The following is a 57427-nucleotide window of genomic DNA, read 5'->3' as shown; positions in this document are numbered from 1 at the left end:
GCGGTTCGTCGACGCAGAACATGACCTGAAGGCCATCCAGTGAATCCATCCGGCCACGCTACGCGAACGCGTGTGCGCCCGTGGGTGTGCGGGCACGCCGAAGGGGCGGTCCACCCCCCTCGGGTGGACCGCCCCTGTCCGGGTGGCGTCAGACCTTCAGCCGGCCTGCACTCAGACCTTCAGCGGCCGGATCGCCGTGGGCGCGTGGCCCGGTTCCGTCGCGATCTCCTCGAACTCCTTGACCGCGCTGATGTCGGCGGTGGGGCTCATCGAGATGTTCGTGATGCGCTCCAGGATCGCCTCGACGACGACCGGCACCCGGTGCTCCGCCGCGAGCTTCTTGGCCTGCTCGAAGGCGGGCAGGAGCTCGTCGGGCTCGGTGACGCGGATCGCCTTGCAGCCGAGGCCCTCGGCGACCTTGACGTGGTCGACGCCATAGACACCGAGTTCCGGGGAGTTCTGGTTCTCAAACTCCAGATTGACCTGGAAGTTGATGTCCAGGCCGATCTGCGCCTGACGGATCAGGCCGAGGTAGGCGTTGTTCACCAGGACGTGGACGTACGGGATGCGGTGCTGCGCGCCGACCGCCAGCTCCTCGATCATGAACTGGAAGTCGTAGTCGCCGGAGAGGGCGACGACCGGGGTCTCCGGGTCGGCCTTCGAGGCGCCGAGCGCGGCCGGGATGGTCCAGCCGAGCGGGCCCGCCTGGCCGCAGTTGATCCAGTGCCGCGGCTTGTAGACGTGCAGCATCTGGGCGCCCGCGATCTGCGACAGGCCGATGGTGGTGACGTACCGCGTCTCGGGCCCGAAGGCCTTGTTCATCTCCTCGTAGACGCGCTGCGGCTTCATCGGGACGTTGTCGAAGTGCGTGCGGCGCAGCAGCGTCTCCTTGCGCTTGAGGTGGGAGGCGACCCACTCCGAGCGGTCGGGCAGCTCGCCGGCGGCCTTGAGCTCCTTCGCGACCTCGACGAACAGCTCCAGGGCGACCTTGGCGTCCGACGCGATGCCGTAGTCCGGCGCGAAGATCTTGCCGATCTGCGTCGGCTCGATGTCGACGTGCACGAACTTGCGGCCCTGGGTGTAGACGTCCAGCTTGTAGCCCGTGTGGCGGTTGGCCCAGCGGTTGCCGATGCCGAGGACGAAGTCCGACTCCAGGAACGTCGCGTTGCCGTAGCGGTGGCCGGTCTGCTGGCCGACCATGCCCGCGTTCAGGTCGTGGTCGTCGGGGATGGTGCCCCAGCCCATCAGGGTCGGCACGACCGGGGTGTTGGTGAGCTCGGCGAACTCGACCAGGAGGTCACTCGCGTCGGCGTTGATGATGCCGCCGCCCGCGACGATCAGCGGGCGCTCCGACTCGACCAGGAAGCGGATCGCCTTCTCGATCTGGGCGCGGGTCGCGGCCGGCTTGTAGACCGGCAGCGGCTCGTACGTCTCCGGGTCGAACTCGATCTCGGTCTGCTGGACGTCGATGGGCAGGTCGATGAGGACCGGGCCCGGGCGGCCCGAGCGCATCAGGTGGAAGGCCTGCTGGAAGACGCCGGGGACCTGCGCGGCCTCCAGGACCGTCACGGCCATCTTCGTGACCGGCTTGGCGATCGTGGCGATGTCGACAGCCTGGAAGTCCTCCTTGTGCAGGAGGTGCGTCGGGGCCTGGCCGGTGATGCAGAGGATCGGGATGGAGTCACCGATCGCCGAGTACAGGCCGGTGATCATGTCCGTGCCTGCCGGACCCGACGTACCGATGCAGACGCCGATGTTGCCCGGGTTGGCCCGGGTGTAGCCCTCGGCCATGTGCGAGGCGCCCTCGACGTGGCGGGCGAGGGTGTGGTCGATGCCACCGCCCTCCTTGAGCGCCTTGTAGAAGGGGTTGATCGCGGCGCCCGGCACACCGAACGCGTTGACGACGCCTTCGCGCTTGAGGATCTCAACTGCCGCGCGGACAGCGGTCATACGAGCCATGGGGTTCTCCTGCTTCGACAGCTTCGACAGCTCTTCGGCTGCCGGATTCGGCTGGCGGATCCGGCTCCCGTCGCGCCCCGCGGTGAGCTTCTGTTTCCGCATTATGGAAAGATTGTTCTGCTATATGGAAGCAATGTAAGCGGGCGGGCCGGAGACCGTCAAGAGACATCCGCGGAACGTCTCCTCAACTGGCGGCCGCCGGGCATTCCTTGGGTGGAGGATGGGGAGGAGGTCATGGCATGTGCGGCAGGCAGGCGGTGGTGACGATGACGGACGGCGACGTGCCGGTACGGTGCCCGGACTGCCGACGCGAGCATCTGTACGCGCCCCCGTCCTACCCCTGCGCGTGCGGCGCCCCGGTATCCCCGCCCTTGGCACGCGGCACGACCGCCGCCCCCGTGACCGACCGGGCCTGGGCGGACGAGTGGGTCACGGTGCGGTGCGGGTCCTGCGGGGAGGACACCCAGTGGCCCCAGCCGGAGCTGGGGTGCGACTGCGGGGCGGTGCTGCGGGTTCCGGTGGTTGGCGGGGCGGGGGCGGAGCCACGTGAAGGGGTTGCCGGGGATGCGGGGGAGGCCGGGAAGGCCTCATGCGGGTCAGAGACGCGTGAGGTGCCGCGGGGGCGGCGGGCCTTCCGGCCGGTGACCATACGGGACCCGCGGGACGCCGTGACCGTGGTCGCCCTGTACCTGCGGTGGCTCGGCTATCCGCAGACGCGCAGCGCCGCGCGGCGCCCGCCCTCCGGGGCCCGGATCTCCGCGCGCGGCATGCTGGCGCAGGTCGAACCCGCGCTGCGACCCATCACCCTGCGCGACGTCGAGTGTCTGTGGCTGACCGCCATGACCGAGGCCGGTGACACCCCCGAGACCCTCGACACCCCTGTCGCCTGCGCGTTCTTCTCCCTCTCCGGGTATACGGCCGGTGCCAGGGCCGGCGCCGACGCCCTCGGCGTACCGCTGTTCACCATGGACCTCACCGGCACGCCGCAGCCGGTGAACAGCGCGGCGGACGAGCTGGTCGCTACAAGAGCGTGACGGCGTCCCGGTCCGCGCCCGCACGGCCCGCCCCGCGCAGGTACGCCAGGTGGCCGGCGAGCGCCAGGGCCGCGAGGAGCGCCACGAGCCCGCACACTCCCGACCAGCCGAAGGCGCCGTAGGCCTGCACCGCGAGCCAGGAGCCGACGCTGCCGCCCAGGTACGCGCACGTCATGTACGCCGTGTTGAGGCGGGCGCGCGCTTCGTCGCTCAGCCCGAAGATCCGCACCTGGTTGGCGACCGTGCCCGCCTGCATCGCCACGTCGAGCAGCAGCGACCCCACCGCGAGGGCGGCGAGCCCCGGCGCACCGCCGAGGCCACCGGCGAAGAGGACGCCCGACGCCACCAGGACGGCGACGATGCAGACGAGGTTGACCGCGTCGGACCCCCGGCGGTCCACCTGCCGCCCCGCCACCGGCGAGCAGATCATCGTCGCCGCGTTGACCAGGGCGAGCACGCCGACCGCCGACGCGCCGAGCCCGTACTCGGGGCCGGTCAGGAGCAGCGCGACGCCGGTCCACAGGGCCGAGAAGCCGCCGAAGATCATCGCCTGGTAGAAGCCGGAGCACCGCAGGTCCGGCTCGGTGCGCAGGAGACGGAACGTCTCGGCGAGCAGAGCCGGGTAACGCTGCCGGGACGGCGCGGTCGACCTCGGCAGGGCGCGGGCCAGCACGCACGCGATGAGCAGCGCGACGGCGGATGTCATCAGATACGGGGCGCGCCACCCCAGCCACTCCCCCACCGTGCCGCCGAAGACGCGGGACAGCAGCATGCCGCCGATCGACCCGCTCAGGAGTGTGCCCGCGACCGCGCCACGGCGTTCCGCGGGGACCAGGCCGGCCGCCGTCGGCGCGATGACCTGGGCGACGACGGTGGTGACGCCCACGAGGACGCTCGCGCCGACGAGCGGCGAGATCCCCGGCGCGGCGCCCGCGCCGAGCAGGCCGAGCCCGGTGAGCGCGAGGAGCGTGACGATGAGCGTCCGGTACGGGACGCGGTCGCCGAGCGGCACGAGGAGGAAGATGCCGCCCGCGTAACCGAACTGGGTGGCGGTCACGACGAGCGCCGCCGTGTCGGCCGACACGTTGAGTCCGTCGGCGACCAACGGACTGACGGCCTGCGGGAAGTAGACGTTCCCGACGGCGACACCGCAGGTGACGGCGAGCAGCAGCACCATGCCACGGCTCAGCCCGGCCGGCTCCGGCGCACCGGCCGACCCGGGTGCGGCGGATTCCCGCGCCTCCCCGTTCCCGGCTCTTTCGGGGCCACCGGCCTTGGACAGGCGCACACTCACCTCACGGAATCGACGCACGATACACGGGCCGGGACCGGCACACGGACCGGACCAACACACGGGCCGGGACCGGCACACGGACCGGCTTACGATCGCCGGTCCGGCCCCACCGGCACAAGGGGTTTTGGCCAGGGCATACTCGCCGCATGCGCATGCACATGCACATCCGCCCCGTCACCGCCGCCGAGCTGCCCGCCCTCCAGGACATCGAGCGCGCCGCCGGCGAGCCCTTCCGTACGCTCGGCATGGCCGCGATCGCAGACGACGAGCCGCCCACCACCGAGGAGTTGGACCGGTTCCGCCGGGCGGGCCTCGCCTGGGCCGCCGTCGACGAGGGCGACGCCCCGGTCGCGTATCTGATCGCCGAACCGCTCGCCGACGCCGACGCGCTCCACATCGAGCAGGTATCCGTGCACCCGCGCGCCGCCCGCCGCGGCGTCGGCCGCGCCCTCGTCGAGCACGCCGCGGAGCGGGCCCGCGCGGAGGGTGCGGCCGCGCTGACCCTGACCACGTTCGCCGACGTCCCGTGGAACGCCCCGTACTACGCCCGCATCGGCTTCCGGCCGCTCGCGGAGAGCGACCTCACCCCGGGCCTGCGGAAGATCCGCGCGCACGAGGCGGAGCTCGGCCTCGACCGCTGGCCCCGCCTCTGCATGCGCCGTCACCTCACCGCGGACGTCACCGCCCGAACCGCTCCCTGAGCTCGATCTTGCGCACCTTTCCGGAGACCGTCATGGGGAAGGAGTCCAGGACGCGAAGGGCCGCCGGGATCTTGTAGTGGGCCAACTGGCCGCGGCAGTACGCCTGGAGCTCCTCCAGGGTCAGGACGTCCTCGGGGTCCCGCAGGATCACGCAAGCCAGTGGTGTCTCCCCGTACCGCTCGTCCGGCACGCCCACCACCTGCACGTCGGCGATCTTCGGGTGGCGGTACAGGAACTCCTCGATCTCGCGGGGGTAGATGTTCTCGCCACCCCTGATGATCATGTCCTTGATGCGGCCGACGATCTGGACGTAGCCGTCCTCGCGCATCACCGCGAGGTCACCTGTGTGCATCCAGCGCCCGGCGTCGATGACCTCGGCGGTCCGCTCGGGCTCGTCCCAGTAGCCGAGCATGACGCTGTAGCCGCGGGTGCGGAGCTCGCCGGAGGTGCCGCGCGGCACGGTCGCGCCGGTCGCCGGGTCGACGACCTTCACCTCGACGTGCGGCAGCACCCGGCCGACCGTGCCGGTGCGGCGCTCCAGGTCGTCGTCGCGGCGGGTCTGCGTGGAGACGGGCGACGTCTCCGTCATGCCGTAGCAGATGGAGACCTCCGCCATGTGCATCTCGGCGACGACCCGCTTCATCACCTCGACCGGGCAGGGCGAGCCCGCCATGATGCCCGTGCGCAGCGAACCGAGGTCGTACGTCGCGAAGTCGGGGAGGTTCAGCTCCGCGATGAACATCGTCGGCACCCCGTACAACGAGGTGCAGCGCTCGCGCTCGACGGCGCGCAGGGTGGCGGCGGGGTCGAAGGACGGCGCGGGGATGACGATGCACGCGCCGTGCGAGGTCGCGCCGAGGTTGCCCATCACCATGCCGAAGCAGTGGTAGAAGGGGACGGGGAGGCAGACGCGGTCCTGTTCGGTGTAGCCGACCGTACGGCCCACCCAGTAGCCGTTGTTGAGGATGTTGTGGTGGGAGAGCGTGGCCCCCTTGGGGAAGCCGGTGGTGCCCGAGGTGTACTGGATGTTCACGGGGTCGTCACAGCTCAACTCCGCCTCGCGCGCCGCGAGTTCAGCCGCACCCACGGAGGCCGCGCGGTCCAGGAGCGCGTCCCACGAACCGTCCCCGATGTAGTGGACGGCGCGGAGCCCGGGGCAGCGGGGCCGCACCTCGTCGACGAGCGCGCGGTAGTCGCTGCTCTTGTGGGCCTGCGAGGCGACGAGGACGGAGACGCCCGCCTGCTTGAGGACGAACTCCAACTCGTGCGCACGATATGCCGGGTTGATGTTCACCATGATGGCGCCGATGCGGGCGGTTGCATACTGCACGAGCACCCACTCGGCGCAGTTCACCGCCCAGATCCCGACGCGGTCCCCCTTGGCGACGCCCGCCCCGAGGAATCCGCGCGCCAGCTCCGCGACGGCGGCGCCGAACTCCGCGTACGTCCACCGCCTGTCCGCGGCGACGTCCACGAGCGCGTCCCGCTCCGGCCAGGCCGCGACGGCCCGGTCGAGGTTCCGCCCGATGGTGTCACCGAGCAGCGGCGTGCCGCTCGTGCCGTGCGCGTAGGACAGCGCGGGGGACGGCGTGGCGGACGGCTCGCTGAAGGGTGCACTCACCGGAAGTCCTCCTCGCGGTACTCCGCGTCCGAGCCTGCGGCGGTCGCCTCGCGCAGCTCGATGCGGCGGATCTTGCCGGACACCGTCTTGGGCAGCGCGCCGAACTCGATGCGGCGCAGCCGCTTGTAGGGCGCGAGCACCGCGCGGGAGTGCTCGAAGAGCAACTTCGCGGTGTCGGGGCCCGGCTCGAAGCCCTCGGCGAGTACGACGTACGCCTTGGGGACGGCGAGCCGCACCGGGTCGGGCGCCGGTACGACGGCCGCCTCGGCCACCGCCTCGTGCTCCAGGAGCGCGCTCTCCAGCTCGAACGGCGAGATCTTGTAGCCGGAGGCCTTGAAGACGTCGTCGGCCCGGCCGACATAGGTGATGTAGCCGTCGGCGTCGCGGGAGCCGATGTCGCCGGTGCGGTAGTAGCCGCCCGCCATGGCCTCCGCCGTGCGCTCGGGGTCGCCGTGGTAGCCGGCCATCAGGCCGACGGGGTCCGCCCCGAGGTCGAGGGCGATCTCCCCCTCCGCCGCGCCCGGCGCACCCGTCACCGGGTCGAGGAGCTCGACGGCGAAGCCGGGCGTGGGGCGGCCCATGGAGCCGGGCTTCAGCTCCTGGCCGGGCGGGTTGGCGACCTGGACGGCGGTCTCGGTCTGCCCGAAACCGTCGCGGATGGTGACGCCCCAGTCGCGCCGCACCCGCTCGATGACCTCGGGGTTGAGCGGCTCCCCGGCCGCGACGACCTCGCGCGGCGGGGTGCGCAGCTGGGTCAGATCGGCCTGGATGAGCATGCGCCACACGGTGGGCGGCGCGCAGAACGACGTCACGCCGGCCCGGTCCATCTCCGCCATGAGCCGCCCCGCGTCGAAGCGGGCGTAATTGTGGATGAAGACCGTCGCCTCGGCGTTCCAGGGGGCGAAGAGGTTCGACCAGGCGTGCTTGGCCCAGCCGGGCGAGGAGATGTTCAGATGCACGTCGCCGGGCTTGAGCCCGATCCAGTACATCGTCGCCAAGTGGCCGACGGGGTACGACACATGGGTGTGCTCGACGAGCTTCGGGCGGGCGGTGGTGCCCGAGGTGAAGTAGAGCATCAGCGGATCGTCGGCGAGGGTGATGCCTTCGGGCTCGAACGCCTCCGGGGCGCCGTCCGATCCGGCGTACGGCGACCAGCCGGGGCGCTCGCCGCCCACGACGATCCGGGTGTAGTCACCGGGCACGTCGTCGAACTTCGCGGTGTCCTCGGCGCGGACGACGACGTGCCGGGCGCGGCCCCGGTCGATGCGGTCCCGCAGGTCGACGGGGCCGAGCAGCGGCGTCGCCGGGATGACGACGGCGCGCAGCTTCATCGCGGCGAGGGCGATCTCCCACAGCTCGGCCTGGTTGCCGAGCATCACGACGATGCGGTCACCGGCCCGGACGCCCCGCGCGCGCAGCCAGTTGGCGACGCGGTTCGAGCGGGCGGACAGCTGCGCGAAGGAGAACCGGGCCTCAGCACCGTCCTCCTCCACAATGTGCAGGGCGGTCCTGTCATTGCCCTCGGCGATGACGTCGAACCAGTCCAGCGCCCAGTTGAACCGCTCGGGCCGCGGCCACGCGAAGCCCTCGTACGCGGTGGCGTAGTCCTCTCGATGCCGCAGGAGGAAGTCCCGTGCGGTACGGAACTGCTCCGTGGCACTCGTCCCGTCAGTAGTCATATGCACCCCATGCAGCTCTGATCGCGCCGTCCTCATTGCCGGACGCTACGCGACATCGTGTAATTCGGGATGCGGGTTGCACTACCCCCGGACGGGGGTGTCGCGGGACGAGAGGGCGGATGCGTGTCGGTCGACGGCGGCGAGACGGCGGAGATGCGGACCGCCCTGCTGCGGCTGCGCCGCGGCACGGGTCTTCCGGTGGCCTTCGGCGGCCTCCTCGACGGACCGGGACAGGTCCGGATCGGCGAACTGAGCGGCACGGGGACGCACGCCCTGCGCGGTCTCGCCATCTCGTCCGGGAACGGCCTCGGCGGCAAGGCCGTCGCGCTCTCGCGGCCGTGCGCGGTCACCGACTACCACGTGTCGCGGCACATCAGCCACGAGTACGACGCCGCGGTGGCTGCGGAGGGCCTGCGCTCGGTGCTCGCGGTCCCCGTGGTGGTACGCCGCCGGGTACGGGGCGTGCTGTACGGCGCGCTCCGCGCGGCCCAGCCGCTCGGCGACCGCGCGCTGTCGGCGGCGGTGGCCGCGGCCCGCGACGTGGAGCAGGCCCTTCTCGTACGCGACGAAGTGCGGTCGCTGCTCGGGGTGGCCGGGGGGTTGGGGGTGGGGTGGGGGCGGCTCGGGGGTGCGGGGCGGGCGGGGCGGCCGGGGGCATCCGGCGCGACGGCGGGTACGGGGCGGCCGGGGGTGCCCGGCGCCACGGCGGGGTCGGGGGCGCCTGGCGCGGTGGCGGACCCGAGGACGCCCGGTGCGACGGCGGACCCGAGGGCGCACGGCGCGGTGGTGGACCCCGGGGCGTCCGGCGCGGTGGTGGACCCCGGGGCGTGGGAGCGGGTGCGTGAGGCGCACGCGGCGCTGCGGGCCCTCGCCCCGCGCGTCGTGGACGCGGCACTCCGGTCCGAACTGCTCGCGGTCTGCGGCCGGTTGGAGTCGGCGGTGACGGTCCCGGACCGCACCGGAACCCGCCCCGTCGCCCTCGCCCCCCGCGAGGTCGACGTCCTGTCCTGCGTGGCGGCAGGCCTGACGAACGCGGCCGCCGCCGAGCGGCTCGGACTCCGCCCGGAGACGGTGAAGGGCTATCTGCGCTCCGCGATGCGGAAGCTGAGCGCGCACACGCGCCTGGAGGCGGTGGTGGCGGCGCGGCGGGCGGGGTTGCTGCCGTAGACCCTGCCCGGTCGGCACCGAGCGTGGCTTCCCCGCCCGGTCAGGCTCCGACGACGTCCCCGAAGCGGATGTCGTACGACGAGGACGTCTCCGCGATCCGCGTCAGCATGCGCTCCGCCTCCCGCACCAACTCCTCGCGTTGAGCACGGCCGGGCCGCCTGAACGGTTCGATGGTGAGCACGGCGCTCCCACCCCCGGCCCCCCTGCTCCCGCCGCCCTCCTCCAACCGCCACACCCCACCCAGGAACCCGTCGAGAAGAAAGACGCAGTAGGCGTAATTTCCCTTCCACGTACGGCCCTTGTACTCGGCGGGGACGACGCGGGACCGGTCGGCGTGCGAGAGGAGGAGGTTGTCGTACTCGGGCAGGAAGCGGGCCGGGGCGGGGGTGTCGGCGTCGGGACGGGGCGCGTCGGGCAGGTCGAACAGCTCGACGCCGTTCTCGTCGCGGAAGGTACGCAGCCGGGGCCTCAGCCGCTCGAAGACCTCCCGGAGCCGGGTGAGCCTGGCCCACGTCTGCATGTCCTGGACAGAGGCGGGACCGAAGGCGGCGAGATACCGCAGGACGGCGGCGTCGAGCGAGGCGACACCACCCTCGCCGACCCCCGCGCGTCCACCCTCGCCGGCCCCCGCGCGTCCGCCCTCGCCGGAACCGGCACCGTCGAGCCACGAACTCAGCGTGGTGAGCGCGACCTGCCCGCTGCGCCGCCACAGCCCGCGCGGGGTGACCTGGACGAGCGGCAACGTACAGCGGGCGGCGACGGCGAGGGACTGCGGATCGGCGTCGGGCCACCGCACGAGCAGCAGCTCACGGAGCTGCTTCATCGTGCGGGGCGCCACCTCGACGGCCTCGCGGGCCAGCTCGGCGAGCTCGGCCAGGTCGACGCCGGCCAGCCCCGCACGGAAGCCCGACAGCTCACGTTCGCGCGCGTCCTGCACGAGCGGGCGCAGGGTGCGGGCGTCGTCGGCGGTGTGCAGGTGGATGGTGGAGCGGAGGGTGACGATGCGGACGAGCTCGCGCGCTTCGAGGAGCGCGGAGAGCTCGGCGGGATCGAAGGTTTCGAGGCGCGCGGCGAGAGCGTAGTAGGGCGGTTTGACGTTCTGCGCCTGGAGTCCGACGAGGTGGGCCACGGCGTCCTTGACGGACAGGTCACCCGCCCGACGCAGCAGGAGCTGCCGCTCAAGAGTGGCCCGATTGAGATCACGCGCCCCCAGGACGGGTACGGAACCTGCGGGGACCGTTTTCGTCGTCTTCATGGCGGCACGCTAACGCGCACCGAGGACAGATACGGTCCGCATCCGTACGAGACTCCGCGGCCCCCCGAACATCGGAAGCCCCGGCCCGCCGCACCCACCCGCACCTTTTGGCCCGCATATCCTGCTCCGTGACCATATAGGCGAGCGATCGACGAAGGAGGCGGCCAGCATGGCGGAGCGCCGAGCCCGTCCCACACCGACCGCGAACACCAAGAAGCACACATGGCGGCGTGCGACGCGACCACCGGCGGCCCCGCCTCCCCAGAGCACGCCACCGCACCCGGACCCCGCGGAGTCCACCCCCGGCCGCCCAGCCGCGGACAGCGTCGTCGAGGCGGCGCTGTACCGCGACGGCGTCCGCGTGGCGACGCCCGGCTCCCTCGCGGACACCTTCCGCGAGCTGCGCAACGCACCGGACGGCATGGCATGGATCGGGCTGGCACGCCCCACCGAAGCCGAACTCCTCTCCCTGGCGGCCGAGTTCGACCTCCACGAGCTGGCCCTGGAAGACGCGATGGAGGCCCACCAGCGCCCGAAGCTGGAACGCTACGGAGAGACACTCTTCGTCGTCCTGCGCGCGGCCCGCTACCTCGACGCGCCCGAGGAGGTCGAGTTCGGCGAACTCCACGTCTTCGTGGGCCCGGACTTCGTCATCACGGTCCGCCACGGCGCGGCCCCCGACCTCACGGCGGTCCGCCGCCGCATGGAGGACTCCCCCGACCTCCTCCGGCTCGGCCCCGAGGCGGTCCTGTACGCGATCCTCGACGCGGTGGTCGACGGCTACGCCCCGGTCGTCTCCGGCGTCCAGAACGACATCGACGAGATCGAGACGGAGGTCTTCCGCGGCGACCCGGAGGTCTCCCGCCGCATCTACGAACTCGCCCGCGAAATGGTCGAGTTCCAACGCGCCACCCGCCCCCTGGTCAGCATGCTGCACGCCCTGATGGCGGGCTTCGCGAAGTACGGCACGGACGAGGAACTCCAGCGCTACCTGCGCGACGTCGCCGACCACGTCACCCACACCAGCGAACGAGTCGACGGCTTCCGCCAGGCCCTGGCCGACATCCTCACGGTCAACGCCACCCTGGTCACGCAAGAACAGAACGCGGAGATGCGAGCCCTCGCCGAAGCAGGCTTCGAACAGAACGAAGAGATCAAGAAGATCTCATCGTGGGCGGCGATCCTCTTCGCCCCCACCCTCGTCGGCACGATCTACGGCATGAACTTCGACACGATGCCCGAGCTGAAGTGGGCGTTCGGCTACCCCTTCGCCGTCGCCCTGATGGGGGTCGTCTGCGTCACTTTGTACCTTGTGTTCAAGCGTCGCGATTGGCTCTGAGCAACCACCTGAGCCGCCGTGCACCCGGCTCCAGGGCCGTCCCTTCCTCCACCCCGTAGCCGCCGGCCTTCAGCGTCGGCTGCGCAAGAGGGATCCGACCGACTCCTCGCTCACGATGGCCGGGAACCGGCGACCGGCACGGCTGCATCGTCGAGCTATCAGGTGAAACACCCCCCCCCACCGACCGACGTCAGTAGTACCCCTGCGTCCCGTCGAGCAGCTCCCTCACGATGTCCGCATGTCCCGCGTGCCGTCCGGTCTCCTCGACGAGATGGATGAGCATCCAGCGGAGGTTGGCGCTGCCGGAGCGGTAGTCGGGGTGGCGGCCCACGTCGTCCAGGGAGGCCGCGGCCACGATCTCGTTGCTTCGGGCGCACTGGGTCTCGTACTCCGCGAGCAGCTGCTTCAACGGGATACCGTCCGTACGCCAGTCCGCGTCCTCGTCCGTCTCGTCGAAGGACGGGTTCTGTGTCTTGTCGCCGCCCAGGAACAGCACCTCCAGCCAGGTGTGCTCGACCCACCGCATGTGGCTGATGAGGCCGGCCATCGTCATCGCCGGTGAGGTCGGGATGACGGAGCGGTGCGCGTCGGCCTCGCTCAGGCCGTCGCACTTCCATCGCAGGATCTGCCGTTGCAGATCCAGCCAGCCGATGAGCGCGGTGCGTTCGTCGGCCTGCAAGGGGGGACGTTCAAGTGGAGGTGTCATGCCTGCGGACCTTAGGCGCTCGGTCTCCGGCTGTCGCCTGACTTTCGGCCGACCAAGATCCGCCGGACAGGCCCGGCCCCCGAGCCCCCGGGCCAATCCGCGGTGCTCCCGGCCACGAATCAGCAGGGTCGGACGGCTCGGGCTCGTGGGGTGGAGGGGCGGCGCGTGGAAGAAGTCGTGCACATAGGGGGGCGGGCGGTGCCGGGGGCCGACCTGCAAGAGTTGCTCGGCCGGGTCGCCCGGGGTGAGCAGGAGGCGTTCGCCGGCGTCTACGACCTCGTGGCCGGGCCCGTGCTCGGCGTGGTGCGCGGCGTGCTGCGCGATCACGCCCAGTCCGAGGAGGTCGCTCAGGACGTCCTCGTGGAGGTCTGGCGCACCGCGCCCCGCTACCGACCCGACCGGGGCACGGCGATGAGCTGGATCCTCACTCTCGCGCACCGGCGCGCGGTGGACCGCGTGCGTTCCGTCGTGGCCCGCGCCGCGCGGGAGCAGAAGGCCGCCCTGCTGGCGCGGGCCCCGGAGTTCGACGAGGTCAGCGAGCAGGTCGAGAGCCGCCTTGAACGCGAGCAGGTACGCCGGTGCCTGCGCGCGCTGACCGAGTTGCAGCGGCAGTCCGTCACCCTGGCGTACTACCGCGGTCTGACCTACCGGCAGGTCGCCGAGCTCCTCGCCGTCCCCCTCGGCACCGTCAAGACCCGGCTGCGGGACGGCCTCATCCGGCTTCGGGACTGCCTGGGGGTGCACGCATGAGCATCGCCGACGATCCGCACACGCTGACCGGCGCCTATGCCGCGCACGCGCTCGACGACGACGAACGCGCCGCGGTCGAGGAACACTTGGACCACTGCGGCGCCTGCGCCCAGGAGGTGCGCGAGCTGACCGAGACCGCGTCCCGCCTCGGCCTCGCGGTGGCCACCGCGCCCCGCGAGGGCATGCGGGACGACGTCCTGCGCCGTATCGCCACGGTCCGTCAGGACGTGCCGCGCGCCGAGCCGGATGCCGCCCCGGGGCGTGCGGCACACCGGGCCCGGCGGGTCTCCCGGTGGGCGCTCGCCGCGTGCGTGGCCGCGGTCGCGGTCTTCGGCGGCACCGCCCTCTGGCAGCATCAGCAGGTCCGGGACGCCCGCGAGGAAGCCAGGCAGACCCGGGAGCAGGTGCGGCAGCAGTCGCAAGAGCTCGCGGCGGTCCTGGCCGCCCCCGACGTGAAGTCCCGCACCGGCCGGCTCACCGGCGGCGCCAGCGGCACCGTCGCGGTGTCGGACAGCCGCAACCGGGCCGTGTTCATCGCCGCCGGGCTGCCCGAGCCCCCGTCGGGGAAGGTCTACCAGCTGTGGTTCGACGACGGCGGGGCGATGCGCCCGGCCGGGCTCATGGGCGTCGGCCGGGGCACCGAGGCGATGCTGATGGACGGCCCGGTCGACCGGGCCACCGGCATGGGCATCACCCTGGAGCCGGCCGGCGGGTCGGCCCGCCCGACCACCACGCCGGTGACCCTCATGGACTTCCCCTCCTGACCGGGCCCGGAGCGGGCCGCAGTCGCGGATACGGGTCGAGCGTGAGCAGCAGGCCCGCGGCGGCGTGCTCCTCCGTGGTCGGCAGCGATGTCAGGTGGCTGGTCCCGTGGCCGCCCAGGCCGGGCCGTGACGGGGCGGCGTCGCCGTCGGCATGGCGGAGCTTGTGCAGGAACGCCTCGACCGGGTCGCGCCGGGCGTCGTGGAGGTCTTCCGCGCCGGTGACGATGTTCAGGAACGACTCGTGCAGGCGCAGCCCGCTCTGGTCGCGGCGGCTGAGGGTCTGGGCCCGCCGGAAGTAGGCGTCGCGGCCGTCGTGGATGCGGTAGAAGGCGCTGACGAGGACGAGGAGCCGTTCGTAGGCGTTGCGGTAGGCGGTCTCGTAGTAGCGAAGGGCCTGCGTCTCCTCGGTCTCCGCGCGCAGCACGCTGCCGATGGCCGCGGCGGCGAGGAGGCCGCTGTACATCGCCAGGTGCACGCCCGTGGACAGCAGCGGGTCCAGGAAACAGGCGGCGTCGCCGGCGAGGAACCAGCCCGGGCCGCAGAACGCGTCACTGACGTAGGAGTAGTCGCTCTCGACCTTGAGCTGCGACACCTGGCGCGCGTCGGAGAGCATCTCCGCGAGCAGGGGGCACCGGGTGAGGGCCTGGTGGTACACGGCGTCGAGCGAGCCGCCGTGCTCGCGCCTGGCGTCGTTGAACGACTGTTTGTCGGTGACCAGGCCGACGCTGAGGGTGCCGTCGTGGAGCGGGATCGCCCAGAACCAGCCGTGCTCGGGGAGCGAGAAGACGCCGATGGCCCCGCTGGGCGCCTGCCCGATGGGTCGCGCTCCGCGCCAGTACGCCCACGTCGCCACGTTGCGGAACGCCTCGTGGAAGCGTCGCGTGCGCAGCTGCCTGGCCGCCACGAGACCGGTGCGCCCGGAGGCGTCGACGAGGAAGCCGAAGCCGGTCCTGCCGCTGCCTCCGCCGCGCGTCGACCAGTGGACCTCTCCGGCCCGGCCGGCTGCTCCGCCCTCGAAGGCGACCCGGCTCACCGGGGTCTCCTCCCGTATCTCCGCCCCGTGCCGCCTCGCGTGCTCCAGCAGGAGCTGGTCGAATTCCGAACGGATGACCTGGAAGCTGTACGTGGCCGGTCTGCCGGGCTCGTCGAAGCCCAACGGCCACTCCTGGCCGCCCCAGCCGTAGAAGGCTCCCGTCTTCCGGACGAACCCGTGGTTCTCGACCACGTCCCGCGCGCCCAGCACGTCGAGTACGGGCAGCAGGGAAGGCAGCAGCGACTCCCCTATGTGGTAGCGGGGGAAGCGCGTCCGCTCCAGCAGCTGTACGTCGACGCCCTGTTGGGCGAGCAGTGCCGCCGCCGTGGAACCGGCAGGCCCACCACCGACCACCACGACCTGCCGTTCCTGGCTCATCGGACCCCCACTCGACCCCGCGACGTGGACCGCGCCCCAGCGCCGGACGGTAGCGGCGCGCCGCGTACGGCGACAAGTGCGCAGCAGGACAAGAGCAGAAGGACAAGAAGGGGACCAATCCGTGCGGCTCTCCGCACCGAACAACCCATGTGAGAACCGAGCCAAGAGCACCGCGAGGCCCCGTGGACCGGTGGCGGACGGCGGCAGGTGCCCTCAGCGGGCTGCTGGCCGCCTTCGCCGCCCTCGCGTCGGCCGAGCTGGTGTCCGCCGTGGTGCGCCCGGAGGCGGGTCCCGTGGTCGCGGTCGGCGGGGCGGTGATCGACCGCACGCCCGCACCCGTCAAGGACTGGGCCGTCCAGCAGTTCGGGACGGACGACAAACTCGTCCTGCGACTGGCCATCCTGGTCGTGCTCGCCCTGTCGGCCGTGGCGCTGGGAGTGGCCGCTCTACGACGACGCCTCGTCGCGGCGGCGGGGGTGGCGCTGTTCGGTGTGGTGGGCGCGCTGGCCGCGACCGGCCGCCCCGACTCCACCGGGCCCGTCGACGCCTTGCCGTCGCTGACGGGCGCCGTCATCGCGGCCGCCTTGCTTCACGGGCTCAGCGGCCGCGCGGCCACGACTGCGTCCGCGCACGCCAACGTCCCTCGCGGGCAGGGCAGTTCCGAGGACACCTCACACACCCCGCAGGCACCGCCGCCCTCCAGGAACACCCCACACACCCCGCAGGCACCGCCGCCCTCCAGAGACGCCCCACACACCCCGCAGGCACCGCCGCCCTCCAGAGACGCCCCACACACCCCGCAGGCACCGCCGCCCTCCGAGGACGCCTCGCACGCCCCACGGGCACGGGCGTCTGCGGAGAACGCGCCCCACCCCCCGCAGGCACCGGCGTCCACCGAGGACGCCCCACACGCCGCGCGGACACCGGCGCCCCCCAAAGACGCCCCGCCGGCCGGTCCCACCCGCGAGTGGGACCGGCGTGGTTTCGTCATCGCCGCCGGCGCGGCGGCCGCCGCGTCCGCCGGGGTCTGGGGGCTCGGACGATGGATGCATGCCGCGCGCGGCGAGGACGCCATCGCCTCGCGGGGCAGCGTCGTGCTGCCCGCGCCCGGCTCGGCGGCCCCCGCCGTGCCGAAGGGCGCGCAGCTCCGGGTGGCGGGCATCAGCTCCTTCGTCACGGCCAACAAGGACTTCTACCGGGTGGACACCGCGCTCGTGGTGCCGAAGGTGAACGCGGAGACCTGGCGCCTGCGGATCCACGGCACGGGCGTCGCGCGAGGGAGGAGTCTCTCCTACGCGGATCTGCTGGGGCGTGAACTCATCGAGCGGGACATCACGTTGACGTGTGTGTCGAACGAGGTCGGCGGGCCCTATGTGGGCAACGCCCGCTGGATCGGGGTGCCGTTGGCCGAACTGCTCGACGAGTGCGGGGTCGTGGCCCCTGCCCGCGGAGGCCGCGCGGATCAGCTGGTGTCGCGGTCCGTGGACGGGATGACCCTCGGCACGCCGGTGGACGACGTGCTGGACGGCCGTGACGCGATGCTCGCGCTCGGCATGAACGGCGAACCGTTGCCGTTCGAGCACGGCTTCCCCGTCCGCATGGTGGTGCCGGGGCTGTACGGCTACGTCTCCGCCTGCAAGTGGATCGAGGACATCGAGCTGACGACGTTCGACTCCTACGACGCCTACTGGGTGAGGAGGGGCTGGGCCCGCGAGGCGCCGGTCAAGACCCAGTCCCGTATCGACACGCCCAAGCCGTTCGCCCGGCCGAAGGCGGGCACGGTGCCGGTCGCCGGGGTGGCCTGGGCACAGCACCGGGGCATCGACAAGGTCGAGGTGCGCGTCGACGACGGACCCTGGCGGCCGGCCGACCTGGCCGCCGAGGACAGCCGGGACACCTGGCGTCAGTGGTCCTTCCCCTGGCGGGCCACCCCCGGCGGCCACACCCTCACCGTGCGGGCGACCGACCGTACGGGCGAGGTCCAGACCGGCGAACGGACCCGCCCGAGCCCCGACGGGGCCGCCGGCCGCCATGCGGTGACGGTCACCGTCGCCTGACTCCCCTCCTCAGGTACTAGCCTGACTCCCCTCCTCAGGTACTTGGAAGCGCCGTCCGCAGTCGTTCGTACGTCGGGGCCAGGCGGCGCAGGCGGTCGGCCACGGTGTGGTCGTCGCCGGTGACCAGAGGGTGCTGGAGGCCGCCGATCAGCCGGGACTGCTCGGTCGCGGCCGCCGCCGCGCCGGAGAGGCCCAGCAACGCCAGGCAGTGGGCGGCGTCGGCGGCGCGGCGCGCGCCGAGGCGGACGGCGAAGTGGGCCATGAAGCCGCGCGTCTCCGCGTCGAGTCCGCCTTCCGCGCGGGCGGCCAGGGCCGCCAGCCCCGCCGCCCCGCCGAGCGTGCCCGGCGGCACGGGCAGGTCGTCGCGGCCCGTCAGCCAGCGCCGCGCATCCGGCAGGGCACGCCGCAGCGCCTCCTCCGGCGTGACCTGCCGCTCCCGGACGAAGTCCGTCCGCAGCACATAGGGGGCGTCGATGTAGGGAACCGTCTTCGCCTCCCACGCGGCCAGGAAGTCCGCCGTCGGCAGCGTCGCGTAGGGGTGGCCGTGCGGGTCGTGGAAGAGCACGGTGCCCGCGTCGGCCTCCAGCACGACGACGTAGTGGTCGGCGCCGTCGTCGCCGGTGGGTGTGCCCGGCTGGTGGAGCAGCAGCCCCATGTCGACGGGGCCGACCAGGACGGGTCCGCGGGCGGCCGCCGCGCGCAACCGCTCCCCCGCCTCCTCGGCCGTGCCCCCGGCGGTCCGCTCGCAGCCGACGCCGAGCAGGGACGCGGCCGCGTCCAGGCCCAGGTCGGGGTCCCAGCCGTAGGGGTCGAACAGCGGCAGCCTGTCCGCGATCAGCTGGAAGCCGAACGGCGAACCGGTCAGCACCTCGATGACGGCGGGCGGCGGAGCCGCCGCGCCGAGCACCATGGCCAGGGAGTGGGCGTAGCAGTACGGGCCGGAGCCCATGTAGTACGTCATGGGTGTCCTCTGTAATACGTCATGGGTGTCCTCGCGTCGTCCCGTCGGCGTCAAGGGGCGGTGGTGATCGGCTGCTGGAGCTCCGTGACCCAGGCGTCGGTGTCGTCGGGGCAGTCCAGGGAGACCTCGCGGGTGAGCCCGACGGGCGTGTAGCCGTGCGCGGCGATCCACTGGCCCAGCGCGTGCGCGGTGGACAGGACGCCGTCCATCGGACCGTGGTGGATGATCGTGGCGGCCAGCGGGACGGCGGGCACCTCGACCACCGGCACATCGCCCGCGTCCGTCCCGTCGGCGACCGGTACCGCGGCCCGCACCGTGATCCGGTCCTCGCCGGACGCCTCCTCGCCGGACGCCTCCTCGTAGCGGGCGATGCCGGGGCCCGTCGGGGTGGCTCCGGCGGCGTCGAGCCGACGGCACAGTTCGGCGAAGAGCGGGCCGACGACCGGCCCGATGTCCTGGGGCGCGTAGCTCGCCGCGGTGGCGGTCAGTTCGGCCGCGCGGACCGCGGGAAGGGAGGTGACGACGACATCGTCGGTAGGCATGGTGCCCTCGCTCTCGATCGTCCGGAGCCTCGCCTCGACCCGGGTCATCCGCGCCGCGGCCTCCGCGGCGGCGGTTTCCAGTTCGGCCCGGCGCAGCCGCAGCATGCCGCGGAGCTGCTCGGTGCTGACGTCCTCGTCGAGGATCGACCGGACCTGGTCCAGGGTGAAGCCGAGGTCCTTGAGGGCGATGACGCGGTTGAGCCTGGCGAACTGGGCGGCCCGGTAGTAGCGGTAGCCGCTGGCCGGGTCGACGTGGGCCGGGCGCAGCAGCCCGACGGCGTCGTAGTGGCGCAGCATGCGTACGGACACGCGGCCGTGTCTGGCGAAGTCTCCGATGGTGAACATCACGTCTCCCAGTGCAGGCCCTGACACGGTGGGAGAGTCAAGCACGCGACGACCCGCGCCCCGGGCACGGCGAAGGCCCGGACCGAGTGGTCCGGGCCTCCGTGTGTCCGGCGGAGCGTGTCCGGCGGAGTGTGTCCGGCGGAGTGTGTCCGGCGGAGTGTGTCCGGCGGAGTGTGTCCGGCGGAGTGTGTCCGGCGGACGGCGCGTATCAGATCTCACCGCGCCAGGCGCCCGTCTCCGCACCGTCCCGCCGCTCGATGAACTTCTTGAACCGCCCCAGGTCACCGCTGACCTGCCGCTTGACGAAGCCGAGCTTGTCGCCGACCGTCTCGGCCAGGCCCTCGGGGTCGTAGTGCATCTGGAGCATGACCTTGGTGCGCGAGTCGTCCAGGCGATGGAAGGTGACGACGCCGGCCTGCCGGGCCTGGCCGTCCACCGTGGTCCACGCCACCCGTTCGTCCGGGATCTGCTCGGTGATCTTCGCGTCGAACTCGCGCTCCACACCGTCGATCTTCGTCACCCAGTGGGTGAGCTTGTCGGTGCGCTGCTCGATCTTCTGCACACCTTCCATGAACTCGGGGAACGTCTCGAACTGGGTCCACTGGTTGTACGCCGCTCGGACCGGCACGTTGACTTCCACGGACTCTTCGACCTGCGACACGGATGTCACCTTTCTTCGACGTCGTTCCTCGTTGTTCCTCGTTCCTCGTGCACCGGCCGAGTGCCCACGTCCTGCGGGTTCACTCCCGCCCCGTGCGCGCCGGACCGCCATGGCTATAGTTCGTGAGTGTTTTCACGAATAGACCGCGGGACCGTGTTCGCCGCACTGCGCCGGCCTCGCACGGTCCTGTGGGCCGTGGCGGGAGCGGTGGCCGTCGCGTTCCTCATCGCGCTGGAGATCGCCGCCCGACGCTACGGCGGAGTACCGGGGCCGATCACCAATCAGGCGCGTGAGGTGCTGTTCCCGCCGAAGCCGGGGCCGCTGTACGGCGGTCTCGCGCTGATGATGGTGGTGCTCACCTGGCGGCAGCGGTTCATCGCGGCCGGTGCCGCGATCGGCATCGACCTCGTCTTCATACTCGTGCGCTGGGCGGTCGACGCCGAGGTGCCCGAGGACCAGTTCTTCGGCAACGGCGCGCTGTGGGCGATGCTGGGCTGTGCGGTCTTCGCGCTCACCCGCCGCACCGGGGAGGAACGCGTCCTGCTCCTGAAGGGCGTCGGCCTGGGGCTGCTCCTGGTGGCCGGCCGCAAGACCGGCGACACCTGGCTGCTCATCACGGCGAAGACCCACCCGACCGTGCTCGACCCGTACGTGGCGGCCGCCGACCACGCCCTGGGCAACCCGTCGTGGCTGGCGGGCCGCATCCTGGAGGCCTCGGGGCCGGTCGCCGACGTACTCGACCTCGTCTACGCCCAGCTCGCGGTGGCCGCGGTCGTCGCCGCCCTGTACCAGCTGCGCAACGTGGTGGCCGAGCGCCGCTTCCCGCGCCACCACCTGGTGCGCACCTTCCTGGTGATCGGCCTCCTCGGGCCGGGCATCTACATGATCTTCCCGGTAGTCGGGCCGATCTTCGCCTACGGTCCCGGCACCTCCGGCACGGGCGGCGTGGAGTGGGCGGTCGCCAATCTGTGGCCGCACACGCCGCCGACCCTCACCGTCCCGCACCCGGTGCCGTACGACGGGATCACCCCGCGCAACTGCATGCCGAGCCTGCACACGGCGTGGGCCACGGCGATCTTCATCCACTCCCGCAAGGGGCCGCGCCTGCTGCGGTACGCGGGGACCTTCTGGCTGGTCGCCACGCTCGGCGCGACGCTCGGCTTCGGCTACCACTACGGCGTCGACCTGGTGGCGGGCGTGGTGTTCGCCCTCACGGTCGAGGGGGCCCTGCGCGCGTACGACCGCGGCTGGGACCGGCCCGGGATCCGGCTGGTCGCCCACGGCACGGCGGTCTTCACCGCGCTCCTGGTGTCGTACCGGTACCTGCCGATGGAGATGGCCGAACACGCGTGGCTGGCCGGACCGCTCGTCCTGCTGTCGATGGCCTCGGTGATCCACCGCTACGTACGGACCACCCGGCGGTGGGACGCCGAGCCCGCGCAGGGGCAGCTGCCGCGGCAGGCGAAGCCGCGACAGGCGTCCGGACCGACGCCGGAGGCGACACCTGAACCGGCGCCCGACTCGGCTCCTGAATCGGCGCCCGAACCGGTGTGAGCCGGCCGCCCTGCGGCAGGTTGCTCCGCGTCAGCATCCGGCACGTGGGTACCGGGGCTCTATGAGCAACATCCTTGTGGGCACTTGTTCCTGGACCGATCCGGCGCTGGTGCGCAGCGGCTGGTACCCGCGCGGGCAGCGGGACGCGGCCGGGCGGTTGCGGTACTACGCCGAGCGGTTCCCCGTCGTCGAGGTCGACTCGACCTATTACGCGCTGCCCCGCGAGCGCAACAGCCGGCTCTGGGTGGAGCGGACACCGGACGGCTTCACGTTCGACGTGAAGGCGTTCTCGCTGCTCACCGGGCATCCGACGTCCCGGGTGACGCTGCCCGCCGACTGGCCGGCCGAACTGCCCCCGGACAACCGGAGCGAGGAGGCCCTGGCGGAGGCCTGGGCGCGGTTCAGCGCCGGGATCGAGCCGTTGCGGCAGGCCGGGCGGCTCGGCAGCGTGCTGTTCCAGTTCCCTCCCTGGCTGCGGCCCGGGGAGCGCGCCGAGGAGTTCCTCGCGGCGACGGCGCGCCGGACGCGGGGATGGCCGGTGGCGGTGGAGTTCCGGCATCCCGACTGGTGGCGCGGGGAGCACGCCGAGGCCACCCGCGCGCTCCTGGCGGAGCACGGCATGGCGGCGGTCGCCGTCGACATGAACCAGTCGCTGCCGTCCGCCCTGCCGCCGTACGCGCCGGTCACCCGGTCCCGGCTCGCCGTCGTGCGGTTCCACGGGCGCAGCGCCGCCTGGGGGCGCGGGAGCAAGGAGGACCGCTTCCGGTACGCGTACTCCGACGACGAACTCGCCGAGTGGCTGCCCCGGTTGCACGCCCTCGCCGAGCGGGCCGAAGAGGTCCACGTCCTGTTCAACAACTGCTGTGCGGATGCGGCCGTGCGGGCCGCCGAGGCGATGAAGCGCCTGCTCGGGGCCGACGCGTACGCAGCACCCGCTGTCATGCGATAAGATCAATATCGCCTCCTCGCGCCGGACTTCCGGTCGGGGGACAGGCGTTGGTCGTCCAAGGAAAGACGCCCCGCTTCCTGCGGGGAAATGCAGGTGCAAGGCCTGCCCAGCGCTCCGGTCGAGCCCCGGACTCCGCACGTGGGAGTCCGGGGTTTCTGTTTTCCGCCCCGGGGCGACGCCTCCCCGCGTCACACCGCACCGCGCCGCGTGTCCGAGCAAGCAAAGGAAGGCGGCGCCCGCGCCGCCGAGACGCGAGAAAGAGCGGCCCTCATGGACAGTTCACCGCCCGCCGGTTCCGGCTCCCCCTCCGGCCCGTCGACGGGTGCCCTGCGCCGCACCGCGCTGCGCCGCACGCCGGTGTCGATGTGGAACGACGACGTGTCGGACTGGGCGGCGGCGTTGACGTACTACGCGATACTCGCGGTGCTCCCCACGCTGCTCGTCACCGTCAGCCTCATCAGTCTCGTCAGCCCCGCCACGACCCAGGAGCTGATCGCCGAGGTCACCGACTGGGCACCCGCGGAGTCGGGCCGCTCCCTGCACTCGGCGCTCAGCGAGATGGCGGAGGCACGCTCCGCGGCGCTCACGGTGGTGGTCGCCGGAGCCGTCAGCGCGCTGTGGTCCGCCTCCAGTTACGCGGCCGTGTTCCGCCGGGCGCTGCACGCGATGCACGGCGTCGAGGACTGCCGGCCCACCCTGCGGAAGGCGCACCGGGTGCTCATGACCGCGCTGACGCTGCTCGCCCTGCTGGTCGCCAGCGCGCTGCTGCTCGTCCTCACGGGCTCGCTCGCCGAGGGCGTGGGGCGGCGCATCGGTCTCGGGGGCGCGGGGCAGACGGCGTGGGCCCTCCTGAAGTGGCCCGCGCTGGTCTGCCTGGTGCTGCTGCTCGTCCTCGTCCTCTTCCGCAACGCGCCGCCGGACGCCCGCGGCTGGCGCCACATCATGCCCGGCGGGATGCTGTCCGCCCTGCTCTGGCTGGTCTCCTCCGGCCTGTTCACGCTGTACGCGAACGTCTTCGGCACCTACGGCAAGCTGTACGGGTCCCTCGCGGGCGTCGTCGTCTTCCTCGTGTGGCTGTGGGTGTCCAACCTCGCGCTGCTCGCCGGGGCACAGTTCACGGTGGAGGTGGAACGCGCACGGTCCGCCCGGGGAGACACGTCACTCCCCTTGCGCACACCAGGCATCAGGTTGCCCGCTCCGGGTATCGGAGCCAGAACGGACCAGAGAGGCAGGCAATGATGTCCCCATCTCAGGACGTGGTCGAGCTGATCCTGAAGGACCACCGGATCGCGGGTGATCTGCTCGGCCAGCTGCGCAGCGGCACGGAGACCGACCGCGCCCACGCGCTCCACGAGTTCGCGGACCTGTACGTCGCCCATGTGCGCGCCGAGGAGTCCGAGGTCTACCCCGAACTCACCCGGTTCGAAGGCATCGACCAGGGCGCCATCGAACGCGGCGTGGCCGCGCACGAGGAGGGCGCGGAGGCGTTGCTCGATCTCTTCGAGGCGCATACGGGTGCCCCGCACGCCTGGGACGACAGACTCGACGAACTCGCCACCGCGGTCACCGAGTACACGCGGGAGACGGAGGGAACGCTGCTCGCGGACACCCGGGAGAGCGTCACGCGCGAGTGCCGCGTGCGGCTGGGCGCCGCGTTCGCCGAGGAGCGCTGCCGGCAGCTGCGGGCGCGCTGCGGAGACATCGACAACGTACGCCGCTACGTGAGCGGTTGACCACCGACCCGGCCGAAAGGAGCTCAGCATGGGCATATCCCTGGAAGAGCTGCTGGAGCAGGTGCGGGAGCGAGGCGGTTTCACCAGCCGTCAGCAGGCGGCGGGAGCCGTGGAGAACGTCCTCGCCGTCCTCGGTGCCCACCTGGTGGGGGACGACCGCACCGACCTGGCCCGGCTGCTGCCCGCCGGGTGCGGGACGCTGCTTGCCGACGCGGAGCCGGCCGGTGAGCCGCTGCCGCCCGCCGGGTTCGTCGACGCGGTGGCCACGCGGACGGGCGAGGACACGGCCGGGGCGCGCCGCGCCGTCACCGCCGTGCTCGGCATCGTCGCGGGGGCGGCGGACGACGCGCTGCTGCGCCGCGTCCTCACCCAGCTCCCGCCGGGGCACGCGGGCCTGTTCGGCCGCACCGAACCGATCTGAGAACGGACGGCACGGTCCACCCAGTCCTTCTTTGGAGGCACTGATGGCACGGAGAGAGCGTTCGAGAACAGAGGCGCGGGCCGACGACGCCGGGGACCGGCGCGCACCGCCGCTGCGGCCGCTGGCCCGCGCCGTGACCATGCTGGCGGCCTTCGCCTGCATGGTCGCGTTCGGCGTGGTGCTCGCCCGGCTCACGCTGGAGCCGTCCGCGGGGTCCGAGGCGCTGACGCACAGCAACTTCACGCCGGGTGACTCGATCGACGACTACCTCTCACAGCCCGCGTTCCGCGACACGGTCAAGCAGCTCGGCGGGAACATCCTGCTGGGGGTGCCGTTCGGGATGCTGCTGCCGGTCGTGCTCCCGCGGACGCGGGGGCTGGTGCGGGTGGGGCTCGCCACCGCGGTGACGATGGTGCTCGTCGAGCTGGCGCAGGGCGCGTTCGTGACGGGCCGCACCTTCGACATCGACGACGTCATCCTCAACACCACGGGCGCCCTGCTGGGCTATCTCGTGCTGGGCCGTCGTCTGGGACGGGCCGTGCATCCCCGGCGGCGGCACTGGTGGCACCGCTTCACCAAGCGGGACGCGGCCGACGCCTGATCCGTCGCGGCCCGCCTACTCCGCGAGACGGCCCATGCCCAGGCAGTGCAGCGTGGCCGCGGAGCGGGGGCAGGCGCCCCGCACGGCGAGGGAGCCACCCACCGCCCTGAGGGCCCTGAGCGTCCCGAAGAAGACGCCCGCGCCCTCCCGTGCGAGGTAGGTGACCTCGGACAGGTCGACGGTCAGATGGCGGCAGCCGTCCTGGACCAGGGCGCGCAGCTGCGCGGCGAGCGAGTCGGCTTCGCGTGCGGTGATCTCGCCCCGCAGGGAGACGCGGACGCGGCAGCCGGTGACGGTCACGCACGCTATGCCCGCGCGCCTCAGCTTGCGGGCCGTGCCGGGATACGGGAGCCGGAGTGTCCTGCGGGGGTTCCGCTCTGCCGCCGCGGCCGGAGCGGGGGCGGGAGCGTGTTCGTCAGCATGCACGGGAGAGACCTTCCGGCGGTACGCCGTCCATCGGCCGGAGTCGGCCGAAGAGGTGCTTCTTTCATACGTCTATACCATGCTGTGAAAGCTGCTGCCAAGGGTTCCCATGGGGCGCCCGGGCCGTTGAGCAGGCGTCGGGGGCCCTCCGTCGGCGCTCGCACCATTGGTCTACTCCAATTTGGGGAGCTGGAACGACATGCGCATGGGAGCCGAGTGGGAGAGCCACGCCCGCACCTTCATGGCGTGGCCCGCGCTGCGCTCCGTATGGGGTGAGGAGCTGCGCTCCGTACGCGGGGACGTCGCTCGTGTGGCCCGTGCCGTCGCGGAGTACGAGCACGTCGTGATGCTGGCCGGGCCCGGTCAAGAGGCGGCCGCCCGCAAGGCGTGCGGGCGCGGCGTCGAGGTCGTCCCGCTGCCCGTCGACGACCTGTGGGCCCGCGACACGGTGCCCGTGTTCGTGGAGGACGACGGCGAGGTCATCGGCGTCGACCTCAACTTCGACGGGTGGGGCGGCAAACAGGAGCACAGCCGCGACGCACGGGTGGCCCGCACCCTGCTGTCCGCGTACGGCGTTCCCCGCAGGGAGGCGCCCCTGGTCGCCGAGGGCGGGTCCCTGGAGACGGACGGCGAGGGCACGCTCCTCGTCACCGAGAGCTCGGTCGTCAACGACAACAGGAACCCCGGCAGGAGCCGGGACCGCGTCGAGGCCGAGCTGAAGGAGACCCTGGGCGTCGAGAAGGTCGTCTGGTTCGCCGGTGTGCGCGGGCAGGACATCACCGACGCGCACGTCGACAGCCTCGTACGGTTCACGGCGCCGGGCGTGGTGCTCCTGGACAGGGCGCACCCCGACACGCCCGCCGATGTCTGGTCACGCGCGGCCGACGGGGCGAAGGCCGTGCTGAGCGGGGCGACGGACGCCAGGGGCAGGCCCTTCGAGGTCGTCGACCTGCCGCAGCCCGACCTGGCGCGGATCACGGGCGAGGGCGACGACTTCGTGTCGACGTACATCAATTTCTACGTCGCCAACGGTGCCGTGTTCATGCCCCGGTTCGGGGACCGCGAGGCCGACAGCCGCGCCCGGAGCATCCTGCGGGAGCACTTCCCCGGGCGGGACGTCGTGCCGGTCCGGATCGACACCATCGCCTCCGGCGGCGGGGGCATCCACTGCGCCACGCGCGACCAGCCGGGCCGCCCCACCGGCTGACCGGGTCAGTGGCCCCCGGTGAGCTCGCCGCTGAGCTTCTCGTGGATCTCGGCGCTCGGTGTGTTCAGGCCGATGATCTCGACGGCCTTGCCGCGCTGCGCGTACTTGGTCTCGACCGCGTCGAGCGCGGCGACGGACGAGGCGTCCCAGATGTGGGCGGCCGTCAGGTCGATGACCACCTTCTCGGCCTCGGTGGTGTAGTCGAACTGCCCGACGAGGTCATTGGAGGAGGCGAAGAACAGCTCACCGGTCACCGAGTAGACCAGGGTGCGCGGGTCGGGTCCCGGGACGGCGGTGACGTTCGCGAGGTGGGCGACGCGCCGGGCGAAGATGACCGTGGCGGTGAGGGTGCCGACGACGACGCCGACGGCGAGGTTGTGCGTGGCGACCACGCAGACCACGGTGACGACCATGACGACGATCTCGCCCGTCGGCATCCGCCGGAGCGTCTTCGGGGCGATGGAGTGCCAGTCGAACGTCGCGAAGCACACCATCACCATCACGGCGACCAGCGCGGCCATCGGGATGTCGGAGACGACCGGGCCGAAGACGATGCACAGCACCATCAGGAACGAGCCCGCCAGGAACGTGGAGAGGCGGGTGCGGGCCCCGGACACCTTCACGTTGATCATCGTCTGGCCGATCATGGCGCAGCCGCCCATGCCGCCGAAGAAGCCCGTGACGATGTTGGCGATGCCCTGGCCGATGGCCTCGCGGGTCTTGGACGAGTGCGTGTCGGTGATCTCGTCGACCAGTTTGGCCGTCATCAGGGACTCCATCAGGCCGACCAGCGCCATGGCGAGCGCGTAGGGGGCGACGGTGGTCAGGGTCTCCATGGTGAAGGGCACGTCGGGCAGGCCGGGGACCGGCAGCGCGGAGGGCAGCTCGCCCTTGTCGCCGACCGTCGGCACGGCGATGCCCGCGGCGACCGTGATCGCGGTGAGGACGGCGATCGACACGAGCGGCGCCGGCACCACCCGGGTGACCTTCGGGAAGAACACCATGAGCGCGAGGCCGCCCGCGAGCAGCGGGTAGACGGCCCACGGCACGTCGTGCATCTCGGGGACCTGCGCCATGAAGACCAGGATGGCGAGGGCGTTGACGAAGCCGACCATCACGCTGCGCGGCACGAACCGCATCAGCTTCGCCACCCCGAGCGCGCCGAGGGCGATCTGGAAGACGCCCGCGAGGATGACGGCGGCGATCAGGTAGCCGAAGCCGTGCTCGCGGTTGAGCGGGGCGATCACCAGGGCGACGGCGCCGGTGGCGGCGGAGATCATCGCGCGGCGGCCGCCGACGACCGAGATCGTGACGGCCATGGTGAAGGAGGCGAAGAGGCCGATCGCCGGGTCGACCCCGGCGATGATCGAGAACGAGATCGCCTCGGGGATCAGCGCCAGGGCGACGACGAGACCGCCCAGGACCTCGGTGCGCCACACCTTCGGGTCGGACAGCCAGTCGGGCTTCAGACCGCGCAGCCGGGCGGCCGGGGAGGGTGCGGACGTGGACAAGAAGCATTACCTGTCGTGCTCGGGCGCGCCCGGCGTCGTGAGAGGGGCGAGCGGAGGGCTTCGTACGCCCACAGACATCGGTCTTCACCGGGGGCATTGAGCCGGCCCAGGGCTCACCTACTTTACCCGTACGTGACGGGCCGTCCTCAGCGGCGGCTCCGTACGAGCAGGTAGAGGAAGTACGGCGTGCCGATGACGGCCGTCATGAGTCCGGCGCCGAGCTGGGCCGGGGCGATCGCCGTGCGGCCCACCAGGTCCGCGGTGCACACGAGGACGGCCCCGAGGAGCACCGCGACCGGCACCACCCGGACGTGCCTGCGGCCGACGAGGGCGCGGGCCGCGTGCGGCGCGACGAGTCCGACGAAGCCGATCGTGCCCGCCGCGGCCACGGCGGTGGCGCTCAGCAGGACGCTGAGCAGGAGGAAGCCCAGGCGGCCGCGGCCCAGGTCCAGGCCGAGCAGCCGCGGCGTGTCCTCGTCGAGCGAGACGAGGTCGAGTTCGGTGCGGCGCGCGACCGCGACGGCGAGGCCCACGGCGAGGGCGACGGCGAGCGGCACCACGTCGGGCAGGGACCGCCCGTAGGTGGAGCCCGCGAGCCAGGTCAGCGCCTTCGTGGCGTTGAACGGGTCGGTGAGGATGATGAGGAGGCTGACGACGGCCGCCGACCCGGTGGCGACGCCGAAGCCGACGAGGACGAGCCGGTTCTGCCGGAACCCGCCCTTCGCCGCGAGGCCGAAGACGAGGACCGCGCTGACCGCGGCGCCCGCGAAGGCGCCGGCGGCGACGCTCCACGAGCCGGCCGCGGGCACCGTCGTCACCAGGAGGACCGCGCCGACGGCGGCGCCGTTGGTGACGCCCAGGATGCCGGGGTCGGCGAGGGGGTTGCGGGTCACGGCCTGGATGAGGGTGCCGGCGAGCGCGAGGGCCGATCCCGCGAGGAGGGCGGCGAGGACGCGCGGCACCCGGGTGTCGAGGACGAAGGAGACGGTCTGCCCCGCCCTGCCCTGCGCCCAGTTGACCACATCGCCGAGGAGCAGCTTGCTGTCCCCGACGAGGACGGCGGCGACGGTCAGGCCGACGAGCACGGCCACGAGGACGGCCGTCGTGGCGACGAACGCGGTACGGCTGCGGATGCGCAGCTTGTCGGGTGGCGCGGCGCCCGCCGTGTCCCGGACGCGCGCGGCCATGACGATCAGGAAGAGGGCGCCGACCAGGCTGGTGACGACGCCCGTCGGTACGGCGACCGCGAGGTCCGAGGGGACGACGGCGCGCAGCAGCACGTCGGAGCCGAGCACCAGGGCGGCCCCCACGAGGCCCGCGAGCGGCAGCCGCGCCCGTGACCGGGTGAACGCGCGGAATCTGCGGCCCAGCGGGCGGACGAGGGCGGGGGCGCACAGGCCGACGAAGCCGACGGGCCCGGCGAGGGTGACGGCGGACGTGGAGAGCAGGGCGGCGAGCACGACGGCGGTGACGCGGGTGGCGCGGACGGGCACGCCGACGCCGCGGGCGGCGTCGTCGCCGAGGGCCAGTGCGTCGACCCTGCGGGCGAGGAGTACGAGCCCGAGGAGGCCGATGACGCCGATGGGGGCCGTCTGTAGTACGCCGTCGAAGCCGTTCTGCGCGACGCTGCCCTGGTTCCACTTGTAGAGGCCCTGCGTCTCCTCCGGGAAGAGCAGGAGCAGTCCCTCGGTGACGGCGGTGAGGCCGAGGGTGAGGGCGCTGCCCGCGAGGACGAGCCGGACGGTGCCGGCGCCGAGGCCGGAGAGGCCGAGGACGACGGCCGCCGCGGCGAGGCCGCCGGCGAACGCGATGCCGGAGGAGGCGAGGAGCGGCAGCGAGATGCCGGTGGCGGCGGTGACGCCGAGGGCGAGGTAGGAGCCCGCGTTGACGGCGAGGGTGTCGGGCGAGGCGAGGACGTTGCGGCTGATGGCCTGGAGGGCGGCGCCGGCCGCGCCGAGCACGGCGCCGACGAGCAGCGCGGCGGTCATCCTCGGCAGCCGGGAGGCGATGACGACGGACGCGTCGCCCGGGTCGGCCCGGCCGGTGAGGGCCTTCCACACCTCGGACGGGCCGACGGCGGCCGTGCCCTGGGTGATGTCGACGACCGCGAGGGCGGCGACGAGGAGGAGCAGTGCGGCCGTCACCGCGGCCGCGCCCGTGCGGGACGCGGCTGTCGACGGACGGGTGGTCGGGGTGGTCGCGGTGACGGCCATGGCGTTACTTCTTCAGAGCCTTACTCTCCGGGGCCTTACTTCTTCAGGGCCTCGACGACGGAGTCGACGTACTGGTTCATCGACGCGGGACCGCCGAACATCCAGACGCCGTCGGGGAGCCGGTGGACGTTGCCCTTCTTCACGAACGGCAGGGAGGTCCACACCTCGTCCTTCTTCAGGACGCCGGAGAACGGGTTGCTGCTCTTGTCGCCGTCGTTGCCGATGTAGGCGAACTGCACGTTCTTGTCCAGCTCGGTGAGGCCCTCGACGTCGGTGGTGCCGAGGCCGTAGGCCTTGTCGCCCTTGACGGACCAGTCGTTCTTCAGGCCGAGCTTCTCGTTGACGGCGCCGATGAGCGAGCCGCTGGTGTAGGGCCGGATGGACGTCTGGTTGCCGGTGACGTAGCCGTCGGCGAAGGCGAACCTGGTGCCGGCGTGTCCGGCGGCGGCGAGCTTCTTCTTGCCCTCGGCGAGCTTGGCCCCGAACTCCTTCTTGAGCTGCGCGGACCGCTTCTCGGTGCCGGTGGCCTCGGCGAGGAGGTCGAGGTTCTCGGTCATCTGGCCGATGGGGTCCGCGGCGTCGGCGGGGCGCAGGTTGAGGACCGGGGCGATGCGCCGCATCTGCTTGACGGCGGCGGCTGGCAGGTCGGTGGTGGCGATGATGAGGTCGGGCTTGAGGGCCGCGATGCTGTCCATGCTCGGCTCGCCGCGGGTGCCGACGTCCTTGGGGTCGTTCTTCAGCGGGGCGGCGGTGTCCCAGGTCTTGTAACCCTTGACGTCGGCGACGCCGGTCGGCTCGACGCCCAGGGATATCAGGCTCTCGACGGCGTTCCACTCGGTGCCGACGACGCTCTTGGCGGGCCCGTCCAGCTTCACCTTCGTGCCGGTGCCGTCGGTGAGGGTGATGGCACCCGCGGTCTTCTTCGCGTCGTCGGCGGCGGGCTCGGTGGTGCCGCAGGAGGACAGGGCGAGGGCCGCGGCGGTGGCGGCCGCCGCGGTGAGGAGGAGGCGTCTCATGAGGTGGTGCTGAGCCTTTCGCTTCGCGAGTGGTGGCGGCCGATGGCGCGGGTGCGCAGGCGGCCGGTGAGGGGGTCGGAGTCGACTTCGATACGGATGCCGTACGTGTCGGTGAGCCGCCGCGGTGTCAGTACGTCCCCGGGGTCGCCGTCCGCGACGACGCGTCCCGCGTCGAGCAGGAGGATCCGGTCGGCGACCGCCGCGGCCTGGTCGAGGTCGTGCAGGACGGCGCCGACGGCGATGCCGTGGTCGTCCGCCAGGTCCCGCATCAGGTCGAGGAGTTCGACCTGGTAGCGCAGGTCGAGGTGGTTCGTCGGCTCGTCGAGGAGGAGCACGCCCGTCTCCTGGGCGAGGCAGCCGGCGAGCCAGACGCGCTGGAGCTGCCCGCCGGACAGGTGCTCGGCGCCGCGTTCGGCGAGCTCGGCGACGCCGGTCATGGCGAGCGCCCGGTCGACCGCGGCCCGGCCGCCCGGGTCGGCCCTGCCCCAGCGCCCGCGGTGCGGGTAGCGGCCGAATTCGACCACGTCCCGCACGGTGAGACCGCTGGGTGTGGGGCGGCCCTGGGTGAGCAGGGCGACGTGGCGGGAGAACTCGCGGGCGCTGAGGGCGAGGCCGTCGGTGTCGTCGTCGATGAGGAGGGTGGCGGTGCGGGGCCGCTGGAGCCGCGCGAGCGTGCGCAGCAGCGTCGACTTGCCGCTTCCGTTGGGTCCCACCAGGACGGTCACGTCGCCGGGCCGCAGCGTCATCGAGGCGTCGTGGACGACGTCGACGCCTTCGTACGCCACGGTGACGCCCGTGGCCGACAGTTGATGACCCTGGGGGCGCGTGGCCGTCGCGGTCTCTTCACCTTCATGCACGCGGCAGAGGTTAGCCTAACCTAACCGCTCCGCGAAACGGGCCCCCTGCTGTTGGGCACAAGAGGGTATTCGGCCAGATCTCATCCGCTACGCGAGATACGCCAGCCTGTCCCGCCGTACGGGATGGGCGAAGCCGTCGCCCGCGGCCCAGCGGCGCACCTCGGCCACGGCGAACTCCGCGAGGCGCCGCCACTCGTTGCCCTGGGAGCCCGCGAGGTGCGGGGTGAGCAGGACGTTGTCCGCGTCCCACAGCGGGTGGTCCGGGGGCAGGACTTCGGGGTCGGTGACGTCGAGCACGGCGCGGATGCGGCCCGCCGTGACGGCCTCGGTGAGCGCGTCCTGGTCGACGACGGCGCCGCGCGCGGTGTTGATGAGCACGGTGTCGGGGCGCATGGCGGCAAGCAGTCCGCGACTGACCAGGCCGCGGGTGGCGGGCAGCAGCGGCGTGTGGACGCTCACGGTGTCGCTGCGCGCGAAGAGCACGTCGAGCGGCACGGGTTCGGCGCCGAGCGCGGCGGCGTCGTCCGCCGTGACATATGGGTCGTACAGCAGCACCCGCAGGTCGTAGGGGCGGAGCAGTTCGATGACGCGGCGGCCGATGAGCGAGGCGGAGAGGATGCCCACGGTGCGGCGGTAGTTTCCGGTGTCGCGGGAGGTGTGCCGCCAGTCCACCTCCGCGCGGACGGCGCGGAAGTCGCGGGCGCTCTCCAGGACGCGCTTGCCGGTGAGCAGGATCATCGCGACGGTGTACTCGGCGACGGGCAGCGCGTTGGCCGCGGCGGCGGACGACACCTCGATGCCGCGTTCCCAGCACGCCTCGGTGACGTGGGCGCGGACGGAGCCCGCCGTGTGGACGACGGCGCGCAGGGCGGGGGCGCCCGCGAGCACGTCGGCGGTGAGCGGCGGGCAGCCCCAGCCGGTGACGAGGAGCTCGGTGCCGGCCAGTACGGCCCGCGCGCGGTCCGTGCCGAAGTCGTCGAGCACGGGCGGGGGTTCGAGGGCCACGGTCCGCGCGAGGGCGTCGAGGGCCGACGGCCCGAGGACGGCCTCGGCCGCCTTCCGTGACATGGCGAGAGCGGCCCGGGGCCGATGGGACGGTGACATCTTCCTCCTCGTCGAACGGGCGGTGCGATGTGCTGTCGTGCTCGTCCGGGGGTGCCCGACGGGCGCCACGACCTGGCCGTGAGGCGTTGACCGACCGGCAGGATAGTCCGCCCGGTGCCCGGTTCGCCGGGAGCGCGGGGCCGGGGCGGCGGGCCGTCCTCAGCCCGGCGGACGGGGCGGGCCCTCTTCGGCCGGTCTGCACCGACGGGTGGGTCCGTATGCGCCGAACGGCCGGCGGATTGTCCGGTTCCGGGCGCTCGGCGGCGGCCGGCCGGGCCGGACAATGAGAGGCGGGGGTGATGGCGGTGCCGCGGGGTGAGCGTCCGCTGGACGACGACGGTGGCCTGCTGACCGAATTCGCCGCCGATCTGCGGCGGCTGCGGGAGAAGGCGGGCAGCCCGCCGTACCGCCGCCTGGCCCGCGACGCCCACTACTCCTCGACGACGCTGGCCGACGCGGCGGGCGGCCGCAGACTGCCCAGCCTGCCGGTCACGCTCGCCTATGTGCGGGCCTGCGGCGGGGACGTGGCCGTGTGGGAGGACCGGTGGCGCGCGCTCAGTGCCCGGCTCGCGGCCGCGGACCGCGCGGACGAGGCGCCCGGCGCCGGGGACCGCGACCGGCGCGGCCCCTATGTGGGGCTCGCCGCGTTCCAGCCGGAGGACGCCGACTGGTTCTTCGGGCGGGAGCAGCTGACCGACGACCTCGTCGCACGGGTTCGCTCCGGGCGGTTCCTGGCCGTGTTCGGCGCCTCCGGCTCCGGGAAGTCGTCGCTGCTGCGGGCCGGGCTGCTGCCCCGCATCGGGGCCGGGTCGGAGACCGGGTGGGTCACCGTCCTGTTCGCACCCGGCGCGCACCCTCTGGAGGAGTGCGCCGCCCGGCTCGCCGCCGCCACCGACGGCTCGGCGACCGCCCTGCGCAGGGACCTCGCGACGGACCCGCGGGCCCTGCACCTGACCGCGCTGAAGGCCCTGGCCGACCGTCCGCCCGACGCCGAACTCCTGCTGGTGGTCGACCAGTTCGAGGAGGTCTTCACGCTCTGCTCCGACGCCCGGGAGCGTACGCGGTTCATCACCGCGCTGCTCACGGCGGTCCGGGCGCCCAACAGCCGCACCCGCGTCGTGCTGGGCGTACGCGCCGACTTCTACGCACGCTGCGCGCGCCACCCGGACCTCGTCGAGGCGCTGCGCGACGCCCAGTTCCTGGTCGGGCCGATGACCACCGACGAGCTGCGCCGCGCCATCAGCAGGCCCGCCGCGCGGGCGGGCTGCACCGTCGAGGGGGCGCTCCTCGCCCGCGTGATCGCCGACGCCACCGGCCGCGCCACGGTCCTGCCGCTGGTCTCCCACGCCCTGCGCGAGACCTGGCGCCGCCGCCGCGGCAGCACGCTCTCCCTGTCCGGGTACGAGGCCGCGGGCGGCATCCGGCACGCCCTGGCTCAGACCGCGGAGGCGGTCCACGCCGGGCTCGACGGCGGGCAGCGGCGGCTGGCCAGGGTCCTCCTGCTGCGCCTCGTCGCGATCGGCGAGGGCACCGACGCCACCAGGCGCCGCCTCGCCCGCGCCGACCTGGACTCCCTCGGCGCCGACCCCGCCGACGTGCAGACGGTCCTCGACGCGCTGGCCGGGGCCCGGCTGATCACCCTGGACACGGAGACGGCCGAGCTCACGCACGAGGCCCTGCTTGAGGCGTGGCCGCGGCTGCGGCAGTGGATCGAGGAGGACCGGGCCGAGCTGCTGCTGCGCCAGCGGCTGAGCGACGCGGCGACCGCGTGGGACCGGGAGCGCCGCGACCCGGCGGCGCTCTACCGCGGCACGCGGCTCGACGCGGCCGAGGACTCCTTCGCGGCCCCCGGCAGCCAACTGACCGCGCTGGAACGCGACTTCCTCACGGCGAGCGGCGCGGCACGCGACCGGGAGCGGCTGGCCGCGGCCCGCACCACGCGGCGGCTGCGCAGGCTCACCTTCGCCCTGTCCGTCCTGCTCCTGTTCGCGCTCGTCTCCGGCCTGCTCGCCTGGGACCAGTACCGGACCAGCGAGGGCCACCGGCGCGAGGCCGTCGCCGAGCAGCGCAGCGCGCTCTCCCGGCAGCTCGCGGCGCAGGCGGCGGCGCTGCTCTCCGAGGAGACCGACCTCGCCTCGCTCCTCGCGGTCTACGCCTACCGGGTCCGCCCCACCGCGGAGGCCACCTCCGGCCTCTTCGCCACGGCCTCGCTCCCGCTCCAGCAGCGCATGGCGGGGCACCGGGGCGACGTACAGGCCGTGGCGTTCGGTCCGGACGGCCGCACGGTGGCCAGCGGCGGCAGGGACGGCACCGTACGCCTGTGGAACACGGTGACGGGCGAGTCCTTGAAGGTGCTGAGGGGCCATCAGGGTCCGGTGTCGTCCGTGGCGTTCAGCCCGGACGGGCACGCCGTCGCCAGCGGTGGCGACGACGGGACCGTACGGCTGTGGAACACCGCCACCGGGGCGTCGCGCGCCCTGGACACCGGCAGGCGGGGCGGTGTGGGAGCGGTGGCGTTCAGTCCGGACGGCCGTACGGTGGCGGGTGGCGTGCGGGACGGCAGCGTACATCTGTGGGCGGTGGCCACCGGCGAGGAGCGGCGCGCGCCGGACGGCCGACAGAAGGTGACGAAGCATCAGGGTGCTGTGTCCGCGCTGGCGTTCAGTCCGGACGGGCGGACGGTGGCCAGCGGCGGGCGGGACGGCACGGTACGGCTGCGGAACACACGGACCGGCGGGACGCGCGTCACAAAGACCGGGCGGGACAGCACCGTGGAGTCGGTGGCGTTCAGCCCCGACGGCCGCACGGTGACCGGCGGCGCCCGCGACGGCACGGTACGGGTGTGGGCGGTGGCCACCGGCGAGGAGCGCGGCGCGCTCGCCGAGCGCCGCAGGGACGCCGAGTCGGTGGCGTTCAGCCCCGACCGGCGCACGGTCCTGAGCGGCGGGCACGACGGCACCGTACGCCTGTGGGACGCGGCGACCGGGTCGCTGCGCGCCGTGCTGGCCGGGCACCGCGGGACGGTCTCCGCCGCGGCGTTCAGTCCCGACGGCGGCACGGTGGTCAGCGGGGGCCGGGACGGCACGGTGCGGCTGTGGGCGGTGGCCACCGGCAAGGAGCGCATCGCGGTGCCGGGACGGCAGGGACCCGTCGGGTCGGTGGCGTTCAGCCCGGACGGGCGCACGGTGGCCGGTGGCGCCGACGACGGAACGGTACGGCTGTGGGACGCGGCCAACGGCAGGGCGCGGGAAGTGCTGAGGGGGCACCGGGGGCCGGTGCGTTCGGTGGCGTTCGGCCCCGACGGCCACACCGTCGCCAGTGGGGGCGACGACGGAACCGTACGGCTGTGGGACGCGGCGACCGGTGAGGCGCGGGACGTGCTGACGGGACATCAGGGGCCGGTGCGTTCGGTGGCGTTCAGCCCGGACGGGCGCACGGTGGCCGGTGGCGGTGACGACGGGCACGTACGCCTGTGGAACGCGGTGACCGGGACACCCCGTGGCGTGTCGGACGGGCAGCCGGGCACCGTGTGGTCGGTGGCGTTCGGGGCCGACGGGCACACCCTCGCCATCGGCGGCGACAAAGGGTCCCTGCGGCTGTGGGACGCCGCGACTGGCGAGGCCCGGCCGGTCCGCACCGGCACCGAGTCCCCTGTGCACGCCGTGGCGTTCAGCCCGGACGGGCGCACCGTCGCGGGCGGTGACCAGGACGGCAGGGTACGGCTGTGGGACGCGGCCACGGGTACGGCCCGCGTCACCCTGACGGGCAAGCTGCGCGGAGCGCAGTCGGTGGCGTTCAGCCCTGACGGGCGGACGGTGGCCGGCGGCGGCCGGGACGGCACGGTGCGGCTGTGGGACGCGGCGACCGGGCTCCAGAACTCCGCTCTTGCCGGGCACGAGGGCATGGTGCGGTCCGTGACGTTCAGCCCCGACGGCCACACCGTCGCCAGCGGCGGCGAGGACGGCACGCTGCGCCTGTGGGGCGTGCTCCGCAACGCCGACGAGGCGATCGACAGGATCTGCCGCTCGCTCCGCAGGGACCTGACCCGGCAGGAACGGGCCCGCTACCTCAACGCCCCGGGCGGCGAGTGGCCCCGGAGGGCGTGCGTGCGCTGACGCGGGCGGGGCGGGGCGGGTGCACCGGGGCGATCGCGGTGTCCGTTGCTTGTTGCCGGGTGCTTGCCGTTTGCCGGGTGCTTGTCGGCCGGTGCCCGTTGTCCGGTGCTGTTGTCCGGTGCTTCGTGTCCGAGCTTGTTGTCCGGCGCTTGTTGTCCGGTGCCCGTCGGCCGACCCCGGACAACGGCGCACCGGTAGAAGCATGGCCATGACGTCTCTGACGACGACCGCGACCGGCACCGCCCGACCCGCCCCGGACCCGTCACCACGGAGCCGGCTGCGGTTCTGGCTCTCCCCCGCCGACCAGCCCCGGTGGGCCAGGCCCGCGCTCCTCGGCATCGCCGCGCTCGCCGCGCTGCTCTACACGTGGAACATCACGAGCAGCGGCTTCGCGCCCTACTACTCGGTGGCCGCGCGCAGCATGTCGGTGAGCTGGGAGGCGTTCCTCTTCACCAGCCTCGATCCGTCCGCCACGCTCTCCCTGGACAAGATCGGCGGCTTCCTGTGGCCGCAGGCACTCTCGGCGCGGATCTTCGGCTTCCACGACTGGGCGCTGACCTTGCCCCAGTGCGTCATGGGCGTCATCTCCGTCCTGGTGATGTACCGGATGGTGCGCCGCTGGCAGGGCCCCGCCGCCGGGCTGCTCGCCGCGGGGCTGCTCACGGTGACGCCCGTGCTGGCCTCCATGTTCGGCCACGCGATGCTCGACGGCTCGCTCACCATGTGCCTCGTGCTCGCCGCCGACCAGTACCAGAAGGCGGTGGGCACCGCCCGGCTGCGGTCGCTGCTGCTGAGCGCCCTGTGGGTGGGTCTCGGGTTCCAGGCGAAGATGATGGAGGCCTGGATCATCGTGCCCGCGCTCTTCGTCGGCTATCTCGTGGCGGCGCCGGTCCGGCTGCGGCGCAGGATCGGGCAGCTCGCGGTGGCGGGCGTCGTCATGTTCTCGGTGTCGCTGTCCTGGGTGGCCCTGATGACCTTCACCCCGGAGGACGACCGCCCGTACGCGGACGGCTCCACCGGCAACAGCGCCGCCGCGATGGTCTTCGGCTACAACGGCTTCAACCGGCTGCACGCGGGGCTGGTCGACGGGGCGGCGCCCGTCAGCAACAACGGACTCTGGGGCAGCGGCGGACAGCCCGGCAAGGCCCCCGCGACCGACGGCGGACGTGAGCCGTCCGGCAAGGGCAAGCCCTCCGACGGCGGCAAGGGCAAGCCCTCCGACGGGCGGTCGGCCGGTCCGTCGGGACAGCCTTCGGCCAAAGCGCCCGGCGGACCGGCCAGGGGGACGCCCGACAGGACTCCCGACAGGCCGTCGGGCACGCCGTCGAGCGGAGCCACCGGCGCACCGCCCCGGGACGGCGGCCCGGCCGGGCGGACCGGCGCACCGCCCCGCGACGGTGGCACGGTCGGGCAGGCAGGCGCCAAGCCCGCCGGCGCCCAGGCCGGTCCGGGGGCGCCGTCCAAGACGTCCCTCTGGCTCAAGCTGTTCCGCAGCCCCCGGCTGACACCCCAGATCGCCTGGCTGTACCCGCTCGCGCTGGTCTCCCTGGTGATCGGCCTCGCCCGGCACCGCAAGGCCGCCCGCACCCATCAGGGCCGCGCCGGGTATCTGATGTGGGGCACCTGGCTCGTCACGGCGGCCGCGGTGCTCAGCGCGCTCGGCAACCTGCCCCACACCGCCTACGTGGCCATCCTCGCGCCGCCGCTCGTCGCCCTGTCCGCCGCCGGTACGGTCACGCTGTGGCGCGCCCACCGTGCCGCCGCCGGGGGGCCGCGCGTCTGGGTCCTGCCCGCCGTCGTCGTGGCCGAGGCCGCCTGGACGGTCCATCTGACCGCCAAGCACGCGGACTTCCTGCCCTGGCTCGTCCCGCTGGTCGTGGTGGCCGCGCTCGGCGCTGTCCTCGCCCTCGGCCCGCTGCGGGAGACCACCCGCAGGACCGCGCTCGCCGGACTGCTCGCGGCCGGCGTCGCGATGTTCGCCGCGCCGACGGCGTGGTCGCTGTCCGTGCTGAACGAGCGGTACGGAGGGACGGCCGTCGACGCCCACGCGGGACCGGCCGAGGACATCCGGCTCGCGACGGGGTCCCGCACCGTACGCGCCGCCGACGTCAGCGTCCGCACCACGCCGACGCCCGCCCAGAGCAGGCTGCTCGGATACGTCCAGGAACGCGACGGCGCCGCGGAGTACACCTTGTCCACCGAGACCTGGGAGGCCTCGGCCCCCTACATCTACGCCGAGGGCGCGTCCGTGCTGCCCCTCGCCGGGCTGCACGAGGACTCCGTCACGCTCTCCCGGTACCGGGAGCTCGTCGCCGCCGGTGACATCCGCTTCGCGCTGGTCAGCGACCAGGGCAGGAAGACGTCGAAGATCAGCTCCTGGGTCGCGTCGGCCTGCGCCGAGGTCGATGCGCGGGCGTACGGCGGTACCGGTGACGACGGCACCCGGGACGAAGGCCCCGAGGACGGGGCCGGCCCGACGGCACCCGCGCAGACCCTCTACCGCTGCGCTCCGTCCGACGCCACGAGTTCCTGACCGCGACCGGGCGACCGGGCGCACCACGACCACGCGGCGTGCCGGCCACGGCACGCCCCATCGGGAACGGGGGAGGAGCGGTGGCCGCCCCGGCGAAACCCGCCGGTGCGGTCACCGCACCCCGCGTACCGGGTCCCCCTCCGTTCGATATTCCTGCCCGCCGTGGGCCTTTTGTGGCCGGATCGCCGTGACGGAGCGGGCGATACCCGCCCTGAACGGGACGTCGTCGGAGCCGCGGGAGGGCGGCCCCGCGGACGCGGCGGAGAATGGCAGGAAACGTCTTGCACCGCCCGGCACCTGCCCCCGGTCCTGCGTTTCTGCCTATCTGCCGCGCACATGCCGACGGCATGGTGTCCGAAAAGGGTGGAGCGGCCGTGAAGTTCCCGGTGCCTCCGGTTACGCGTGTGACCACAGGTGATTGACAAACCATCAGATGGTCCGCGCTCCCTTTCGGACAGACCCCGGACTTTCGATTTCTCGTTGAATCCGCACCGCCTACGGTTGTTGCCGTGGGGGCAGGCACCGACCATGCCGGAGAGATGGCCGCTGCGCAGACGCATTCGAGGGGGAATCCGTGCGGCCGGCGCCGAACGCGCGCCGCCGGAAAGGAGTTACCGTCCGGTTTGACCAGCCGGTCGGCAATCCTGTGCGCTGCCGCTCGATGAAAGATCCTGCCCCCTGTCCGGCCGGGCGCGCCGGAACATCCATGTCGGGTTACACGGGGCTTTCCAAGGGGGGACCCTAGTGACGGAATTTCGATCCAGCGATCCCGAAGCGGAACGGAGGGGCTCACTGTCGGACCGGAGCGGCCTGTTGCTGGAAGCCTTTGATCCACAGCAGTTCCGGGAGCATTCGGAGACCGCGCTCGCGAAGCTGGAGAAACATCTGTCGGACCTGTCGATCAGGGGTCTTGAGCTGATCGAGCCCGCGGCGCTGTCCCAGGCGGCGAGAGCTCTCATGACGACCGAGCACGAGAAGATCACCGCCTTCGACGAGGAGCGGCTCGCGGGGATCATCGACCTGTACATCCGGACGGGCATCCAGGTGCACTCCCCCGGCTACATGGGGCGGCAGTTCTCCGGTGTCGTACCGCTCGCCGGTGTCATCGACTTCGTCAGCTCCGTGGTCAACCAGCCGGCCTCGTTCTACGAGGCGGGCCAGCTACCCAGCGCCGTGGAGCGGATCATGGCCGACGAGCTGAACCGCTTCATCGGGTGGGACCCGGACACCTTCACCATGATCACGACGTCGGGCGGCTCCCTGGCCAACCTGACGGCCCTGCTCGCGGCGCGGAACGAGAAACTGCCCGGGTACTGGTCACAGGGGGGTTCCGCGGTGCGCGGGCAGCCGAGGCCGGCCATCGCGGTGGGCGCCGACGTCCACTACAGCGTGGCGCGGGCGGCCGGCGTGCTCGGCATCGGCGACGCCCAGCTCGTACGCCTGCCGCTCAACCGGCAGCAGCAGATCTGCCCGAGCGAGGTGCGCGCCACCCTGGAGGCGGCCGAGCGGCAGAACCTCAAGGTGTTCTGCCTCGTCGCCTCGGCGGGCAGTACGTCGGTGGGCGCCTTCGACCCGCTCGACGAACTCGCCGAGGTGGCCCGCGAGAAGGACCTCTGGCTGCACGTCGACGGCGCGCACGGCGCGAGCCTCCTCGTCTCGGACACCCTCCGCGACCGGCTCCGCGGGATCGAGAAGGCCGACTCCCTGACCTGGGACGCGCACAAGATGATGTTCGTGCCCGCCCCCTGCACGATGCTCTTCTACCGGAACAAGGAGACCGCGCTCTCCGCATTCCGGCAGAAGGCCAGCTACGTCTTCGAGGAGGAGCAGGACATCTACACCGCGTTCGACAGCGGGGGAAAGAACTTCGAGTGCACGAAGCGCCCGATGATCATGACGCTGTGGGCGCTCTGGGCCATTTACGGACGGGCTCTGTTCGCGGAGAAAATCGAGTACCTCTGCCAGTTGACGCGGGAGGCCCACGACGCCGTGCGGGCCGACCCCGACTTCGAGGCCCCGCACCGCCCGGAAGCGAACATCCTCTGCTTCCGCTACCATCCGCCCGGCCTCGCCAAGAAGGACCTGCACCACCTACAGATCGCCATCAGGAACCGCGTCAAATTCGAGGGGAACTTCTTCATCTCGAAGGTGAACGTGGACGGAGTGGCCGCACTGCGCGTGGTCATGATGAACCACCGGATAACCGGCGAGCACTTCCGCATGCTGCTCTCCGAAATCAAAAGGACAGCGGAAGACCTGCTCACCGGAGAAGCAACGGCAGGGATACAGAAAAAGGAAAAGAAAAAGGGACAGAAAAAGGAACGGGCACAGCGTAGAGGGGACGGATGTTGAGTACATCGCACGCTCCACAGGCAACGCATGTTCCACCGCCCGCGCCGGCTCCCGGCGGCGCGCTCGAACTGGCCAACTGGCTCATCCCCGACTGGGAGCTGCAACCGGAATCCGTCGAGGCCGTCACCGTGCTCCCCTCCTTCGCGAGCAAGATGCGCGAGTGCGAGCGGGTCTGCCAGACGCTGTACAGCGAGATCCCGCACGAGATCCAGGACGCGGTCGTGCTGCGCCGTCTCCAGCAGCTGGTCAACACCGCGCTGCTCAACCCGCTGTGGCGGGAGCGGCTGCGGGGCGCCGGCATCACGCACGCCCCGCGGACGTACGAGGAGTGGCAGCGCATACCGCTGTCGGACAAGGACGTCCAGCGCGACTTCTTCATGGACACGCGGCCGGGCATGGTCGTGCCCCTCACCCGCGGCGAGTTCGAGATCGTCGCCAGCGGCGGCACCAGTGGCGGCATGCCGCTCGAAGTCGTGTACTCCTTGCGGGAGTTGAAGGACACGTACGAGATCGCGGGCCGCTTCATGGGGGCCTACCAACTCGCCGGGCACCTCGCGGGCACCGACCCCAAGTGGCTCTTCACCACTCTGGCCGACTACCAGATGTGGAGCAGCGGCACCATGGTCGGCGGCGTGCTCCAGCACGTGCCGGGCGTCAACTACGTCGGCGCGGGACCCGTCACCGCCCCCGTCCTGGAGCACATGTTCTCCTACCGGGGCCCGAAGGCCCTGATGGGCATCTCCGCGGGCATCGCGATCCTCGCGGAGCTCGGCGCGGGCATGCGCCAGGAGTACCGCGACAGCTTCCGCGTCGCCCTGTACGGCAGCGGGGTGCTGCCGCAGCGCAAGCGGGTGGAGCTCCAGGCGCTGTATCCGAACCTCTCGATCCTCAGCTACTTCGCCGCCACCCAGGCGGAGACCATCGGCCTGCAACTCGACGCCGCGTCGCCCTGGCTGTCCGCGGTGCCGGGCCTGCACTTCATCGAGATCGTCGACGCGGAGGGCCGGCAGGTCCCCGAGGGCGAGGAGGGCGAGCTCGTCGTCACCCGCCTGCACGCGCACGAGACGCCGCTGCTGCGGCTGAAGCTCGGCGACCGGATGATCCACCGGCCCCGCACGGACGGACCGGGCCTGAAGACGCGGCAGTTCGAGTTCGCGGGGCGCACCGGGGACGTACTGCATCTCAACGACAGCCAGTACTCGGCGGCGCGGGCCTACGCCGCGCTGCGCGACGAGCTGAAGGCGGCCGACGTGGTGGACCTGGACGCGGTGGCGCACGACGTCCAGTTCGTCAACCACCGCGAGGGCAGGACCATCACGCTCTACGCGGCGGTCGACGACGTGCTCGGGCTGACCTACCGCGCCGACACGGTGCTCGGCCCCTACGGCCTCCAGCAGGTCTTCGTGAACGCGCTGCCGCGCGCCCTGTCGCTGTTCAACCACGGCGAGGCGAACGCCGAGTCGATCGCGAAGACCGGATACACCCTCCAGCTCAAGTTCGTGCCCAGGCTGTCCGCCGAGATCGAGCGGACCGCCGTCGGAAAGGTCCCGCTGGTCCGGGACCGCGGCTAGGCACCCGAGAACAGGGAGTGGAATGAACAGGAGCGGAATGAAGTCGCAGGTGAACATCATCGCCGTCGTCGACGTCATCGGAGCGCTGTCGATCAAGTCGCTGTACGACGGCAACCTCTGCATGGTGGACGACAGCCCGTTCGACAGCAGCCACCAGGGCACGCCGAACCTCGTCACCGTCGTCAAGCCCGGCCAGGTCGTGTCCTGGACCGCGCTCGCCGTGGACCTGCAAACCCCCGTCGAGATCAAGAGCATCTCGTTCGCACCCGCGGGGGGACAGCAGGGGCAACAGGGGCAACAGGGGCAACAGGCCCCGTACGCACAGCAGGGCGGCATCGGGCAGCAGGTGCCCGGCGCGCACAGCGGGCCCGCCACCGTCGGCGGCCCGCCGAGCGCCCCCGGCATGGGCACGGCCGTCCCCGGACCGGGCGCCACCGGTGCCACGGCCGCCCCGGGCCCCGCGGGCACGCAGACCCCGCAGTCCCACCAGGGCTACCGAGCCCCCCAGTTCCAGCCGCCCCACACCTCCCAGGACTCCGACGGCGAGAAGCTCGACCTCGACGTGTGGACCGGAGTGGTGCCGCACTGGATGACGCCGGGCGTGCCCTACCAGTACCGCCTGGAGCTCCAGATGTACGAGGGCGCCAACAGCGTCATGACCATCGATTCACCCGCGCTGATGTGCCAGTAGCCGGTGCCGGGAACGACGACGAAGGCGGAATCATGCCCCAACAGTTGGCGATCATCGTGCTCGTGGACGTCGGCAACGCGCTGGCCACCAGCACGCTCGAAGGCAACACCTACCTGTTCGACAACATGAAGCTGCACGGTTCCGAGAACCAGGGGACCGGCGACCTGGTGACCGCGATCCACGGCTCGTACTGGCGCGACGGCTCGCAGGCCAGCGAGCAGGTCCTGAACTGGCTGCCGTACAGCCTGGGTTCCATCCCGCCGACCGTCCCGCGCGGCTACGAGGCCGAGCGGGCGCGGCAGACCGACGAGCAGGCGCTGGCCGAACTCCAGGAGCTCGCCGCCAAGTCGACGGTGCCGAGCGCGGACGCGGCCGCGGAGCTCAACCGCATCCGGCGGAGCGTGGGCACCCGGGTCAAGACCACCCGGCGCACCCGGGGCCGGCTCTCCGGGCAGAAGATCGTGGACGTCACGGGCCAGGTCGTCACCGAGGACGCCACGGCGGCGGCCAGCCCGCCCGCCCCGGTGATCACCGACATCTACGGCGAGGCCGTGGACGCGAAGATCATGTACCCGGCGGAGTACGGCTCCCCGGACATGGTGACCGACGGCTGGTACTGGTCGGCGACGGTCGACACGTCACGGCCCGGGACGTACTCGTACACGATGCGCATCCAGCTGCACAAGCTGTCGCAGGCCAACGGCGAACTCCGCTGGGAGCCGGTGAATCTGACGTGCTCCTCGGCCCTGAAGATCACCTCCGAGCCGCGGCGCAACGCCTTCACCAAGGCGGGCCTCGGCCAGCTCCCGATCCCGCCCGCGCGCCCGGCCCGCGGCGCCTGACCCCCACCGGACGACGAGGAGGACCCGATGACGACCAAATCGAAGCCGCGGGAGACGCGGGAGGCAGCGGTGAAGCGGCCGATCTCCATCACCGCCGTCGTGGACTGCGTGGGCGCCCTGGCGGCCGGGAACATGGAAGGCCACCTGTACATGTACGACACGAACCGGGCCGGGGGCTCCACCGGGTTCGGCACGGAGGAGTTGCACACCAAGGTCAAGCGCGGTGACCAACTGCTGTGGAACTGTCTGGCGTTGGAGTGCGAGGCGTACGTGTCGATCGAGGACATCGTGATCGACCGGGAGATCTGCGAGCCGGAGCGGAAGGTGTACCCCGGCACCGACGTGTCGTACTGGACCGCCACGGTGAAGAAGACGGACGGCGGACCGCTCACGTATCAGATCAAGTTCAAGCTGGGCACGAGGGACGAGCCGATCACCACCACCCTGTCGTCGTCCCTCGTCGGCTAGAGGCCAGTCATGACGGCGTACGCGAAGGAGGAACGGGTGAGCACCACTACGCGCGGTGGCGTGGAGAAGCAGAACCCCGGCCAGCTGAACTCGGTCCAGCTCAACATCGTGACGCTCATCAACATGGAGCGGGCGACGGCGACGGGTTCGCTGAGCGACTCGATGTACATGATGGACAACAGCATCGGCGGCAAGGGGCAGGGCACCTCGTCGCTGGAGACGGTGTGCAAGCAGGGGCAGGTGATCAACTGGATCGTCCGCCCGATCGACATGGAGAAGCGCCTCGACGGCACCTGGCCGCCCATGCCGAAGATCAACAACATCGTGTTCCTCGACACCGAGGTGGGTGACGAGGAGGACGTGGCGGAGCGGCGGATCTTCAACGAGCTGAAGATCTACGGGGCGCCGGACCGCATGCGGGACAAGTTCACGCCGGTCTACTACTACTGGGCCGGCACGGTCATGAGCACCGCGAAGCCCGGCCTGTACCGGTACCGGCTCGTGCTGGAGCTGGAGCAGGAGAACAAGAAGGAGCGGCTGTACCTGAACACGGCCATCCATCCGTCGATCCGGGTGATCCCCGTCTAAACCCGGCCGGGCGGGACGCACGCGGGCCCACTATGAACAGGGTGTATACGCCCTGTGTATAGTGCTTGCATGCCTGCTGTCACCGTGAACAGACCTTCCGCCTGCAAGACGACGCGCTCGGCCAAGAGGTTGCGTCGCACCGCCCCCGTCCTCGCGGCGGGGGCGGCTCTCGCCCTCGCGCTGACCGGGTGCACCAAGCTCGACACCACGTCGCCCAGCTCCGTGCGCAACGGCGCCGCGGAGGCGAAGGCCGCGGACCGGGGGAAGTTCGGCACCGTCGACTGCCGGAAGGCCAAGTGCGTGGCGCTGACCTTCGACGCGGGCCCCAGCGAGAACACGCCGAGGCTCCTGAGCATCCTCAAGAGGGAGCAGGTCCCCGCCACCTTCTTCACGCTCGGCAGGAACCACATAGAGAAGTACCCCGAGCTGGTGAAGCAGATGGACGCCGAGGGGCACGAGGTGGCCAGCCACACCTGGTCGCACAAGATCCTCACGAAGATCAGCGCGAAGGAGGCGCGCCGCGAGCTGGAGCGCCCCAACGAGGCGATCGAGAAGCTCATCGGCAAGAAGCCGACGCTGATGCGTCCGCCGCAGGGCCGCACCAACGACGACGTCAACAAGATCTCCAAGGAGCTCGGTCTCGCGGAGGTCCTGTGGACCGTCACCGCGAAGGACTACACGACCAATGACTCCAAGCTGATCCAGAAGCGCGTCGTCGACCAGACGAAGCGGGACGGCATCATCCTGCTGCACGACATCTACAAGGGCACGGTCCCGGCCGTCCCCGGTGTCATCACCGAGCTCAAGAAGCGCGGATACGTCTTCGTGACGGTGTCCCAGCTCCTCGCACCGGGCAAGGCCGAGCCGGGCAGGATCTACCGCTAGAGCCTTGTCCCCGGCCGCGTGGCAGGCTCGGAGCGTGGCCATCTTCCAGATCACCCGAGACACGTCCCTGCCCGCCGCCGAGGCGTGGCGCAGGCTGACCGCGTGGGAGCGGCACGCCGACGTCGTCCCGCTCACCCGCATCACGGTCCGCACTCCCCCGCCCACCCACGCCGGCACGGTGTTCGTGGCACGCAGTGCGCTCGGCCCGGCCGGCTTCGACGACGTCATGGAGGTCGTCGAGTGGTGCCCGCCGGACGGCACGGCGCCGGGGCGGTGCCGACTGGAGAAGCGGGGGACGTTCATGACGGGCTGGGCCGAGATCGAGGTCCACCCCACGGCCGGCGGCTCGGCGGTGGTGTGGCGCGAGGACCTGCGCGTCCGGTGGCTGCCCGCGCTCTGCGACGGGGTGCTGTCGTCGGTGTCGCGGCGGGTGTTCGGCCGAGCGGTGGACGGCCTCCTCGCGCCCTGACCGGCGCAGAAATTTTAGGCGACGGAACCGATCCGCCCCGAAGGGCGGCTCGACGTGTCGTGGTGGATGGGGGTGTGGGCGCCGGTCAGTGAGGTGCCCGTGCCGCCCCGGCGGCCCGCGACGATCTCCGAGGCGATCGACAGGGCCGTCTCCTCGGGCGTGCGGGCGCCCAGGTCGAGGCCGATGGGTGAGCGCAGGCGCGCCAGCTCCAGCTCGGTGACGCCGACCTCGCGCAGGCGTGCGTTGCGGTCCTCGTGGGTGCGGCGCGAGCCCATGGCGCCGACGTAGGCGACGGGGAGGCGCAGGGCGAGCTCCAGCAGGGGGACGTCGAACTTGGCGTCGTGGGTCAGCACGCACAGCACGGTGCGGCCGTCGACCTCGGTGCGCTCCAGGTAGCGGTGCGGCCAGTCGACGACGATCTCGTCGGCGTCGGGGAAACGCGCGGCGGTGGCGAAGACGGGCCGCGCGTCGCACACGGTCACGTGGTAGCCGAGGAACTTGCCCATCCGTACCAGCGCCGACGCGAAGTCGATCGCGCCGAACACGATCATGCGGGGCGGCGGGACGCTCGACTCGACGAGGACGACCAGCGGCGCTCCGCACCGGGAGCCGTCCTCGCCGATCTCCACGGTCGCGGTGCGGCCCGCGTCGAGCAGGGCGCGGGCCTCCCCCGCCACCGTGCGGTCCAGCTCGGGGTGTCCGCCGAGCCCGCCCTCGTACTCCCCCGTGGGGCGTACGAGGAGGGCGCGGCCGAGGAGCTCGGCGGGCCCGGACGTGACGCGGGCGACGGCCGCCGCCTCCCCCGCCGAGGCGGCGGCGAGCGCGGCGGCGAGGACCGGCCGCGACGCGGCGTCCGCGCGGACCGGTGTGACGAGGATGTCGATGACGCCGCCGCAGGTCAGGCCCACGGCGAAGGCATCGTCGTCGCTGTAGCCGAACCGTTCGAGGACGGTCTCGCCGTCCTCCAGGGACTGCCGGCACAGTTCGTAGACGGCGCCCTCCACACATCCGCCGGAGACCGAGCCGATCGCCGTGCCCTCGCTGTCGACGGCGAGCGCGGCGCCCGGTTGCCGGGGCGCGCTCCCGCCGACCGCCACCACGGTGGCGACGGCGAAGTCACGTCCTTGCCCGACCCACCGGTTCAGCTCGTCGGCGATGTCCAGCATGTCGGCCTCCTCTGGCTCACGGAGCTCGGAACTCTACGGATGTGCGGAGGGCCCGGCGCCTCAGTGGACGCCCAGCCATCCTTCGATGGGGTTGAGGGCGAAGTAGACGATGAAGATCAGCGTCAGCCCCCACATGAAGGCGCCGATCTCGCGGGCCTTGCCCTGGGCGATCTTGATGGCGACCCAGGAGATGACGCCCGCCGCGACACCGGTGGTGATGGTGTACGTGAAGGGCATGAGCACGACGGTCAGGAAGACCGGGATGGCGGTGGCGCGGTCGGCCCAGTCGACGTGCCGGGCGTTCATCATCATCATCGCTCCGATGACGACGAGCGCGGCGGAGGCGACCTCCTGCGGCACGATCGCGGTCAGCGGTGTGAAGAAGAGGCAGGCCGCGAAGAAGAGGCCGGTGACGACGGAGGCGAGGCCGGTGCGGGCGCCTTCGCCGACGCCGGTCGCGGACTCGACGAAGACGGTCTGTCCCGAGCCGCCCGCCACGCCGCCGATGGCGCCGCCGGCGCCGTCGATGAAGAGCGCCTTGGAGAGGCCGGGCATGCGGCCCTTGTCGTCGGCGAGGTTGGCCTCGGTGCCGACGCCGATGATGGTGGCCATCGCGTCGAAGAAGCCGGCCAGCACGAGCGTGAAGACGATCATGCCGACCGTCATCGCGCCGACCTCGCCCCAACCGCCGAACTCGACCTCGCCGATGAGCGAGAAGTCGGGCGACGAGACCGCGCTGCCGTGCAGTTCGGGGGCGCCGTTCGCCCACTGCTTGGGGTCGATCACGTCGAGCGCGTTGAGGATGACGGCGATCACGGTGCCGGTGACGATGCCGATCAGGATCGCGCCGGGGGTGTTGCGCGCCTGGAGCATGAAGATCAGGAGCAGGGTGCAGGCGAAGAGCAGCACGGGCCAGCCGGAGAGTTCACCGGCGGGGCCGAGGGAGAGCGGGGTGGCCTTGCCGGGGTGCACGAAGCCGCCCTTGACGAGGCCGATGATGGCGATGAACAGGCCGATGCCCATGGTGATGCCGTGCTTGAGGGCGAGCGGGATCGCGTTCATGATCATCTCGCGGAGCCCGGTGACCACCAGGAGCATGATCACCACGCCGTACATCACGCACATGCCCATGGCCTGCGGCCAGGTCATCTCGGGCGCCACCTGCGAGGAGATCACGCCGGACACGGAGAGTCCGGCGGCCAGGGCGAGCGGCACCTTGCCGACGAAGCCCATGAGGAGCGTGGTGACGGCCGCGGCGAGCGCCGTCGCGGTGATCACGGCCTTCTGGCCGAGGGTGTCCCCCGCCGCGTCCTTGCCGGACAGGATCAGGGGGTTGAGCAGGACGATGTACGCCATCGCCATGAAGGTGGTGATTCCGCCGCGCACCTCGCGCGCGACCGTGGATCCTCTCCGGGATATGTGAAAGTACCGGTCGAGCCAAGACCTGCCGGCGGGGACGCGTGAGCCGGAGCCCGCGTCCTCTGCGGTGGTCTTCGGCTCCACTGACGACTGGGTCATGGTGCCTACTCCCAAGGTTCACAGGGGCACCCGCGGAGTTGCGGGATTTGGGATGGTGCGTTGGCTGCACGACCCGGGGGACGGCCCGAGACGAACGACATCTCCCTCATGGAGAGGGGGAGTTGGGGCTCCGAGCGGTGTGGGCGGCGGGAAGTGTGACGTTCCTGGGAGGCACACACCGCTCGGAGGGCTTGCGCTGGTCCCCGAGCGGGGGGATCAGCTCCGGGGAGGGATCACGTTCCGGTGAGGTGTTCGGGCCGCACCGGCGTCTTGTTGAGCTCCAGGCCCGTGGCCGCGCGGATCGCCGCGAGGACCGCCGGGGTCGAGGAGAGGGTGGGGGCCTCACCGATACCGCGTACGCCGTAGGGCGCGTTCGGGTCGGCGAGCTCCAGGTAGTCGACCGGGATGGTCGGGGTGTCGAGGATCGTCGGGAGCAGGTAGTCCGTGAAGGAAGGGTTCTTCACCTTCGCGGTCTTCGGGTCGACGATGATCTCCTCCATCACCGCGACGCCGAGGCCCTGGGTGGTGCCGCCCTGGATCTGGCCGATGACGGAGAGCGGGTTGACCGCCTTGCCGACGTCCTGGGCGCAGGCCAGTTCGATGACCTTGACGAGGCCGAGCTCGGTGTCGACCTCGACGACCGCGCGGTGCGCGGCGAAGGCGTACTGCACGTGGCCGTTGCCCTGGCCGGTGCGCAGGTCGAAGGCCTCGGTGGGGCGGTGCCTGAACACCTCCTCGACCTCGACGGCCTCGTCCTCGAGGACCTCCACGAGGGTGGTGAGGACCTCGCCGCCGTCGGTGACGACCTTGCCGCCCTCCAGGAGGAGTTCGGCGTTGGCCCACGCCGGGTGGTACGAGCCGAACTTGCGCCGGCCGAGCTCCAGGACCTTCTCGCGGACGATCTCGCAGGAGTTCTTGATGGCGCCGCCGGTCATATACGTCTGGCGGCCCGCGGAGGTCGAACCGGCCGAGCCCACCTGGGTGTCGGCGGGGGCGATGGTGACCTGCTGGACGCCGAGCTCGGTGCGGGCGATCTGCGCGTGGATCGTGACACCGCCCTGGCCGACCTCCGCCGCGGCGGTGTGGACCGTGGCGACGGGCTCGCCGTTGATGACCTCGATGCGCACCTTGGCCGTCGAGTAGTCGTCGAAGCCCTCGGAGAAGCCGACGTTCTTGATGCCGACCGCGTAGCCGACACCGCGGATGACGCCTTCGCCGTGCGTGGTGTTGGAGAGGCCGCCGGGCAGCGCGCGGACGTCGGCGCCCTCGCTGGACTCCCACTGGCGCTCGGGCGGCATCGGGCGGGCCTTGACGCGGCGCAGCAGCTCGGCGACGGGGGCGGGCGAGTCGACCGGCTGCCCGGTCGGCATGATCGTGCCCTGCTCCATCGCGTTCTTCTGCCGGAACTCCACCGGGTCCATGCCCAGCTTGGCTGCGACCTTGTCCATCTGCGCCTCGTACGCGAAGCACGCCTGGACCGCGCCGAAGCCGCGCATGGCGCCGCAGGGCGGGTTGTTGGTGTAGAGGCCGATCGCCTCGATCTCCACATTGTCGACGACGTACGGGCCGACCGAGAGGGACGAGGCGTTGCCGACGACCGACGGGGTCGACGACATGTAGGCGCCGCCGTCCAGGACGATCTTGCACTTCATGTGCGTGAGCTTGCCGTCCTTGGTGGCACCGTGCTCGTAGTAGAGCTTCGCCGGGTGCCGGTGGACATGGCCGAAGAAGGACTCGTAGCGGTTGTAGACCATCTTCACGGGCTTGCCCGTGCGCAGGGCGAGCACGGAGGCGAGGATCTGCATCGAGATGTCCTCGCGGCCGCCGAACGCGCCGCCGATGCCCGCCATCGTCATGCGGACCTTCTCCTCGGGCAGGCCGAGGCAGGGGGCGATCTGCTTGAGGTCGGAGTGCAGCCACTGGGTGGCCACGTACAGGTCGACGCCGCCGTCCTCGGCGGGCACGGCGAGGCCGGACTCCGGGCCGAGGAAGGCCTGGTCCTGCATGCCGAAGGTGTACTCGCCCCTGACGATCACGTCGGCCTTCTTGGCGGCCTCGGCGGCGTTGCCGCGGATGATCGGCTGGCGGTGCACGATGTTCGGGTGCGGGACGTGTCCTGCGTGGTGGTCGCCGCGGTTCTCGTGGACCAGGACCGCGTCGGGGGCGGTCGCGGACGCCTCGTCCGTGATGACCGGGAGCTCCCGGTACTCGACCTTGATCTTCGCGGCGGCGCGGCGCGCGGTCTCCGGGTGGTCGGCGGCCACGAGGGCGACCGGCTCACCGTGGTGGCGGACCTTGCCGTAGGCGAGGACGGGGGTGTCCTGGTACTCCATGCCGTAGTTCTTGGCGGCCGGCAGGTCGTCGGCGGTCAGGACGGCGTAGACGCCGGACATGGCCATGGCCTCGGAGGTGTCGATCGACACGATCTCGGCGTGCGCGACCGTGGACCGCAGGGCCTGGCCCCAGATCATCTCCTCGTGCCACATGTCCGAGGAGTAGGCGAATTCGCCGGTGACCTTCAGGGTGCCGTCGGGGCGCAGCGTCGACTCGCCGACGCCGCCCTTGGTCTGCGAGCCCTGGGTGACATTGGCGGGGATGCCGGTGGTGGTGCCAGCCATGGTCAGACCGCCTCTCCCTGACGGGCCGCGGCCAGGCGGACCGCGTCCAGGATCTTCTCGTAACCGGTGCAGCGGCAGAGGTTGCCGGAGAGCGCCTCGCGGATGTCCGCGTCGGACGGCGACTCGTTGCGCTCAAGGAGCTCGTCGGCCGCGACGAGCAGACCGGGGGTGCAGAAGCCGCACTGGACGGCGCCGGCGTCGATGAACGCCTGCTGGATCGGGGAGAGTTCGGCGCCCTCGCCGGTCTGCGAGTCCTGGCCCTTGGCGCTCCAGTTCTGGGCGTCCTGGAGCGACGTGCCGCAGGCGCCGGATGCGCCGGAGACGCAGCCGCCGCCGGGGTGGGCGTCGGCGCGGTGCTTGGCGTAGTCGGCGAGGCCCTCGACGGTGGTGACCTCGCGGCCCTCCACCTGACCGGCCGCGACCAGGCACGAGCAGACCGGCACGCCGTCGAGCCGGACGGTGCAGGAGCCGCACTCGCCCTGCTCGCAGGCGTTCTTGGAGCCCGGCAGGCCCATGCGCTCACGCAGCACGTAGAGCAGGGACTCGCCCTCCCACACGTCGTCCGCTTCCTGCTGACGGCCGTTGACCGTGAAGTTCACGCGCATTATGCGACTCCCTCAGTGCTGCGGCCCTCGCCGCGGTACGACTCCCAGGTCCAGCCCAGCGTGCGGCGGGCCATGATGCCGACGGCGTGCCGGCGGTAGTTCGCCGTGCCGCGGACATCGTCGATCGGGTTGGCGGCTCCGGAGGCGAGCTCCGCGAACTGCTTGGCGATCGAGGGGGTGATGATCTTCTTGCTCTCCCAGAAGCCGCCCTCTTCGAGCGCCGCGTTCAGGAATTCCTCGGCCGCCTTCGCCCGGATGGGGGTGGGGGCGGCGGAGCCGATGCCGGTGCGCACGGTGCGGGTCTCGGGGTGCAGCGCGATACCGAAGGCGCAGACGGCGATGACCATGGCGTTGCGGGTGCCGACCTTGGAGTACTGCTGCGGCCCGTCCGCCTTCTTGATGTGCACGGACTTGATCAGTTCGTCCGGGGCGAGGGCGTTGCGCTTCACGCCGGTGTAGAAGTCGTCGATCGGGATGAGGCGGGAGCCGCGCACCGACTCCACCTCGACCTCGCATCCGGCGGCGAGCAGCGCGGGGTGGGCGTCGCCGGCCGGGGAGGCCGTGCCCAGGTTGCCGCCGACGCCGCCGCGGTTGCGGATCTGCGGGGACGCCACGGTGTGCGAGGCGAGCGCGAGACCGGGGAGCTCGGCACGGAGCTCCTCCATGATCTGCGTGTACGGGACGGAGGCGCCCAGCTGGACCGTCTCCTCGCCCACCTCCCACTCGCGCAGCTCGACGATGCGGTTGAGGTCAAGCAGGTATTCGGGACGACGGTGGTCGAAGTTGATCTCGACCATCACGTCGGTGCCACCCGCAATCGGCACAGCCGTGGGGTGCTCGGCCTTGGCGGCGAGCGCCTCCTCCCAGCTGGCGGGGCGAAGGAAGTCCATGAGGCTCTCTTCTTCGTGTCGAGGGTCTTTCGCTTCGAGGGACCCGGAGATTCCGTGATTCCGTATCAGGGGATTCCGTTCAGGCCACCCGGGCCTTTGGTCCCTCGACTGCTCGTTCATGTGCTGTTAACGCGGAGTGGGGCAAGTACACCGCCCGCTCGTCCGATGGGGTCAGTCACCGAAACCATGAAGGAGTTGGCTGGCCAAGCCGTGCGTCTTGTAGATTCGTATGAAGAACGGGCCCCAGTAACCTCGCGGGTTCCCCCACGAAACGGGGGACGCCCGAGGGCGGCAGGACCCCGGCGCTACGGAGCGCACATGTTTGTACACACCATTCGAGACAGATCGGCGGCGACGACCCCATGCGGCTGCGCGCACTCCTTGACACCGACGCGCTGGGCCTGCGGCTGCTCGGCGGCGAGGACGAGCTGGACCGCACCGTGCGCGGTGTGATGACCACGGACCTGCGGGACCCCAGCCGCTATCTGGCGGGCGGCGAGCTGGTCCTGACCGGCCTCGCCTGGCGCCGCGACGCCTCGGACACCGAACCCTTCGTGCGGATCCTCGCGAGCGCCGGAGTCGCGGCCCTGGCCGCCGGCGAGGCCGAGCTCGGCGACATCCCCGACGACATCGTCGAGGCCTGCGCCCGGCACCGCCTCCCGCTCTTCGCGGTCAACGAGTCCGTGGCCTTCGCGACCATCACCGAGCACGTCGTGCGGCAGGTCTCCGGCGAGCGCGCCGGGGACCTGGCGGCCGTCGTCGACCGGCACCGGCGCCTGATGACGTCGGGCCCGGCGGGCGGCGGCCCCGACGTCGTCCTCGACCTGCTCGGCACCGACCTGGACCTGCGGGCCTGGGTGCTCTCCCCCGCCGGGCGCGTGATCGCCGGGTCCAGCGCGGCGGGGACCGCCCTGCCGGGGCCGCTCTGCGCGCGCCTCGCCGGGGAGCACCTGGCGGCCGTCCGGACGGGCCGGCGCGGCCCGCACCGCGTCACGGTGGACTCCGTGACGTACTCGCTGTTCCCCGTTCGGACCAGTGGGCGCGGCACGGCCGGCGCGTCGCGGGACGTGCGCGAGTCGGTGCTCTCCGACTGGGTCCTCGCGGTGGAGGCCGACGCGGGCGACTGGCCCGAGGAGCGGCTCGACCTGCTCCAGGGCGTGACGCAGCTGATCGCCGTGGAGCGCGACCGGCGCGACGCGGCCCGCACGGTGCGCCGCCGCCTCGCCCAGGAGGTCCTGGAACTGGTGCAGACGGGCGCGGCCCCCGCGGAGATCGCCGCCCGGCTCCGCGTCGCCGCGCCGGTGCTGCTGCCGGGGCTCGGCGCGGCCCCGCACTGGCAGGTCGTGGTGGCCCGGGTGGAGTGGGAGGGCGGGGAGATCGACGGCGGGCCCGTCGCCCAGTCGCTCCTGGAGGAGATCCTCGTCGACCCGTCGGCGTCGGGCCCCGAGCCGTCCGACCGGATCGCGGTCGCGCACACCGGCGACGAGGCGATCGCCCTCGTGCCGCTGCCCGCGGTCCCCGGCGAGCACGACGGCCCGGAGACGGGCCTGCTCGCGGACGCGCTCCTCGCCGCCGTGCACGACCCGCTGTCGGCCGGCCTGGACGGCGACGGCCGCCTCACGCTGGGCGTCAGCGCGTCCGTGCACTCGGCGGAGGGGCTGCGCGGCGCCCTGGAGGAGGCCCGGCACGCCCGCCGGGTGGCGGCGGCCCGCCCCGGCCGGGTCTGCGCGGCCGGGCACCAGGAGCTGGCCTCGCACGTCCTGCTGCTGCCCTTCGTCCCGGACGACGTGCGCCGGGCGTTCACGGCGCGGCTCCTCGACCCGCTGCGGGAGTACGACCAGCGCCACCGCGCCGAGCTCATCCCGACCCTGGAGGCGTTCCTCGACTGCGACGGTTCGTGGACGCGCTGCGCCGCGCGGCTGCACCTCCACGTCAACACGCTGCGCTACCGGGTGGGCCGTATCGAGCAGTTGACGGGCCGTGACCTCTCGCGCCTGGAGGACAAGCTCGATTTCTTCCTCGCCCTGCGGATGAGCTGAGGGAATCCGGCGAGGGCCCGCCCGACGGCGACGAACCGCCGACCGGGCCTCACCCGTCTCCTCACCCACCCTTTGTGAATTCTTTCACCCGACCTCTTGGCCGCGCGCCGCGATCCATGCTGAGATTCGCCCACGACTCAACAGCTCAATGGTGTGCTCGGGGAGGGCAACGTGGCGCATACCGCCATGTCTGGTACCGGAACGACTGCAGAGCACGATCCACTCCAGACCGCGGTATGGCG

At 72.1% G+C, this 57427-nt stretch carries 47 protein-coding genes and 1 pseudogene (2 of these 48 cut by a window edge); 26 read left to right on the top strand and 22 right to left on the bottom strand.

Features of this window, described 5'->3' with window-relative positions:
- A protein-coding gene (locus tag ACZ4Z4_RS11235) for a YdeI/OmpD-associated family protein (protein ID WP_468325349.1) crosses the window boundary here: on the bottom strand, nt 1–49 show its 5' portion. 530 nt of this gene lie to the left of the window's left edge; only the first 49 of its 579 coding nucleotides appear in the window; the start codon lies at nt 47–49; its stop codon lies off the left edge, out of view.
- Between the two features lie 122 nt (nt 50–171).
- The gene (gene gcl, locus ACZ4Z4_RS11230) at nt 172–1959 is read right to left on the bottom strand and encodes a glyoxylate carboligase (protein ID WP_468325793.1); all 1788 of its coding nucleotides are present in this window, start codon (nt 1957–1959) and stop codon (nt 172–174) included.
- A gap of 641 nt (nt 1960–2600) precedes the next feature.
- Between gcl and ACZ4Z4_RS11225 the strand changes: the two genes are divergently transcribed.
- Nucleotides 2601–2993, top strand: a complete 393-nt coding sequence (locus ACZ4Z4_RS11225; RefSeq protein ID WP_468325346.1) for a hypothetical protein — start codon at nt 2601–2603, stop codon at nt 2991–2993.
- Here the strand turns inward: ACZ4Z4_RS11225 and ACZ4Z4_RS11220 are convergent.
- Nucleotides 2980–4170 carry an MFS transporter gene (locus ACZ4Z4_RS11220; RefSeq protein ID WP_468325790.1) on the bottom strand — a complete coding sequence of 397 codons (1191 nt, stop codon included), beginning with the start codon at nt 4168–4170 and terminating at the stop codon, nt 2980–2982. The genes ACZ4Z4_RS11225 and ACZ4Z4_RS11220 overlap by 14 nt on opposite strands.
- A 275-nt stretch (nt 4171–4445) precedes the next feature.
- Between ACZ4Z4_RS11220 and ACZ4Z4_RS11215 the strand changes: the two genes are divergently transcribed.
- The gene (locus tag ACZ4Z4_RS11215; RefSeq protein ID WP_468325786.1) at nt 4446–4988 is read left to right on the top strand and encodes a GNAT family N-acetyltransferase; all 543 of its coding nucleotides are present in this window, start codon (nt 4446–4448) and stop codon (nt 4986–4988) included.
- Here the strand turns inward: ACZ4Z4_RS11215 and ACZ4Z4_RS11210 are convergent.
- Both ACZ4Z4_RS11210 and ACZ4Z4_RS11205 read right to left on the bottom strand, forming a co-directional pair.
- The gene (locus ACZ4Z4_RS11210; protein WP_468325343.1) at nt 4966–6609 is read right to left on the bottom strand and encodes an AMP-binding protein; all 1644 of its coding nucleotides are present in this window, start codon (nt 6607–6609) and stop codon (nt 4966–4968) included. The two genes, ACZ4Z4_RS11215 and ACZ4Z4_RS11210, sit on opposite strands and share 23 nt — an antisense overlap.
- A complete protein-coding gene (locus ACZ4Z4_RS11205; protein ID WP_468325340.1) occupies nt 6606–8288 on the bottom strand; it encodes an AMP-binding protein in 1683 nt (560 codons plus the stop codon). The genes ACZ4Z4_RS11210 and ACZ4Z4_RS11205 overlap by 4 nt, the downstream gene beginning before the upstream one ends.
- A gap of 153 nt (nt 8289–8441) precedes the next feature.
- Between ACZ4Z4_RS11205 and ACZ4Z4_RS11200 the strand changes: the two genes are divergently transcribed.
- On the top strand, nt 8442–9455 hold the full coding sequence (locus tag ACZ4Z4_RS11200) for a response regulator transcription factor (protein WP_468325783.1): 1014 nt from the start codon (nt 8442–8444) through the stop codon (nt 9453–9455).
- 40 nt (nt 9456–9495) lie between these two features.
- On the opposite strand, the gene ACZ4Z4_RS11195 is transcribed toward ACZ4Z4_RS11200, so the two are convergent.
- Nucleotides 9496–10710, bottom strand: a complete 1215-nt coding sequence (locus tag ACZ4Z4_RS11195; RefSeq protein WP_468325337.1) for a winged helix DNA-binding domain-containing protein — start codon at nt 10708–10710, stop codon at nt 9496–9498.
- 169 nt (nt 10711–10879) lie between these two features.
- Between ACZ4Z4_RS11195 and ACZ4Z4_RS11190 the strand changes: the two genes are divergently transcribed.
- Entirely contained in the window at nt 10880–12049 is a 1170-nt protein-coding gene (locus ACZ4Z4_RS11190) for a magnesium and cobalt transport protein CorA (protein ID WP_468325334.1), read from the top strand.
- A 190-nt stretch (nt 12050–12239) separates the two neighbouring features.
- On the opposite strand, the gene ACZ4Z4_RS11185 is transcribed toward ACZ4Z4_RS11190, so the two are convergent.
- Nucleotides 12240–12755, bottom strand: coding sequence for a DinB family protein (locus tag ACZ4Z4_RS11185; RefSeq protein WP_468325330.1), 516 nt, complete (start codon nt 12753–12755; stop codon nt 12240–12242).
- Nucleotides 12756–12920: 165 nt separating this feature from the next.
- Here ACZ4Z4_RS11185 and ACZ4Z4_RS11180 point away from each other — a divergent pair, with 165 nt between their 5' ends.
- Together ACZ4Z4_RS11180 and ACZ4Z4_RS11175 are read left to right on the top strand one after the other, a co-directional pair.
- On the top strand, nt 12921–13505 hold the full coding sequence (locus ACZ4Z4_RS11180) for a sigma-70 family RNA polymerase sigma factor (RefSeq protein WP_468325327.1): 585 nt from the start codon (nt 12921–12923) through the stop codon (nt 13503–13505).
- Nucleotides 13502–14269, top strand: a complete 768-nt coding sequence (locus ACZ4Z4_RS11175; protein WP_468325325.1) for an anti-sigma factor — start codon at nt 13502–13504, stop codon at nt 14267–14269. The genes ACZ4Z4_RS11180 and ACZ4Z4_RS11175 overlap by 4 nt, the downstream gene beginning before the upstream one ends.
- Here the strand turns inward: ACZ4Z4_RS11175 and ACZ4Z4_RS11170 are convergent.
- Nucleotides 14250–15680, bottom strand: coding sequence for an NAD(P)/FAD-dependent oxidoreductase (locus ACZ4Z4_RS11170; protein WP_468325322.1), 1431 nt, complete (start codon nt 15678–15680; stop codon nt 14250–14252). The two genes, ACZ4Z4_RS11175 and ACZ4Z4_RS11170, sit on opposite strands and share 20 nt — an antisense overlap.
- A gap of 182 nt (nt 15681–15862) precedes the next feature.
- Here ACZ4Z4_RS11170 and ACZ4Z4_RS11165 point away from each other — a divergent pair, with 182 nt between their 5' ends.
- The gene (locus ACZ4Z4_RS11165) at nt 15863–17737 is read left to right on the top strand and encodes a molybdopterin-dependent oxidoreductase (RefSeq protein ID WP_468325319.1); all 1875 of its coding nucleotides are present in this window, start codon (nt 15863–15865) and stop codon (nt 17735–17737) included.
- Nucleotides 17738–17771: 34 nt separating this feature from the next.
- On the opposite strand, the gene ACZ4Z4_RS11160 is transcribed toward ACZ4Z4_RS11165, so the two are convergent.
- From ACZ4Z4_RS11160 to ACZ4Z4_RS11150, 3 genes are all read right to left on the bottom strand, one after another.
- Complete coding sequence (locus ACZ4Z4_RS11160) at nt 17772–18698, bottom strand: cysteine peptidase family C39 domain-containing protein (RefSeq protein ID WP_468325316.1); 927 nt, start codon at nt 18696–18698, stop codon at nt 17772–17774.
- Between the two features lie 50 nt (nt 18699–18748).
- Nucleotides 18749–19585: a MerR family transcriptional regulator gene (locus ACZ4Z4_RS11155; RefSeq protein WP_468325313.1), complete on the bottom strand. Its 837-nt coding sequence runs from the start codon at nt 19583–19585 to the stop codon at nt 18749–18751.
- Between the two features lie 208 nt (nt 19586–19793).
- Nucleotides 19794–20246: an SRPBCC family protein gene (locus tag ACZ4Z4_RS11150; protein ID WP_468325310.1), complete on the bottom strand. Its 453-nt coding sequence runs from the start codon at nt 20244–20246 to the stop codon at nt 19794–19796.
- Between the two features lie 126 nt (nt 20247–20372).
- On the opposite strand from ACZ4Z4_RS11150, the gene ACZ4Z4_RS11145 reads away from it, so the two are divergent.
- From ACZ4Z4_RS11145 to ACZ4Z4_RS11120, 6 genes are all read left to right on the top strand, one after another.
- Nucleotides 20373–21800 carry a phosphatase PAP2 family protein gene (locus ACZ4Z4_RS11145; RefSeq protein WP_468325307.1) on the top strand — a complete coding sequence of 476 codons (1428 nt, stop codon included), beginning with the start codon at nt 20373–20375 and terminating at the stop codon, nt 21798–21800.
- A gap of 61 nt (nt 21801–21861) precedes the next feature.
- A complete protein-coding gene (locus ACZ4Z4_RS11140; protein WP_468325304.1) occupies nt 21862–22749 on the top strand; it encodes a DUF72 domain-containing protein in 888 nt (295 codons plus the stop codon).
- A 270-nt stretch (nt 22750–23019) separates the two neighbouring features.
- Entirely contained in the window at nt 23020–23988 is a 969-nt protein-coding gene (locus tag ACZ4Z4_RS11135; protein WP_468325301.1) for a YihY/virulence factor BrkB family protein, read from the top strand.
- A complete protein-coding gene (locus ACZ4Z4_RS11130) occupies nt 23985–24482 on the top strand; it encodes a hemerythrin domain-containing protein (RefSeq protein WP_468325298.1) in 498 nt (165 codons plus the stop codon). Before ACZ4Z4_RS11135 ends, ACZ4Z4_RS11130 begins: the two co-directional genes overlap by 4 nt.
- A 28-nt stretch (nt 24483–24510) precedes the next feature.
- Entirely contained in the window at nt 24511–24903 is a 393-nt protein-coding gene (locus tag ACZ4Z4_RS11125; RefSeq protein ID WP_468325295.1) for a DUF2267 domain-containing protein, read from the top strand.
- Between the two features lie 43 nt (nt 24904–24946).
- On the top strand, nt 24947–25504 hold the full coding sequence (locus tag ACZ4Z4_RS11120; RefSeq protein ID WP_468325292.1) for a VanZ family protein: 558 nt from the start codon (nt 24947–24949) through the stop codon (nt 25502–25504).
- Between the two features lie 15 nt (nt 25505–25519).
- Here ACZ4Z4_RS11120 and ACZ4Z4_RS11115 read toward each other — a convergent pair whose 3' ends face one another.
- The gene (locus tag ACZ4Z4_RS11115) at nt 25520–25930 is read right to left on the bottom strand and encodes an STAS domain-containing protein (protein ID WP_468325289.1); all 411 of its coding nucleotides are present in this window, start codon (nt 25928–25930) and stop codon (nt 25520–25522) included.
- Nucleotides 25931–26123: 193 nt separating this feature from the next.
- Between ACZ4Z4_RS11115 and ACZ4Z4_RS11110 the strand changes: the two are divergent.
- Nucleotides 26124–27134, top strand: a pseudogene (locus tag ACZ4Z4_RS11110) (agmatine deiminase family protein); the annotation flags it as partial.
- A 5-nt stretch (nt 27135–27139) separates the two neighbouring features.
- Here the strand turns inward: ACZ4Z4_RS11110 and ACZ4Z4_RS11105 are convergent.
- The 5 genes from ACZ4Z4_RS11105 to ACZ4Z4_RS11085 form a co-directional block, all read right to left on the bottom strand.
- On the bottom strand, nt 27140–28645 hold the full coding sequence (locus tag ACZ4Z4_RS11105) for a SulP family inorganic anion transporter (RefSeq protein ID WP_468325286.1): 1506 nt from the start codon (nt 28643–28645) through the stop codon (nt 27140–27142).
- Nucleotides 28646–28791: 146 nt separating this feature from the next.
- Nucleotides 28792–30858, bottom strand: coding sequence for an iron ABC transporter permease (locus ACZ4Z4_RS11100; protein WP_468325283.1), 2067 nt, complete (start codon nt 30856–30858; stop codon nt 28792–28794).
- Nucleotides 30859–30893: 35 nt separating this feature from the next.
- Nucleotides 30894–31874 (bottom strand): ABC transporter substrate-binding protein, encoded by a 981-nt coding sequence (locus ACZ4Z4_RS11095; RefSeq protein ID WP_468325280.1) that lies wholly within the window; start codon nt 31872–31874, stop codon nt 30894–30896.
- A complete protein-coding gene (locus ACZ4Z4_RS11090; protein WP_468325278.1) occupies nt 31871–32731 on the bottom strand; it encodes an ABC transporter ATP-binding protein in 861 nt (286 codons plus the stop codon). The genes ACZ4Z4_RS11095 and ACZ4Z4_RS11090 overlap by 4 nt, the downstream gene beginning before the upstream one ends.
- An 87-nt stretch (nt 32732–32818) precedes the next feature.
- Entirely contained in the window at nt 32819–33835 is a 1017-nt protein-coding gene (locus ACZ4Z4_RS11085; protein WP_468325275.1) for a hydroxyacid dehydrogenase, read from the bottom strand.
- A gap of 299 nt (nt 33836–34134) precedes the next feature.
- On the opposite strand from ACZ4Z4_RS11085, the gene ACZ4Z4_RS11080 reads away from it, so the two are divergent.
- The 10 genes from ACZ4Z4_RS11080 (at nt 34135) to ACZ4Z4_RS11035 (ending at nt 48349) form a co-directional block, all read left to right on the top strand.
- Nucleotides 34135–37950, top strand: coding sequence for an nSTAND1 domain-containing NTPase (locus ACZ4Z4_RS11080; protein ID WP_468325273.1), 3816 nt, complete (start codon nt 34135–34137; stop codon nt 37948–37950).
- A 208-nt stretch (nt 37951–38158) separates the two neighbouring features.
- A complete protein-coding gene (locus tag ACZ4Z4_RS11075; RefSeq protein ID WP_468325270.1) occupies nt 38159–40483 on the top strand; it encodes a glycosyltransferase family 39 protein in 2325 nt (774 codons plus the stop codon).
- Between the two features lie 813 nt (nt 40484–41296).
- Nucleotides 41297–42835: a pyridoxal phosphate-dependent decarboxylase family protein gene (locus ACZ4Z4_RS11070; RefSeq protein WP_468325267.1), complete on the top strand. Its 1539-nt coding sequence runs from the start codon at nt 41297–41299 to the stop codon at nt 42833–42835.
- A complete protein-coding gene (locus ACZ4Z4_RS11065; RefSeq protein WP_468325265.1) occupies nt 42829–44406 on the top strand; it encodes a phenylacetate--CoA ligase family protein in 1578 nt (525 codons plus the stop codon). Before ACZ4Z4_RS11070 ends, ACZ4Z4_RS11065 begins: the two co-directional genes overlap by 7 nt.
- A 22-nt stretch (nt 44407–44428) precedes the next feature.
- Nucleotides 44429–45097, top strand: a complete 669-nt coding sequence (locus tag ACZ4Z4_RS11060) for a hypothetical protein (RefSeq protein WP_468325263.1) — start codon at nt 44429–44431, stop codon at nt 45095–45097.
- A 32-nt stretch (nt 45098–45129) separates the two neighbouring features.
- Nucleotides 45130–45939: a hypothetical protein gene (locus tag ACZ4Z4_RS11055; protein ID WP_468325261.1), complete on the top strand. Its 810-nt coding sequence runs from the start codon at nt 45130–45132 to the stop codon at nt 45937–45939.
- A gap of 27 nt (nt 45940–45966) precedes the next feature.
- Nucleotides 45967–46407, top strand: a complete 441-nt coding sequence (locus tag ACZ4Z4_RS11050; protein ID WP_468325258.1) for a hypothetical protein — start codon at nt 45967–45969, stop codon at nt 46405–46407.
- Between the two features lie 36 nt (nt 46408–46443).
- On the top strand, nt 46444–46995 hold the full coding sequence (locus tag ACZ4Z4_RS11045; RefSeq protein WP_468325255.1) for a hypothetical protein: 552 nt from the start codon (nt 46444–46446) through the stop codon (nt 46993–46995).
- Between the two features lie 69 nt (nt 46996–47064).
- Nucleotides 47065–47880: a polysaccharide deacetylase family protein gene (locus tag ACZ4Z4_RS11040; RefSeq protein ID WP_468325252.1), complete on the top strand. Its 816-nt coding sequence runs from the start codon at nt 47065–47067 to the stop codon at nt 47878–47880.
- 34 nt (nt 47881–47914) lie between these two features.
- Nucleotides 47915–48349, top strand: a complete 435-nt coding sequence (locus tag ACZ4Z4_RS11035) for an SRPBCC family protein (RefSeq protein ID WP_468325250.1) — start codon at nt 47915–47917, stop codon at nt 48347–48349.
- A gap of 14 nt (nt 48350–48363) precedes the next feature.
- Here ACZ4Z4_RS11035 and ACZ4Z4_RS11030 read toward each other — a convergent pair whose 3' ends face one another.
- The 5 genes from ACZ4Z4_RS11030 to ACZ4Z4_RS11010 form a co-directional block, all read right to left on the bottom strand.
- Complete coding sequence (locus ACZ4Z4_RS11030; RefSeq protein WP_468325247.1) at nt 48364–49515, bottom strand: XdhC family protein; 1152 nt, start codon at nt 49513–49515, stop codon at nt 48364–48366.
- Nucleotides 49516–49575: 60 nt separating this feature from the next.
- Complete coding sequence (locus ACZ4Z4_RS11025; protein WP_468325244.1) at nt 49576–51033, bottom strand: NCS2 family permease; 1458 nt, start codon at nt 51031–51033, stop codon at nt 49576–49578.
- A 233-nt stretch (nt 51034–51266) separates the two neighbouring features.
- Nucleotides 51267–53651, bottom strand: coding sequence for a xanthine dehydrogenase family protein molybdopterin-binding subunit (locus ACZ4Z4_RS11020; protein WP_468325242.1), 2385 nt, complete (start codon nt 53649–53651; stop codon nt 51267–51269).
- Between the two features lie 2 nt (nt 53652–53653).
- Nucleotides 53654–54256, bottom strand: a complete 603-nt coding sequence (locus tag ACZ4Z4_RS11015; protein ID WP_468325239.1) for a (2Fe-2S)-binding protein — start codon at nt 54254–54256, stop codon at nt 53654–53656.
- On the bottom strand, nt 54256–55146 hold the full coding sequence (locus ACZ4Z4_RS11010) for an FAD binding domain-containing protein (RefSeq protein ID WP_468325236.1): 891 nt from the start codon (nt 55144–55146) through the stop codon (nt 54256–54258). The genes ACZ4Z4_RS11015 and ACZ4Z4_RS11010 overlap by 1 nt, the downstream gene beginning before the upstream one ends.
- 362 nt (nt 55147–55508) lie before the next feature.
- Between ACZ4Z4_RS11010 and ACZ4Z4_RS11005 the strand changes: the two genes are divergently transcribed.
- Together ACZ4Z4_RS11005 and ACZ4Z4_RS11000 are read left to right on the top strand one after the other, a co-directional pair.
- Complete coding sequence (locus tag ACZ4Z4_RS11005) at nt 55509–57185, top strand: PucR family transcriptional regulator (protein WP_468325233.1); 1677 nt, start codon at nt 55509–55511, stop codon at nt 57183–57185.
- A 171-nt stretch (nt 57186–57356) separates the two neighbouring features.
- Nucleotides 57357–57427: the 5' portion of a hypothetical protein gene (locus tag ACZ4Z4_RS11000; RefSeq protein ID WP_468325230.1), read on the top strand. It continues 706 nt past the right edge of the window; the window shows 71 of its 777 coding nt (coding positions 1–71); its start codon is at nt 57357–57359; its stop codon lies beyond the right edge, outside the window.

This window comes from Streptomyces sp. NPDC030245 (assembly GCF_055572995.1).
Note: the sequence above shows the minus strand (reverse complement) of the source record. Positions and strands in the feature narration are given on the sequence as shown.

Excerpts from the sequence above, each read along its gene's own strand:
- ACZ4Z4_RS11100 (WP_468325283.1), bottom strand. The coding sequence starts at position 30,858 with ATGGCCGTCACCGCGACCACCCCGACCACCCGTCCGTCGACAGCCGCG.
- ACZ4Z4_RS11125 (WP_468325295.1), top strand. The coding sequence starts at position 24,511 with ATGGGCATATCCCTGGAAGAGCTGCTGGAGCAGGTGCGGGAGCGAGGC.
- ACZ4Z4_RS11095 (WP_468325280.1), bottom strand. The coding sequence starts at position 31,874 with ATGAGACGCCTCCTCCTCACCGCGGCGGCCGCCACCGCCGCGGCCCTC.
- ACZ4Z4_RS11075 (WP_468325270.1), top strand. The coding sequence starts at position 38,159 with ATGACGTCTCTGACGACGACCGCGACCGGCACCGCCCGACCCGCCCCG.
- ACZ4Z4_RS11205 (WP_468325340.1), bottom strand. The coding sequence starts at position 8,288 with ATGACTACTGACGGGACGAGTGCCACGGAGCAGTTCCGTACCGCACGG.
- ACZ4Z4_RS11020 (WP_468325242.1), bottom strand. The coding sequence starts at position 53,651 with ATGGCTGGCACCACCACCGGCATCCCCGCCAATGTCACCCAGGGCTCG.
- gcl (WP_468325793.1), bottom strand. The coding sequence starts at position 1,959 with ATGGCTCGTATGACCGCTGTCCGCGCGGCAGTTGAGATCCTCAAGCGC.
- ACZ4Z4_RS11200 (WP_468325783.1), top strand. The coding sequence starts at position 8,442 with ATGCGGACCGCCCTGCTGCGGCTGCGCCGCGGCACGGGTCTTCCGGTG.
- ACZ4Z4_RS11065 (WP_468325265.1), top strand. The coding sequence starts at position 42,829 with ATGTTGAGTACATCGCACGCTCCACAGGCAACGCATGTTCCACCGCCC.
- ACZ4Z4_RS11080 (WP_468325273.1), top strand. The coding sequence starts at position 34,135 with ATGGCGGTGCCGCGGGGTGAGCGTCCGCTGGACGACGACGGTGGCCTG.
- ACZ4Z4_RS11030 (WP_468325247.1), bottom strand. The coding sequence starts at position 49,515 with ATGCTGGACATCGCCGACGAGCTGAACCGGTGGGTCGGGCAAGGACGT.
- ACZ4Z4_RS11055 (WP_468325261.1), top strand. The coding sequence starts at position 45,130 with ATGCCCCAACAGTTGGCGATCATCGTGCTCGTGGACGTCGGCAACGCG.
- ACZ4Z4_RS11015 (WP_468325239.1), bottom strand. The coding sequence starts at position 54,256 with ATGCGCGTGAACTTCACGGTCAACGGCCGTCAGCAGGAAGCGGACGAC.
- ACZ4Z4_RS11195 (WP_468325337.1), bottom strand. The coding sequence starts at position 10,710 with ATGAAGACGACGAAAACGGTCCCCGCAGGTTCCGTACCCGTCCTGGGG.
- ACZ4Z4_RS11135 (WP_468325301.1), top strand. The coding sequence starts at position 23,020 with ATGGACAGTTCACCGCCCGCCGGTTCCGGCTCCCCCTCCGGCCCGTCG.
- ACZ4Z4_RS11060 (WP_468325263.1), top strand. The coding sequence starts at position 44,429 with ATGAACAGGAGCGGAATGAAGTCGCAGGTGAACATCATCGCCGTCGTC.
- ACZ4Z4_RS11040 (WP_468325252.1), top strand. The coding sequence starts at position 47,065 with ATGCCTGCTGTCACCGTGAACAGACCTTCCGCCTGCAAGACGACGCGC.
- ACZ4Z4_RS11155 (WP_468325313.1), bottom strand. The coding sequence starts at position 19,585 with ATGTTCACCATCGGAGACTTCGCCAGACACGGCCGCGTGTCCGTACGC.
- ACZ4Z4_RS11010 (WP_468325236.1), bottom strand. The coding sequence starts at position 55,146 with ATGGACTTCCTTCGCCCCGCCAGCTGGGAGGAGGCGCTCGCCGCCAAG.
- ACZ4Z4_RS11050 (WP_468325258.1), top strand. The coding sequence starts at position 45,967 with ATGACGACCAAATCGAAGCCGCGGGAGACGCGGGAGGCAGCGGTGAAG.
- ACZ4Z4_RS11160 (WP_468325316.1), bottom strand. The coding sequence starts at position 18,698 with ATGACGTACTACATGGGCTCCGGCCCGTACTGCTACGCCCACTCCCTG.
- ACZ4Z4_RS11170 (WP_468325322.1), bottom strand. The coding sequence starts at position 15,680 with ATGAGCCAGGAACGGCAGGTCGTGGTGGTCGGTGGTGGGCCTGCCGGT.
- ACZ4Z4_RS11085 (WP_468325275.1), bottom strand. The coding sequence starts at position 33,835 with ATGTCACCGTCCCATCGGCCCCGGGCCGCTCTCGCCATGTCACGGAAG.
- ACZ4Z4_RS11190 (WP_468325334.1), top strand. The coding sequence starts at position 10,880 with ATGGCGGAGCGCCGAGCCCGTCCCACACCGACCGCGAACACCAAGAAG.
- ACZ4Z4_RS11185 (WP_468325330.1), bottom strand. The coding sequence starts at position 12,755 with ATGACACCTCCACTTGAACGTCCCCCCTTGCAGGCCGACGAACGCACC.
- ACZ4Z4_RS11120 (WP_468325292.1), top strand. The coding sequence starts at position 24,947 with ATGGCACGGAGAGAGCGTTCGAGAACAGAGGCGCGGGCCGACGACGCC.
- ACZ4Z4_RS11025 (WP_468325244.1), bottom strand. The coding sequence starts at position 51,033 with ATGACCCAGTCGTCAGTGGAGCCGAAGACCACCGCAGAGGACGCGGGC.
- ACZ4Z4_RS11215 (WP_468325786.1), top strand. The coding sequence starts at position 4,446 with ATGCACATCCGCCCCGTCACCGCCGCCGAGCTGCCCGCCCTCCAGGAC.
- ACZ4Z4_RS11130 (WP_468325298.1), top strand. The coding sequence starts at position 23,985 with ATGATGTCCCCATCTCAGGACGTGGTCGAGCTGATCCTGAAGGACCAC.
- ACZ4Z4_RS11005 (WP_468325233.1), top strand. The coding sequence starts at position 55,509 with ATGCGGCTGCGCGCACTCCTTGACACCGACGCGCTGGGCCTGCGGCTG.
- ACZ4Z4_RS11175 (WP_468325325.1), top strand. The coding sequence starts at position 13,502 with ATGAGCATCGCCGACGATCCGCACACGCTGACCGGCGCCTATGCCGCG.
- ACZ4Z4_RS11140 (WP_468325304.1), top strand. The coding sequence starts at position 21,862 with ATGAGCAACATCCTTGTGGGCACTTGTTCCTGGACCGATCCGGCGCTG.
- ACZ4Z4_RS11220 (WP_468325790.1), bottom strand. The coding sequence starts at position 4,170 with ATGGTGCTGCTGCTCGCCGTCACCTGCGGTGTCGCCGTCGGGAACGTC.